General features: G+C 33.2%; 57 protein-coding genes and 1 tRNA gene (1 of these 58 running past the window's edge). 31 read left to right on the forward strand and 27 right to left on the reverse strand.

The annotated features are described in order from the left end of the window. The 3 genes from CIT01_06845 to CIT01_06855 form a co-directional block, all read left to right on the forward strand. Window positions 1–84 carry the 3' end of a UbiC family transcriptional regulator gene (locus tag CIT01_06845; GenBank protein AXV37935.1) on the forward strand. The gene continues 447 nt to the left of window position 1, outside the view, so 84 of the gene's 531 nt are visible here — the last part of the coding sequence; the start codon falls outside the window, past its left edge; its stop codon occupies window positions 82–84. 85 nt (window positions 85–169) lie between these two features. After that, a complete protein-coding gene (gene fen / locus CIT01_06850; protein ID AXV37936.1) occupies window positions 170–1,156 on the forward strand; it encodes a flap endonuclease-1 in 987 nt (328 codons plus the stop codon). A 180-nt stretch (window positions 1,157–1,336) separates the two neighbouring features. Continuing rightward, the gene (locus CIT01_06855) at window positions 1,337–2,515 is read left to right on the forward strand and encodes a hypothetical protein (GenBank protein AXV38751.1); all 1,179 of its coding nucleotides are present in this window, start codon (window positions 1,337–1,339) and stop codon (window positions 2,513–2,515) included. 24 nt (window positions 2,516–2,539) lie between these two features. Here CIT01_06855 and CIT01_06860 read toward each other — a convergent pair whose 3' ends face one another. From CIT01_06860 to CIT01_06880, 5 genes are all read right to left on the reverse strand, one after another. Continuing rightward, window positions 2,540–3,148, reverse strand: coding sequence for a hypothetical protein (locus CIT01_06860; protein ID AXV37937.1), 609 nt, complete (start codon window positions 3,146–3,148; stop codon window positions 2,540–2,542). A 43-nt stretch (window positions 3,149–3,191) separates the two neighbouring features. Further along, window positions 3,192–4,445 carry an adenosylhomocysteinase gene (locus CIT01_06865; protein AXV37938.1) on the reverse strand — a complete coding sequence of 418 codons (1,254 nt, stop codon included), beginning with the start codon at window positions 4,443–4,445 and terminating at the stop codon, window positions 3,192–3,194. A 422-nt stretch (window positions 4,446–4,867) separates the two neighbouring features. Then, entirely contained in the window at window positions 4,868–7,057 is a 2,190-nt protein-coding gene (locus CIT01_06870; protein ID AXV37939.1) for an ATPase, read from the reverse strand. 230 nt (window positions 7,058–7,287) lie between these two features. Beyond that, a complete protein-coding gene (locus CIT01_06875; protein ID AXV37940.1) occupies window positions 7,288–8,592 on the reverse strand; it encodes a prephenate dehydrogenase in 1,305 nt (434 codons plus the stop codon). A gap of 185 nt (window positions 8,593–8,777) precedes the next feature. After that, on the reverse strand, window positions 8,778–9,125 hold the full coding sequence (locus CIT01_06880; protein AXV37941.1) for a hypothetical protein: 348 nt from the start codon (window positions 9,123–9,125) through the stop codon (window positions 8,778–8,780). Between the two features lie 236 nt (window positions 9,126–9,361). On the opposite strand from CIT01_06880, the gene CIT01_06885 reads away from it, so the two are divergent. The 3 genes from CIT01_06885 (at window position 9,362) to CIT01_06895 (ending at window position 12,600) form a co-directional block, all read left to right on the forward strand. Further along, a complete protein-coding gene (locus CIT01_06885) occupies window positions 9,362–10,423 on the forward strand; it encodes an mRNA surveillance protein pelota (protein AXV37942.1) in 1,062 nt (353 codons plus the stop codon). A gap of 96 nt (window positions 10,424–10,519) precedes the next feature. Beyond that, complete coding sequence (locus CIT01_06890; protein AXV37943.1) at window positions 10,520–11,398, forward strand: cell wall biosynthesis protein; 879 nt, start codon at window positions 10,520–10,522, stop codon at window positions 11,396–11,398. Window positions 11,399–11,553: 155 nt separating this feature from the next. Beyond that, window positions 11,554–12,600: a MurG-like protein gene (locus CIT01_06895; GenBank protein ID AXV37944.1), complete on the forward strand. Its 1,047-nt coding sequence runs from the start codon at window positions 11,554–11,556 to the stop codon at window positions 12,598–12,600. Between the two features lie 57 nt (window positions 12,601–12,657). On the opposite strand, the gene CIT01_06900 is transcribed toward CIT01_06895, so the two are convergent. The 3 genes from CIT01_06900 to CIT01_06910 form a co-directional block, all read right to left on the reverse strand. After that, window positions 12,658–13,269, reverse strand: coding sequence for a hypothetical protein (locus CIT01_06900; protein ID AXV37945.1), 612 nt, complete (start codon window positions 13,267–13,269; stop codon window positions 12,658–12,660). A gap of 22 nt (window positions 13,270–13,291) precedes the next feature. After that, window positions 13,292–13,900 (reverse strand): formylmethanofuran dehydrogenase, encoded by a 609-nt coding sequence (locus CIT01_06905; GenBank protein AXV37946.1) that lies wholly within the window; start codon window positions 13,898–13,900, stop codon window positions 13,292–13,294. A 98-nt stretch (window positions 13,901–13,998) separates the two neighbouring features. Continuing rightward, window positions 13,999–15,303, reverse strand: a complete 1,305-nt coding sequence (locus CIT01_06910) for a dihydrolipoamide dehydrogenase (protein ID AXV37947.1) — start codon at window positions 15,301–15,303, stop codon at window positions 13,999–14,001. A 235-nt stretch (window positions 15,304–15,538) separates the two neighbouring features. On the opposite strand from CIT01_06910, the gene CIT01_06915 reads away from it, so the two are divergent. Beyond that, window positions 15,539–15,769, forward strand: coding sequence for a hydrogenase (locus CIT01_06915; GenBank protein ID AXV37948.1), 231 nt, complete (start codon window positions 15,539–15,541; stop codon window positions 15,767–15,769). A gap of 371 nt (window positions 15,770–16,140) precedes the next feature. Here CIT01_06915 and CIT01_06920 read toward each other — a convergent pair whose 3' ends face one another. Further along, window positions 16,141–16,644 (reverse strand): amino acid-binding protein, encoded by a 504-nt coding sequence (locus CIT01_06920; GenBank protein AXV37949.1) that lies wholly within the window; start codon window positions 16,642–16,644, stop codon window positions 16,141–16,143. Between the two features lie 666 nt (window positions 16,645–17,310). On the opposite strand from CIT01_06920, the gene CIT01_06925 reads away from it, so the two are divergent. From CIT01_06925 to trpD, 9 genes are all read left to right on the forward strand, one after another. Further along, window positions 17,311–20,544 (forward strand): hypothetical protein, encoded by a 3,234-nt coding sequence (locus CIT01_06925; GenBank protein AXV37950.1) that lies wholly within the window; start codon window positions 17,311–17,313, stop codon window positions 20,542–20,544. Window positions 20,545–20,620: 76 nt separating this feature from the next. Further along, the gene (locus tag CIT01_06930) at window positions 20,621–21,454 is read left to right on the forward strand and encodes a hypothetical protein (GenBank protein ID AXV37951.1); all 834 of its coding nucleotides are present in this window, start codon (window positions 20,621–20,623) and stop codon (window positions 21,452–21,454) included. Window positions 21,455–21,850: 396 nt separating this feature from the next. Next, window positions 21,851–23,230: an anthranilate synthase component I gene (gene trpE / locus CIT01_06935; GenBank protein AXV37952.1), complete on the forward strand. Its 1,380-nt coding sequence runs from the start codon at window positions 21,851–21,853 to the stop codon at window positions 23,228–23,230. After that, window positions 23,211–23,786, forward strand: coding sequence for an aminodeoxychorismate/anthranilate synthase component II (locus CIT01_06940; GenBank protein AXV37953.1), 576 nt, complete (start codon window positions 23,211–23,213; stop codon window positions 23,784–23,786). Before trpE ends, CIT01_06940 begins: the two co-directional genes overlap by 20 nt. Beyond that, the gene (locus CIT01_06945) at window positions 23,783–24,577 is read left to right on the forward strand and encodes an indole-3-glycerol phosphate synthase (GenBank protein AXV37954.1); all 795 of its coding nucleotides are present in this window, start codon (window positions 23,783–23,785) and stop codon (window positions 24,575–24,577) included. The genes CIT01_06940 and CIT01_06945 overlap by 4 nt, the downstream gene beginning before the upstream one ends. Before the next feature lie 5 nt (window positions 24,578–24,582). Beyond that, a complete protein-coding gene (locus CIT01_06950) occupies window positions 24,583–25,257 on the forward strand; it encodes a hypothetical protein (protein AXV37955.1) in 675 nt (224 codons plus the stop codon). A 9-nt stretch (window positions 25,258–25,266) separates the two neighbouring features. Beyond that, a complete protein-coding gene (gene trpB / locus CIT01_06955) occupies window positions 25,267–26,451 on the forward strand; it encodes a tryptophan synthase subunit beta (protein AXV37956.1) in 1,185 nt (394 codons plus the stop codon). A 42-nt stretch (window positions 26,452–26,493) separates the two neighbouring features. Beyond that, window positions 26,494–27,303: a tryptophan synthase subunit alpha gene (gene trpA / locus CIT01_06960; GenBank protein AXV37957.1), complete on the forward strand. Its 810-nt coding sequence runs from the start codon at window positions 26,494–26,496 to the stop codon at window positions 27,301–27,303. Window positions 27,304–27,330: 27 nt separating this feature from the next. Then, a complete protein-coding gene (gene trpD / locus CIT01_06965; GenBank protein ID AXV37958.1) occupies window positions 27,331–28,374 on the forward strand; it encodes an anthranilate phosphoribosyltransferase in 1,044 nt (347 codons plus the stop codon). Between the two features lie 387 nt (window positions 28,375–28,761). Here trpD and CIT01_06970 read toward each other — a convergent pair. The 8 genes from CIT01_06970 to CIT01_07005 form a co-directional block, all read right to left on the reverse strand. Then, window positions 28,762–28,834, reverse strand: a tRNA-Ile gene (locus tag CIT01_06970). A 150-nt stretch (window positions 28,835–28,984) separates the two neighbouring features. After that, a complete protein-coding gene (locus tag CIT01_06975; GenBank protein ID AXV37959.1) occupies window positions 28,985–29,548 on the reverse strand; it encodes an adenylate kinase in 564 nt (187 codons plus the stop codon). Then, window positions 29,549–29,842 (reverse strand): hypothetical protein, encoded by a 294-nt coding sequence (locus CIT01_06980; GenBank protein ID AXV37960.1) that lies wholly within the window; start codon window positions 29,840–29,842, stop codon window positions 29,549–29,551. It abuts the gene before it with no gap. Window positions 29,843–29,941: 99 nt separating this feature from the next. Beyond that, on the reverse strand, window positions 29,942–30,853 hold the full coding sequence (locus CIT01_06985) for a pseudouridine synthase (protein AXV37961.1): 912 nt from the start codon (window positions 30,851–30,853) through the stop codon (window positions 29,942–29,944). 140 nt (window positions 30,854–30,993) lie between these two features. Next, window positions 30,994–31,470: a peptide-methionine (R)-S-oxide reductase gene (gene msrB, locus CIT01_06990; protein ID AXV37962.1), complete on the reverse strand. Its 477-nt coding sequence runs from the start codon at window positions 31,468–31,470 to the stop codon at window positions 30,994–30,996. A 108-nt stretch (window positions 31,471–31,578) separates the two neighbouring features. After that, entirely contained in the window at window positions 31,579–33,060 is a 1,482-nt protein-coding gene (locus CIT01_06995) for an FMN-binding glutamate synthase family protein (protein AXV37963.1), read from the reverse strand. A 142-nt stretch (window positions 33,061–33,202) separates the two neighbouring features. Next, window positions 33,203–34,957, reverse strand: coding sequence for a pyruvate dehydrogenase (locus CIT01_07000; GenBank protein ID AXV37964.1), 1,755 nt, complete (start codon window positions 34,955–34,957; stop codon window positions 33,203–33,205). Between the two features lie 83 nt (window positions 34,958–35,040). Beyond that, window positions 35,041–35,355: a DUF2769 domain-containing protein gene (locus tag CIT01_07005; protein AXV37965.1), complete on the reverse strand. Its 315-nt coding sequence runs from the start codon at window positions 35,353–35,355 to the stop codon at window positions 35,041–35,043. Window positions 35,356–35,805: 450 nt separating this feature from the next. Between CIT01_07005 and CIT01_07010 the strand changes: the two genes are divergently transcribed. Next, window positions 35,806–36,027, forward strand: a complete 222-nt coding sequence (locus tag CIT01_07010; GenBank protein ID AXV37966.1) for a TIGR04165 family Cys-rich peptide — start codon at window positions 35,806–35,808, stop codon at window positions 36,025–36,027. A gap of 34 nt (window positions 36,028–36,061) precedes the next feature. Here the strand turns inward: CIT01_07010 and CIT01_07015 are convergent, their stop codons facing one another. From CIT01_07015 to comA, 7 genes are all read right to left on the reverse strand, one after another. Beyond that, window positions 36,062–36,556: a TIGR00295 family protein gene (locus CIT01_07015; GenBank protein ID AXV37967.1), complete on the reverse strand. Its 495-nt coding sequence runs from the start codon at window positions 36,554–36,556 to the stop codon at window positions 36,062–36,064. 86 nt (window positions 36,557–36,642) lie between these two features. Next, window positions 36,643–37,182 (reverse strand): transcription factor E, encoded by a 540-nt coding sequence (gene tfe / locus CIT01_07020; protein ID AXV37968.1) that lies wholly within the window; start codon window positions 37,180–37,182, stop codon window positions 36,643–36,645. A 316-nt stretch (window positions 37,183–37,498) separates the two neighbouring features. Next, entirely contained in the window at window positions 37,499–38,353 is an 855-nt protein-coding gene (locus CIT01_07025) for a gamma-glutamyl ligase (protein ID AXV37969.1), read from the reverse strand. A 62-nt stretch (window positions 38,354–38,415) separates the two neighbouring features. Beyond that, window positions 38,416–39,099 carry a hypothetical protein gene (locus CIT01_07030; protein AXV37970.1) on the reverse strand — a complete coding sequence of 228 codons (684 nt, stop codon included), beginning with the start codon at window positions 39,097–39,099 and terminating at the stop codon, window positions 38,416–38,418. A 13-nt stretch (window positions 39,100–39,112) separates the two neighbouring features. Then, window positions 39,113–39,814 (reverse strand): hypothetical protein, encoded by a 702-nt coding sequence (locus CIT01_07035; GenBank protein AXV37971.1) that lies wholly within the window; start codon window positions 39,812–39,814, stop codon window positions 39,113–39,115. Between the two features lie 153 nt (window positions 39,815–39,967). Then, window positions 39,968–40,741, reverse strand: a complete 774-nt coding sequence (locus CIT01_07040) for an ABC transporter ATP-binding protein (protein ID AXV37972.1) — start codon at window positions 40,739–40,741, stop codon at window positions 39,968–39,970. Then, window positions 40,741–41,517 carry a phosphosulfolactate synthase gene (gene comA / locus CIT01_07045; GenBank protein ID AXV37973.1) on the reverse strand — a complete coding sequence of 259 codons (777 nt, stop codon included), beginning with the start codon at window positions 41,515–41,517 and terminating at the stop codon, window positions 40,741–40,743. The genes CIT01_07040 and comA overlap by 1 nt, the downstream gene beginning before the upstream one ends. 421 nt (window positions 41,518–41,938) lie before the next feature. Between comA and CIT01_07050 the strand changes: the two genes are divergently transcribed. The 12 genes from CIT01_07050 (at window position 41,939) to CIT01_07105 (ending at window position 54,421) form a co-directional block, all read left to right on the forward strand. Then, a complete protein-coding gene (locus CIT01_07050) occupies window positions 41,939–42,502 on the forward strand; it encodes a hypothetical protein (protein ID AXV37974.1) in 564 nt (187 codons plus the stop codon). A 203-nt stretch (window positions 42,503–42,705) separates the two neighbouring features. Further along, window positions 42,706–43,842 carry a cell division protein FtsZ gene (gene ftsZ / locus CIT01_07055; GenBank protein AXV37975.1) on the forward strand — a complete coding sequence of 379 codons (1,137 nt, stop codon included), beginning with the start codon at window positions 42,706–42,708 and terminating at the stop codon, window positions 43,840–43,842. 238 nt (window positions 43,843–44,080) lie between these two features. Continuing rightward, window positions 44,081–44,269: a protein translocase SEC61 complex subunit gamma gene (locus CIT01_07060; protein ID AXV37976.1), complete on the forward strand. Its 189-nt coding sequence runs from the start codon at window positions 44,081–44,083 to the stop codon at window positions 44,267–44,269. A 195-nt stretch (window positions 44,270–44,464) separates the two neighbouring features. Then, window positions 44,465–44,926, forward strand: coding sequence for a transcription elongation factor Spt5 (locus tag CIT01_07065; GenBank protein ID AXV37977.1), 462 nt, complete (start codon window positions 44,465–44,467; stop codon window positions 44,924–44,926). Then, window positions 44,926–45,408, forward strand: a complete 483-nt coding sequence (locus CIT01_07070; protein AXV37978.1) for a 50S ribosomal protein L11 — start codon at window positions 44,926–44,928, stop codon at window positions 45,406–45,408. The genes CIT01_07065 and CIT01_07070 overlap by 1 nt, the downstream gene beginning before the upstream one ends. A gap of 75 nt (window positions 45,409–45,483) precedes the next feature. After that, window positions 45,484–46,122 (forward strand): 50S ribosomal protein L1, encoded by a 639-nt coding sequence (locus tag CIT01_07075; protein ID AXV37979.1) that lies wholly within the window; start codon window positions 45,484–45,486, stop codon window positions 46,120–46,122. After that, on the forward strand, window positions 46,122–47,135 hold the full coding sequence (locus CIT01_07080; GenBank protein ID AXV37980.1) for a 50S ribosomal protein L10: 1,014 nt from the start codon (window positions 46,122–46,124) through the stop codon (window positions 47,133–47,135). Before CIT01_07075 ends, CIT01_07080 begins: the two co-directional genes overlap by 1 nt. 102 nt (window positions 47,136–47,237) lie before the next feature. Next, window positions 47,238–47,546, forward strand: coding sequence for a 50S ribosomal protein P1 (rpl12p, locus tag CIT01_07085; protein AXV37981.1), 309 nt, complete (start codon window positions 47,238–47,240; stop codon window positions 47,544–47,546). A 163-nt stretch (window positions 47,547–47,709) separates the two neighbouring features. Beyond that, entirely contained in the window at window positions 47,710–50,412 is a 2,703-nt protein-coding gene (gene alaS / locus CIT01_07090) for an alanine--tRNA ligase (GenBank protein ID AXV37982.1), read from the forward strand. A gap of 190 nt (window positions 50,413–50,602) precedes the next feature. Beyond that, complete coding sequence (locus CIT01_07095) at window positions 50,603–51,859, forward strand: methanogenesis marker 16 metalloprotein (GenBank protein ID AXV37983.1); 1,257 nt, start codon at window positions 50,603–50,605, stop codon at window positions 51,857–51,859. 15 nt (window positions 51,860–51,874) lie between these two features. Next, window positions 51,875–53,029 (forward strand): tRNA 4-thiouridine(8) synthase ThiI, encoded by a 1,155-nt coding sequence (gene thiI, locus CIT01_07100; GenBank protein AXV38752.1) that lies wholly within the window; start codon window positions 51,875–51,877, stop codon window positions 53,027–53,029. 294 nt (window positions 53,030–53,323) lie between these two features. Next, the gene (locus tag CIT01_07105; protein ID AXV37984.1) at window positions 53,324–54,421 is read left to right on the forward strand and encodes a fructose 1,6-bisphosphatase; all 1,098 of its coding nucleotides are present in this window, start codon (window positions 53,324–53,326) and stop codon (window positions 54,419–54,421) included. A 48-nt stretch (window positions 54,422–54,469) separates the two neighbouring features. Here CIT01_07105 and CIT01_07110 read toward each other — a convergent pair whose 3' ends face one another. The 3 genes from CIT01_07110 to CIT01_07120 are packed head-to-tail and all read right to left on the reverse strand — an operon-like array spanning window position 54,470 to window position 56,058. Continuing rightward, window positions 54,470–55,168, reverse strand: coding sequence for a hypothetical protein (locus CIT01_07110; protein ID AXV37985.1), 699 nt, complete (start codon window positions 55,166–55,168; stop codon window positions 54,470–54,472). Between the two features lie 18 nt (window positions 55,169–55,186). Next, window positions 55,187–55,420, reverse strand: coding sequence for a hypothetical protein (locus CIT01_07115; protein AXV37986.1), 234 nt, complete (start codon window positions 55,418–55,420; stop codon window positions 55,187–55,189). Between the two features lie 59 nt (window positions 55,421–55,479). Continuing rightward, window positions 55,480–56,058, reverse strand: coding sequence for a phosphatidylglycerophosphate synthase (locus tag CIT01_07120; GenBank protein ID AXV38753.1), 579 nt, complete (start codon window positions 56,056–56,058; stop codon window positions 55,480–55,482). Window positions 56,059–56,143: 85 nt separating this feature from the next. Between CIT01_07120 and CIT01_07125 the strand changes: the two genes are divergently transcribed. Both CIT01_07125 and CIT01_07130 read left to right on the forward strand, forming a co-directional pair. Beyond that, window positions 56,144–56,752, forward strand: coding sequence for a threonylcarbamoyl-AMP synthase (locus tag CIT01_07125; protein ID AXV38754.1), 609 nt, complete (start codon window positions 56,144–56,146; stop codon window positions 56,750–56,752). Window positions 56,753–56,951: 199 nt separating this feature from the next. After that, the gene (locus tag CIT01_07130) at window positions 56,952–57,647 is read left to right on the forward strand and encodes a DNA repair and recombination protein RadB (GenBank protein AXV38755.1); all 696 of its coding nucleotides are present in this window, start codon (window positions 56,952–56,954) and stop codon (window positions 57,645–57,647) included. Window positions 57,648–57,671: the final 24 nt, after the last annotated feature.

Below are 57,671 nucleotides of genomic sequence, written 5' to 3' on the forward strand. Positions count from 1 at the left end.
ATGTTAACCAGGACTTATAATATTATCCATAAAGACATGGTTCTTATAAGAATCAAGGAAACATTTCCCTATTCTTTATTTTAAAAATTGAATATATGATAACTATTTCAAATTTTATAAATATAATAATGTTTTAAACATTTTACCAGCAGTTGATGAATGTGATTGTATGGGCGTGAAACTTAAAGATATTGTGAAACCAGAAGAGATAAAATTTGAAGATTTGAAGGGTAAAATAGTAGCTATTGATGCGGCTAATGCTCTTTATCAGTTTTTATCAAGCATACGCCAGCAGGATGGCACACCACTAAAGGATCACCAGGGTAGAGTAACATCTCATTTAAGTGGACTTTTATACAGAACCTCGGCACTGGTAGATAAAGGAATAAAACCGGTTTATGTATTCGATGGAAAGTCACATTCTTTAAAAGGAGATACTCAAACTAAAAGAAGCGAGATTAGGATTGAATCTGAGAAAAAATGGAAAAAGGCCCTTGAAAAGGGGGAAATAGAGGAAGCTCGTAAATATGCTGTTAGATCTTCAAGAATGTCAGCAGAAATTATTGAAAGTTCAAAAAAACTTTTAGATCTCATGGGAATACCATTTATCCAAGCTGTGGGGGAAGGAGAAGCTCAAGCCACATACATGGTTCAAAATGGCGATGCATGGTGTGTTGCATCTCAAGATTATGACTGTATTTTATTTGGCGCACCCCTCATGGTAAGGAATTTAGCTATCTCCTCTACAAGAGCTAATTTAGAAATGTTTGAATTAAATAAAGTTTTAAATAATTTGGACATAACTCGAGAACAACTGGTAGATGTAGCAATACTGGTTGGAACTGATTTCAATCAGGGAATAAAAGGTGTAGGTGCAAAAACTGGCTTAAAACTCTTAAAGGAACATAAAGATATTTACAGTGTTATAAAACATTTAGATGTTGAAATGGAAGTTGATCCTGCTGTCCTTCGAGATATATTTCTAAAACCTGATGTTGCAGTTGATTATGAGATAAAATGGAAAAAACCAGATAAAGATGAGCTAATCGATTTTTTAAGTGGAGAACACAGTTTTTCACAGGATCGAGTTCTAAATGCAGTAGAAAAGATAAAAGGATTGAATATTACTCAAAAAAGTTTGGAAGATTGGTTTTAACCATATAAATAGGTTTCAGCCGGATTAAATTTCTACAATTATGGCCATAAGATTTTTTTAAATAATAACAATAAAAATTAGGATTAGAACTAATTGAAAAGATTTATAATACAGTAACAGAGATTATTAGAAATTAGAAATATTTCATATTTGAAAATTCATTATAAGGGGATATATAATATGAAATGCCCGAAATGTGGTAAAGAAAATTCGGATGGCTCTAAATTTTGTGCAAATTGTGGTTACGATTTAAAAAGTATTCCCATACAAAATATAAATCCTAAATCTGAACAAGATAATAGTAAAACATCAAAACAATCTTCAAAAGATATTAAAACTTCCGAAAAACCAGTTAAAAACAAAACTAATACTAAATTAATTTTAATTGTAGGTGCACTTATTGTGCTGGTGGCCATAGTAGGGGTCTTTGCAATATCTTCAACTTTTTCTTCACCAAAACCCCAAAATTCTGCAGTATTCATTGTTTCAGCTGTTTCAGGAACTTCTATTGTCACTGATCCTACAAATAACAAGAATTATACAGTTAATGTTGAATATTATGGAATCAGTAGTGGATCTGGATTTATTATAACTGGTGACGGTTATATTGCAACTGCTGCTCATGTTGTGGCTGATCCATGGGACATAAGTAAGAAAGGCGTTATTCGAAAAATGAATGATGATGATATAAAATATTATGTAGATAAAGCAGCCATGTATATATTTTTACAGAAATATTATCCTGAAGTTTTGAAAAATATGACTGAAAGTGACTTAGATGATTTAACTTCAACATTTATGGAAGCAGGAGCAGTCAAAGCTACTAAATATCAGCATGATATTTATATTAGGGGACCTGCATTTCCAGATAGTCCCAACAATCCTCCTGTAGCTAAATTAGTGGATATGGGAAATTCTGAAAATGAAATAGATGTTGCGCTGTTAAAGGTAGATAATGTTTATAATCTACCTGCACTTTCTGTTAGTTCTGAAAAAATCGAAGTAGGTGATGATGTACGTATATACGGATACCCTATGGAACAGTTTGCCTTTTATAAAGATGTATCTACAACAGAGGCCAGTGATGAACTATGGAATAGTATTTACACTGCAACTTTAACTCAAGGAATAGTTAGTGGAGAAAGACCATCACCGTCAGGAATAAAATACTATCAAACTGATGCTGCGGTAGATAGTGGGAGTAGTGGAGGCCCGGTATGCGATAAAAATGGTAAAGCCATTGGTATTTTAGTCCAGGGATTTGAAAAACAAGGATTTAACTTTTTCCTCCCTACAGAATATTTAATCCAGATGTGCAATGAGAATGGTATTTCTCTTAATAGAGGGTTATTCTGGTGATTGAATTCAGTTAAAACAAGTTAATTAGAACGGAGGATAATCTCCAAAAAATTCAATAGCATACTTACGTGCTGTTTTTATTTGGGAAGGAAATTCTCCCTTTAATTTGTCCTCTATTTCTTTTCTATTTTTTGAACCTGCAACAATTTTAAGAACCTGCGTATACAAATTCAGCGCTTTTGGTGATGGTTTGCATGGTACTTCAAGTGTAATACACACATCTTCTCTTTTGAAGCAGTTCAACCTAACAAATGGAGATACTGAACCAATTAGAACCCCCCACTTGAGTTCTATAAGTGGAGGAACTCCAACTTTTTCTTTCCTATTTTTATCAGTTAATTTCTCATAATTAGAAGATTTATAACAGTGTGGTTCAACATAAATCTTGGGTTTGTAGGTTTTTATCAGGGACAAAATCTCTTTGCCTATCTTTGAATCGTAATAACCTTCATCTAAAGTACTGATATAAGGACTTTCATCACAATTGTATATAAGAAGCTTTCCATCATTAACATCATGACTATTAATTTGATTTAAGGCTTCAATGGTTGTTGAGCCCTCTTTACCATGCACTCCCCCAATAAATAAACGGACAGGTTCACTACTTTTATCAATAATTTTAAAAAAACTCATGTAACTCATTTATCATTTTCGAACTGGAAAGAAATAAGAAGGTTTAGGTTCCCTCTTCCCAATTTTCAAGATATTTTATCTGTTCAGGACTCAACTCATCAATTTCTATGTTCATAGCCTTTAATTTCAGTCTAGCAATGTAATTGTCTATATCATCAGGTGATTTATAAACCTCATTTCCTAAATCTGCATTCAATAAATATTTGGCGGATAAGGCTTGCATGGAAAAGCTCATGTCCATTATTTCTGCGGGGTGTCCTTGGCCTCGTTCTGATGCTAAATTAACAAGTCTGCCGTCTGCCAGAAGATATAAAGTTCTTCCATCATTCATTACAAATTCTTCAATATCTGCCTTGATTTTACTGTTTTTAACAGACATCTTTTCAAGGTCATTTCTATTGATTTCAACATTGAAGTGACCAGAATTGGCCATTATACATCCGTCTTTCATTGATTCAAAATCTTTCCCAGCAACAACGTCAATGTCTCCAGTGGCAGTTATAAGCAGGTCCGCATGTTTAACAGCTTCCGATATTTTCATTACTCTAAAACCATCCATTCTAGCTTCTAAAGCTCTTATAGGATCAATTTCAGTAACAATAACATTTGCACCCAGTCCATCAGCCCTCATAGCAATTCCACGACCACACCATCCATATCCACATACGACCACGGTTTTTCCTGCGATCAATACATTGGTGGCACCCATAATTGAATCGAAGGTGGATTGGCCGGTTCCGTAACGGTTGTCGAATAAATATTTAGTGTAAGCATCGTTTACCGCCATCACTGGGAATTTCAAAGCTTTGTCTTCAGCCATAGCCTTTAGTCTATGTATTCCGGTGGTGGTTTCTTCGCACGCACCTAAAATATTTTCTATTAGCTCTGGTCTTTGCTTGTGTATGAGAAATATCATGTCGGCACCATCATCAATTATGATGTCTGGCTGGTGATCAAGCACCTGATGAATGTTTGCATAGTATTCTTCATTGTTCTCACCCCTCCAACCGTACATGTTAAGTCCCAGAGCAGCCCCGGCTGCGGTAGCATCATCCTGGGTAGAAAGAGGGTTACATCCGGTCATGGCAACTTCTGCGCCTCCTGCCTGGAAAGTTAAACCTAAATTAATAGTTTTTGGTTCAAGATGTAAGCATGATCCAATTGTTATTCCTTCAAAGGGTTTTTCCTTTTGAAATGCTTTTTTTATGGTTTCTAATACAGGCATATGCCGTTGAACCCATTCAATTTTCTTTTTACCTTGTGGTGCCAGTGATATGTCTTTAACTTTGTAACTCATTTTTTCACCTGAACATTGTAATTAAGAATTGCCACGAATTATTAACCTTTTTATTCATTTTTTTAGAATTTATTTTTACTAAATATAAAATTGATTTTTGTAATAAATGGTTTTCTTCTAATTAAATTTAATAATTTATTTAGTTTTTAATTAATTATAACTTCTTTAATTAATTATAAATTCAAATCAACTATACTTACTAAAACAATTTAATGGAATTTGAAGAAAAATTGCGTATAATCATTTTATTCCATCTATTTTTTAAATGAATAAATTTTTTGATATACTGGTAAAAAATAAGTTTTTAAAATAAATTAACCTAATAAACATTCATTTATTAATCACAGGCAGAATTAGACAAATATTATTTATAAAAAAAGAACTGAGAAGTTTTAATTTAATTACTTCTCATGTTGAAGTTTTTAATGGTATTGGACCATTTCAACTTCACTTTTTGGTTTAACCTTTTTCATTGCTTCTTTGAAGGATTTCATTGAAACATTTTCAGCATTTAGATTTTCTCTAAGGGTTAACATCACTGCTTCACGGCATATTGCTTCTATGTCCGCACCAACATAACCTGCACTCATTTTAGCAAGTCTTTCAATGTCCACATCTTCTGCCAGTGGCATGTCTTTGGTGTGAACTTTGTATATTGCAATTCTTGCTGCTTCATCTGGTTCATCTACCTTAATGTGTCGGTCAAATCGGCCAGGTCTTACCAGGGCAGGATCTATAATATCAACCCGGTTAGTCGCAGCAATTACTGAAACGTCTTGTAACTCTTCCATTCCATCAATTTCCGTTAATAATTGGTTTACTACTCTTTTTGTAACTCCAGAATCAGAGTCTGCTCCGCTTCGGGTGGAGGCAATTGAGTCTATTTCATCAAAGAATATCACTGTTGGTGCAGTTTGTCTTGCTTTTCGGAAAACTTCTCTTACTCCTTTTTCAGATTCTCCTACCCATTTAGATAGTAATTCTGGGCCTTTAATGGCTATAAAGTTAGCATCACTTTCATTGGCTACAGCTTTAGCTAGCAGAGTTTTACCGGTTCCTGGTGGTCCGTATATTAGCACGCCTTTGGGTGGTCTTACCCCAAATTTTTCGAAATTTTCTGGATATTTTAAGGGCCATTCTACAGCTTCTTGCAGTTCTTGTTTAGTATTTTCTAATCCACCGATGTCTTCCCAGGTTACATTAGGTACCTGTACTAAAACTTCTCTCAGTGCAGATGGTTGAATTTCTTTTAGAGCTTCTTTAAAGTCTGATTTTTTCACGATCATTTTTTGAAGAGTTTCTTTAGGTATTTCCTCTTCAGCTTTTATGTCAGGAAGTATTCTTCTTAGAACTCTCATTGCTGCTTCTTTACATAAGGATTCCAGGTCTGCACCTACAAATCCGTGGGTAACATCTGCAATTTCATCCAGATCAACTTTTTCATCCAGGGGCATTCCCCGGGTGTGAATTTGTAGAACTTCATTTCTACCGTCTTTATCTGGTACACCTATTTCTATTTCCCTATCAAATCTACCAGGTCGTCTGATTGCAGGATCAAGTGCGTCTACTCTGTTAGTAGCTCCAATTACCACTACTTGTCCTCTGGTTTTTAGACCGTCCATTAAAGTTAAGAGTTGAGCAACGGTTCTTCTTTCAACTTCTCCACTCACTTCTTCTCTTTTTGGAGATATTGCATCTATTTCATCTATGAATATTATGGAAGGTGCATTTTCTTCTGCTTCTTCAAATAATTCTCTTAGTCGTTCTTCAGAACCACCCACATATTTGCTCATGATCTCTGGACCATTTATAGCAATGAAATGCGCATCGCTTTCATTGGCCACAGCCTTAGCCAGCAAAGTTTTACCAGTTCCTGGAGGACCGTGCATTAATACTCCTTTTGGTGGGCTTATCCCCAATCTTTCAAAGAGTTCTGGTCGTTTGAGTGGAATTTCAATCATTTCACGGACTTTTTTAACTTCTTCTTTAAGTCCACCTATATCTTCATAGGTAACATCTACGAAAGTTTTCACACCTTCCAATTTTGAAACATCCACTGGTTGTTGTTGGACTTCCACATCAGTCATGGGACCTACTTTTACTATTCCGACTGGTTTGGTTGAGACTACAGCTAGTTTTATTTCTCCAAGTGGTGAAACCTCTGGCATTTCTCTGAAGAATTCATCAAATAATCCACCTCTCATGGTCTGTTGTTGTCTTACTCCAGAAACTATTATATCTCCTTTGGATAGTACTCTACCAGCAAAAGCTTGTGTTACATCTCCCCTGATTAGTATTTGTTGTTCTACAGGTGCTAAGACTACTTTTTGTGCTTCTTTAACTTCTGCTCGTCTTACGGTTACTTCTTCTCCAATGGAAGTTCCAGCGTTTTTTCTCATGTAGCCGTCAATTCTTACAATTCCAAGGCCTATGTCTGATTGAGATGATGCTACTAATGCAGCTGTTAATTTTTTTCCTTCAATTTCAATAATATCCCCATCAAGCAAATCTAATTTTTGCATGCATGCTGGATCAATTCTGGCTACTGATCTACCAACATCTGATTGGGAAAATGCTTCTGCAACTTTTAATTGCATTTCTTTTTTTTCCATAAAACACCCCACTATTGATTATTAATTATATTATATTTATTAAATTACTTAAAAATAAATTTTAGTATAAAAAATGTTTTAGTTAATTATTGTTACTATAACATTCGTTGATCATAGTATATAAATGTTTTGGTTAAAAGTATTAAATAAAATTTACAAAATTAAGTAAATAAACCTAAAAAAATAAAATTAGAATACGTTAAAAATATAAAATAATTTAAGCAATTTTTTTACCGAATAATGCCTCCAAAACCCTTTAAAAACTTTTCAACACTTTTTCGAGCATTTTTGTCAATTACTTTATATCTGAAGGTAATACTTATCATGTCTGAAGTGACCTGTTTTCCTTCATAAACATCAATTACCTGAGCATCAACAACATCCTTAATATTTTTAATGGAACTGGCGATAAATTCAGGATTACAATTTTTTGGAAAAACAGCAGAAACATCAAAGTATTTTTTAGGATAAGTCTGAATTTTCCAATTTAATAGTTCATCCTCATTTAAAATTTCAACATTAGATAATTTTAAGGTTGTAATACTGCTATTTTTTATCAGCGTTACTTCATCAGGGGATATTTCTTTTAATATTCCACAATGAACAGTACCCGAATAAATGTGTCTTAAACCTACTTCTCGGCCCAAAGATTTTTTTAAAATTCTTATTTCTTCTGTTAAAGCAGCTATGGCTTTATCTGATCTTCCAAGAGCAGCTTCAAGATCGTCAAGATGTTTGGCAGCGGCACTCATAGTTTTTACGAATTTTTCCTGATCTTCTTCATCGATAATCTTTTTTAGTTCCTTAGAATTAGCCAAAAACGCAGCATGAGTCTCTTTATTGTAACGATTTTCAGTCTGGATAGAATATGCCAGATAAGGATTTTGAGCAACGATTCTTGCTATCATATCAACCATAAGACTATATATGGGACTTGCAAACTTTCTAGACTCTTTTAAATCAATTTGAAGGTTTTCAATGGTGCTTGCTATATTAATGTAGGCAAAATGAGTTAGTCCCTGAACAATGCTCATCATTTTGTCATGAATCTCAGGAGTGGTGATTAAAACCCTTGAATTATCATTTTCAAGAAAATTTATGACTTTATCATACCATTCGCCCCTAGTGATAGGGGTTAAAACAACAACCTGTCCATCTAATGATCTGATTCGAGGTCCAAACATAGGGTGGGTAGGTAAAAATTCAACACCTTCCGGAACAAAAGTTTGCATGGCTTTTGCTGGTTTTTCTTTAACTGAAGTTACATCCATCAGAAGAGATCCAGGTTTCATGACCGGTGCAACTTCCTCTATAACTGAAGCAGTAACGTTAATAGGAACAGAAATAATAACTACATCTGATTGGGATGCTGTTTTTGCATTGTCTTGTGAATATTCAACTTCTAACTTTTTTGAAACCTTCTCACCAGTAATTCTGTCTCGACCAGTTATACAAACATCAAAATTTCTATTTTTCAAAAATTCCGCAATCCATTTACCCAGTCCTCTGGTTCCACCAATCACTGAAATTTTCATTTTAACCTCAGTTTTGCACGGATTCTACATTTTTTTATAATTTCAGATATATTATTAATATTTCATGTGTTTAAGTTATAATTTAGCCTTAAAATTTGAATCAAATATTTCATTATTGTTAATCATATCTTGCTAAGATTATATTAATAATTTTAATTTAATAATTTTAATCAAATACTTTTTCTTTAACCAAATACTTTTTCAGCCAAATATCCGCCCACAGCACCCATACCTATACATATTAATCCAAAGATTATGAATCCGGATATAAAGGTGGATATGTCTGGAATAAGGCTTACAGATAATTCATTCGGTAATTGGGGCACATAAAAAAATCCGTAGATGAAGATGAGGAGGCCCATCACACAAGAGGCAAATATTCCCACTTTAATATTCCTTTTTTCTGGTATGGTTAGATAGGTGGCTACAAATCCAATTATGATTAAAGCCAGTAATCCGTCAAAAAGAATTAAAAAGATTACTCCCAACAATATACTAATAATTATAGCGCTTCCGACTTCGTATTTTCCCATAAAACATTCTCCTAATATTACGCACAATGATTTGAATTGTGAAAAATTATCTACTTAAATCAAACTTTAAATTTTTATTATTTCAAATATGATAAAATTATTCCATGAAAAAGGGCTAATTATAATTACCACAACAAACATTGATTTTTATAAACTAATTATTTTTCTATTATGATAATAAAGTTATAGTATATATCTTATAGGGTTTTTAAAAAAAATAATTTAAAGGTTTTAAAATGCAAATTGTCTATGAAGATCTCAATAAGGGAATTATAGAGCTTATACCAGAAATATTAGATGATTTATGGCATTTATCACATATAATTGAGAAAGGCGACTTGTTATCTTCAAAAACAACCCGCAGAATTCAGGATACGACCGGTGAGAGAATAAGAAGTGATAGGGGAATAAAAAAAACCTTTTTTTTGGGGATACGAGTTGAAGATGTAAATTTCCACAAATACACTGGTAAATTACGGGCTACGGGAGTCATAGAAAAAGGGCCCGAGGATCTGGTGCCTTTAGGTTCGCATCACACTATAGATTTAAAATTGAAAAATTCAATTAAAATTAAAAAGGAAAAATGGTCCCGATGGACCTTAAAACGACTTAAAGAAGCTATTAAATCATCAAAAAAACCTTCAGCAGTAATAATATCAATCGAAGACGATGTCGCTGATTTGGGAATTGTAAAACAGTATGGTATTGATTATTATGGTCCTATAATAGGAAATATATCTGGAAAAAGAATAATACAGAAAGATAGGCAAAAATCTATAATCGAATTTTATAATGAAGTTGTTAATGCCCTATTAAACTTTAAAGAGATTAGTACCATTATCATCGCGGGGCCAGGCTTTACCAAGGGAGATTTTTTCAAATTTTTACAGGAAAAATTTCCGGATTTAGCTAAAATATGCATCATAGAAAGTACAGGTTCTGGTGGCCGTACAGGAATCAACGAAGTACTTAAAAAAGGCACTATAGATCAACTGGCTGCTGAAAATAGAATTGGACAGGAAATCAGTTGGGTAAACAAGATCTTAGAAGAGGTAGGTAAATCCTCTAAACTGGCCAGTTATGGTAAAAGACATGTTAAAGAGGCAGCTAATTCTGGTGCAGTTGAACAATTATTAATAATTGACGAAATGGTTCGCCAGAAAGATGTTGAGGATTTGATGGATCTGGTAGAAACTATGGGTGGTAAAGTTATGATTGTAAGCAGCGAGCACGAAGGAGGAAAACAGTTAATGGCGCTGGGTGGTATTGCTGCAATTTTAAGGTATAGTTTGGGTTAGAATCAGATTTAATGATATTTTCTGGGTTAAAATGATAGTGAAAATGATGTAATTTGATATTTTCAAAAGATTAAATTTGTGTTATAGGATGGTAATATGGACCTTAAACTTTCATTGTTGGCAGTTTTTATTGTTTCTGCATTTTTGACAGTTTTACTTAAAGTAATATTTGAAAAAGTGGGAGGCAATTTATATACCTCAGTAAGGGGTGGAACTCCTCGTGCTGTTGGTTTAGCACCTTTCATTGCCATGATATTATTTTTACCATCACCTTATCGTGACTTAATTTTAATAATAGGCGTATTCGCATTTTTAGATGATATTATTGGTCGAAAAAAAATTAAAAATTTACCTGTAGAAATTGGACAGCTTTTACGGGGATTAGGAATGTTAATGGTGGCATACGTTGGTTACTTCTATTTTGGACCAGCTTCAATCCTTATAGCTTTAATGGTCCAGCCCTTAAATATTGCGGATATGCAGCCAGGATCGGCTTGTTCTACAGTAATCATAATGAGTGCTATAATTCTGCTTAGCATGTTCTATTTTGGCATACTTGGATTGTACGTACCTTTGGTGGTGTTGATAGCCTGTTTAGGATACGCTATTTTAGATTTCCAGGGCAAAATTATGATGGGCGAGATTGGGAATCATTCATTTGCAGTGGCCTTGGGAATGAGCTATGCAGTATTAGGCGGGTTTTGGGGGACGTTGCTACTTTTTATCTTAACCGTAATTGTAATTGCATTAATTAGACGAAATAATCTAACAAAATTTATGCAGAATAACCTTAAAATTATGGATCCTTCATTCGGAGATTTTTTCATGGATGTTCTAACCGGCGGAGGATTAGGAGATATTTTACGCAGAATTTTACTTGGAAAACGAAGGATAATCATTAATAACAAATTATTAAAATTTTTAGGATTTCGAAGATTGTTTTACAACCCATTTGCACCCCATAGCGTGTTATAGGGTAATCATGTATTTAAATCAACAAAAATTTATAAATTCTTAAAATTAAATGCATTACTGATTAAATGATTCACATTACTGCAAAATTTAGATATAGTATGAATAAAATACTTTCTTGATTAATAAATTTTTATTAACTTATTAAAGGTGATTTAATGAAAGCACTATTTTTAGTTACAGGAAGAGGTGAAGGGGGCGACGCTGTAACTGCACTCAATATTTCAAAGGTTCTAACTCATCATGGTTTTGAAAGTGATTTTGCACTTGATCCAAGAGCAACTGGAGTTCTTTTTGAAAAAAATAATATAAAGTGGCATGAAACATCTATACCTCAAGCCGGTGGACATGCAGCCACCAAACTTTCCCTAGTTAAAGGAGGATTTAAAACACTTAAAGCAGTGTTTAGCACAGTTAAACTAATCAGAAAAATCCGTCCTGATGTGGTTATAGGGGTTATCGGTGGAGGGGCAGTTATTGCCTGCATATCATCCAAATTTGCTGGTGTTCCAGGGGTGGGAATTTCCAATACACCAACGGATGCTAAAGTTTGCAGTAATTTAACTGCAACTATTGCGCTTCCTGAATCCAGCTTATTTACGTTAAATTCAGTAAACGAGAGGGTATATAAGACGTATTATCCTGTTGAACATAAAATCACACAGGGTAATCAAGAAAAAGCCGTTAAAATGATGCCGGCTAATTATAGGGAAGATGTTCCCACAATTTTATTATCTTCAGGATCTTTATTATTTGAAAAAATGGCCTTGGCTGCTTCAAAACTTGGTAAAAGTGATATTAATGTCAATATTGTGGTGGTTGGAAATATACGCAACGAAAAATGCACAAAACTACTTAAATCAGAGAATGTAATTTATTTAGGTTATGTGGATTGGATGCAGGATCTATTACAGCTAACAGATGTTGCAGTTCTATCAGACGATGGAATGATGATTAACGAGGCTTTAGCATGTAAATTACCCATAGTATCTTTGGTTAGAGTAAAATATGGGCGTTATCATAATATAGCATCTTTATTTGACGGTGCGGTTGTTGAATCTGATTTAGAAGATATAAATGAAGTATTAATGGATGTTCTAAATAATTTAAATGAATTCAAAACTACTGCAGCTAAATATGGGGAAGAAATACTAAAATCTTCAGAAAAAATAGCCCAGATAATAGTAGATCAAGTTAAAAAATAATAATTAAATATGAAATTTCCCCATTTCTGTTAATTGAGGAAATTCTTGGATTTAGAATTATATCAAATAGAATATGGTTACAGATTCTACCACTGCTGCTATAAAAAGCACAATCAGGATTAAAACATAACTTTTCAAGTTATATATCCAAGCTTTTTTAAAGGCAGCTAATCTTTTGGTCTCTCCTAAAGCACTGGGTTTTATAATGGAGAGTATAAAATCAGTACTTGCAGCAAAAGCCATGACATATGCCAGACCTTCCAGTATTAAAGTAGGTATAACATATATGAGCAAGATAGTTGCCTGTGGATTTATAGGGGCATAAATGAAACCCCATAGAAACGGCCTATAGAGAAATACCAGTGTCCCAATACCAATCACATTAAGAACCGTTATAAAAAGGAAGCTACCCAGAGAAGCGTTGAAGCCGAAAATGGTTAAAATTACCGAAATTAAATCACCAGCACTAATTGCCTGGACTAAAGTGGGAAGTGTGGAATTTAAACTAGTGGTCACGGTTTGAACAGTGCCCTCTCTTGAAGCTGAAAAAAATAAACCTGCAACTCCTCCAAAAATCACAAGTAGATAATAAATTAAGAAAGAATATAGAAATCGCTTTTTGTAACGTTCAACATAAAAATGGTAAATATTTTTCACAAATTTTATCATAAAATAACCTCATTCCTTTAAATTAATGCTTTGAACAGGGAATACAGACATAATCATCATCTTCTTTAATAATCCTATGTGTTGATACCATTTCTTCACATTTTGAACATTTTATACTTTCAAATATGGTGGCTTTATCTGGTATTTCCACTTCAACATACTCTGCTTTGAATATTTTCTCTGGAAGCATTTTAATAATTTCATTGGTAACATTTAGCACGGCATTTTTTAATTTTGCTAGATCTTCCTGGCTGGCTGTTTTTGATTTCACTTTCTGGCGAATTTCACTTATGGAAGGCTCAATTTCGTCCATATTGAATGATTCTAGAATGGATACTCTAACTGCTTTTCCAGTTACTCTATTAATGAAAGTATAAACTTGTTTTCCATAGTCATTGAATATCAAATTTCCTTTACCAAAGGTACAACCAGTTAATACTTGTATAGCATCCACAGCACAGGTATCATTTTCCACAATAGCAACTAATTCCTCGTCTGGAGATTTGGTTGTAGATAATTTTTTTAAGGCAAGTTCTGCAGCTTTATAACCCAGTGCAGATCCAGGACAGACATGACCATGGAATTCAATTACATCTGAGAAAGGTTTTATATCATTTGATGTTTCCTTCATTTTTTCAGCTCATTTTGGTTTTGATCACTCATTACTTTTTAGATTTTGGATTTATCCTATTCTTAATTATTTTAAATTTAAGTATGTTATTGTTGATTTTAGCTGAATTTAGCAAAAAACCTCATTAATTTGTATATGGCATCGGTTGAGGGGTGTGTCTCAATAAAATCATCAAAGTCATAGGTTTTATAACCATCCCTTAACATCTTGGACATATATGCTATACTGTTACGGGAAGATGGGGATATTGAGAATATTTTTTTAACATCTCCTGTTTTCGGCTGGATAACTATCTTTGTAAATCCTGTTTTACCTTCGAAAACTTTCCAAAATGCTCCAGGACCTGCAGATCCAGGTAAACCTCCTGTAATCCATTCTTCCTTATTTTCAGATGAATTATCAGAGGTTAAAAAAGCAACATCTTCTTGAAGAGAGATTGCAGAGGGTATAAATCGGTAATCTGCCTCAGTTATAATTCCTGACATGTTCCGGGCAGCCACAATTCCCTCCATACGGGCCACAGGAGTATTGGCAATTCCACCAGTTACATCTCCTGCTGCATAAATATTTTTATCACTGGTTTCCATTCTTTTATTTACTAATATGTTACCTCGAGAATCAGTATCCACTAAATCATTAACAATTTCAGAGTTAGGTACCATTCCAGTGGTTAAGAGCGTATGGCCTTCTAATTTTCCTTTATTACTCTCTACCCAGTTACTGCTTATTTCACTGACCTGGACATTTTTTATTATTTTAACATCCTCTAGAAGTTTATCTGTCACATATTTTTTTATATCGGGATCAAGCATTTTTAAGAAATCTTTTCTGCATAATATTTTGACCTGAGAACCCATAGTGGAGAATATGTTGGCAAATTCAGCGGCCATAACCCCGCTGCCAATTATATTAAGTTTTTCAGGAATTTCAGGAATTTCCAACACATCTTTGTATGTCATGGCATGTTCTGAACCTTTAATTGGGGGTATGAATGGTCTGGCTCCAGTGGCTATTAATAATTTATCATAGTCCTGTTTCTTGCCTTCAACTAAAACTGCTCCTTTCTGTACTTCAGCATTTCCAGAGACTATTTCTACGCCAGTGTCTTTTGTTTCATATTCTAAAATTTTCCTGATTTTACTCAAAGTTTTTTTAATACCTGCAGCAGTATTTTTAAATGAAATAGTAATATCACTAATATTTACTCCAAAATCAGATGAAGTATGGGCAGTGTTTATGAATTTAGCAACGTCGTTTAATCCACAAATTACCATACATCCCTCATTAAGACAGGTACCTCCAATTCCACTTTTTTCAATCAATGTTACATCATTTTCCAATCCTGCAGCTTCCATTGCAGCAGTTCTTCCTGCAGGTCCTCCACCTATTATTACTACTTTCATATGAATGCTTTCCCCCTGTTTAGAACAATTTTTTGTTGGTTATTACTTTTCCGGGTTTCTTAATGTCTTAAAAACATAATTTTCCATTTTTTTATCTTGTAATGATTTTTCTTAGATATCTTTATATTGTAATATGTGATAAGATAATCTAGTTATAATTTTGAATTTAGTTAAAGAAATTATATATAATTTATAAAAATTTTGTAATACTTAAAAAGCTAAAAGAGGAGATTATATGTGCATTGCCGCACCAGCTCAAATTATAGAAATTAACAATAATGTAGCAACTGTTGACTTTGGAGGCGTAAGGCAACAGGCTAAATTAGATCTTGTAGAAGATGTAACTATCGGTAAATATGTACTGGTACATTCAGGATATGCTATTGAGGTTTTAACTGATCAAGCAGCTAAAGAATCTCTGGAAGCATGGGATGAACTTCTGAAAGTACTGGATGAAGAAGAATAAATTTAAGAAGAATAAATTTATTTTTAAATATTTTTTTTATTTTAAAATTGAGTTAGATCCTAATTTTTGCATATTTAGCTTTAAATTTCATTAAAATTAATTTTAAATAAAATATGCTGTTTAATAAAAAAATAAGATAATATTTAAAATTTAAAATTAATAGGAAGGATCTTTTCTATTAACAAACTGTGTTAATAAACTTACAAGTATAAATCCGCCGATTATTATTCCTAAGATTAAAAATGTAGTATCCATTCTTTCACCAACTTAATCCTATTATTTTATTAAAGTACATTTATCTCTTATAAATTCTTTTATTTATTTCTTTTAAGCATATTATCTGGAATTAGTTCAGAGCACTACAACACTTTTTAATAAATCGAAACTCTTTTTATACCAGTTATATCTAGAAATTGATTGTATAAATGTCCAGGGATTGGTTTTTCGGTGATTATGGTTAAAAGAGGATTTTCTTCAAGTTCAGGATCCCCTGCATGGGCTTGTCGGATGCTTATTCCTTCTCTGGTTATAAGTTCTGTTGCAGTGGCTATTATGCCGGGATTTTCAGCATTTGCTTCTATTTCCACGACTCCAAATCCCAGAGTTTTGGCAACATTTTTAAGCAGAGTACCGGCAGGCAGTATATTCTGGAATATGTTGGCCAATTGTTTATCTGATAGTATTACATCTACCGTGGCTTTTATTGTTCTTCTGTCTACCCCGGAAGCTCTTGCCAGGGCCATATCACTTATTTCTACATTACCACAGAATATTTTACCATTTTCTTCAACATGAAGGCCCAGTTCCACTATCTTCCGGGCAACATCCATACGTGCTGGGTATTTTTCAAATTTGTGTTTGATCTTGTCCCACATAGAAATCAGTTAGGCTTTATTTTATCTATTTTTCATTGAAAACTTTATTTGGATATATCTTTCAGCCATAAAATCGGATAACATATCTCTTTTGTTTAGTACATTTTTGTATAAAATCAATCATTAGTGTATAGAATCAATCATATAAATTTTTCCGACTTTTATACAAATATTTTTCAAAGGATTTAACTCAAAACCCACAAAATATAAGCATTTATACTACCTAAATATGTACTTATTTAACTAATTTTACTGTTATCTGGATTAACTAAATTATTTATGCTACTAAAAGGAAATAATAGCAGATTTCAGATATAATAATGAAAAAATGCTATCTTAATTACATAATTTTAACTTATGTAATCTATGATGGATATGGAGATTATTTTTAATAATGCAACAAAATTGGGAGATAAATTTCAATTAAAAGATGGAAAAATGGATATATTCAATTTTAATCCAACTAAAAGACTTAATTTTTATTAAATTGCATAATTTATAATGTTAAGCTTTTAAAGATTAATATTAACGATAGTTATTTAATATAATTTATGCAATTTTGTAATATAGAATAAAATGAGACATAAAATGTTATAGATACCTCTTCTAATACATGCATCATAATTACTGTATTCTTGACACTATCAACTATTTAATGTGATATAAATGATAAATTCTGAAATTCCATCAGGAATAGAAGGAAAACTAGAAAAACATCAAATAAAACTATATAGGGGCCTTAGAAAACTTGGGGAAGATATATCAGATCTATATTTAGATGGAATAAATCTATTAAAAAGAAATGAATTTCGTGCTAAATCTAATTATCTTGCTCATACTGCAAGAGAAATAGATGGTGGGATAAGAGATGTATTATCTCGTGAAAAAGATAAGAAAATAATTCAAAAAAGGCTTAATAAGGGTGAATTTGGTAATATAAGCAAATATAAAGAAGATATGGGGCACGTGGCATCAATTCTTACAGCCTTGAATTGTGATCTAGAATCTGAAATTGCTAAAGAATGGATTGATGTAGCTACAAAATTTGCCAGATTGGCCCATAGAGATAGTAAGAACAGGAGATTAAGAGATCCTTCAGAAACTGAAGATTTATGGAAAAGATATGAAAAAGTTTTATTATGGCTTGTGGGGGAGCATTATAATTATTTAGAACGCATAGATAGAATTTTAAGTTATAAAGAACCATCTGAAGAACAATTAAATGCTTTAAATCAGTTAATAGGTAATGAAGCAGTGTATACTTACTTTTTTGCAAATCTAGAATTTATAAAATGGCTAAAACCTCTTAAAGAAAGAGGATACTTTGATTTAGATAATATTCCTAAAAGATATGAACTTCCTGATCGTCCTGGAACCATTTCACGTCCTCCATTTATGCCTCTATTTTATTTAAAAAAGCTTGTAGAAAAAAATCAGGAAAATCCTAATCAAGATGTTGTAGATATTTCCATTGAAATTATAAATTCAATTATTGACAATTATGGTAGTGTAAACAATGGATGGATTGACTATATTATTTTAGATATGATAAGTATTTTACCCGCAAGTAAAATCGAAAATAAACACATAGAATTCATAAGAACAATCTTAAAATCATCGAAGTGGGATAAGTCTTTTACTTCTGCAGATATAAAAGAAATACTTTCTGCTTTAATTAAAGGTAAAAGAAAAGATTTAATTTTGCATTTAATTGATATAATGTTTGATTTTACAGTTGAAAGAAATCAACCTATACCCATAATGGATCCGTTTTGGTTAAATGAATCTTTGAAAGAGTATAAAGGTAGTATATATGGATTATGTGGTATTGAAGCTGCTAATGTCGCTTTAGGAAAAATTAAAGAAATAACTGATTTTAATCCTCAATTTGAAGTTTCCGCGATTGACGATCATCCTCAAAATATGTTTCCTGATGATTATAATTGCCAGTTAGTTCATTTTGTGAGAGATATTTATGATTCTTTAAATCCACAAGATATTAATGATTTATTAAAAAATTTAATCAACGAAAAAGCTCTAATTTTCAAGAAATTAGCCATTCATACCATAAACCATCATTATACTGAATTAAAAGATCTATTTTGGGATTGGAATGGTAACCCCTTGAATAGTGAGATTAGACATGAAGTATATATGTTATTAAAAGTTCATTTTTCATCTTTTGATGATAGTGAAATTAGAAAGCTAATTGCTTGGATAAAAGATGTAAAATATTATATTCCTGATGAATACAAGGATAATCAAAAAGAAAAGGATAAAAGAGAGGCTATTGCAAAGTTAAAATGGTTAAATTCTATAAAAGAATCTAAAAATGAAAAAATTCAAGAAATTTATAAAAGGTATAAAAAAATATATCCCAAAGAAATAAAACACCCTGATTTTGATGTATGGCATGGAGAAACTATAGTACTTATACCAAAAAAACCTAAAAAACTATGCGAAAAGCCCAATAAAGAAATTGCAGAATATTTAAATGCATCTCAACAAGAAAATGAAATATTACCCATTTTTACAGAAGAAGGTTCTTATGAATCATTTACTGAATGTGCATCAAGTAACCCGAATAAATTTTCAAAGGATTTAGAGCCCCTTTTAAATATTCCACGAAAGAATCAACATGAATTATTTGATGGATTATTAAATGCTTTGCGCAATGGGAAACATTTTGAATGGGAAGAAATTTTAGACTTTATAGAAAAAATTATAGATTCTGAAACATTTTGGAAAGAAAAATACTCTAATTTTAATTATAGAGATTGGATAATTTCTACAATTGCTGACATTATTAATGAAAAAACTAAAAATGATAATTATCCCTTTAAAAAAGAATTACTACCAAAAATAAGCGATATTTTAATTAAATTAGCAGATAAAACTGATTCAGAATTATATTTAGTGGATGATATTGTTACAAGTGTTTTAAATTCTCCTAGAGGTAAAATTTACTATGCAATGGTTAATTTTTCACTTAGCTATGCTAGATTATATAAAGAAGATTATATAGAAAAATGGTGTGATTCAATCAAACAATATATTGAAAAAAATCTAAATAATCCGCCTATAGAACTTTCAGTAGTTTTAAGTGAATATCTACCATTTATTTTTTATCTTGATAAGAACTGGGCTATACAAAATATTGATAGAATCTTTTGTTATAAAAATTGGGAAGATGCGTTTAGTGGATATATTTACCATTCAAATCCAATATATGAGGAAATTTACGAAATACTTAAAGAAAAAGGGTATTACGAAAAAGCAATAAATACTAATTTTAAAGATAAAATAACAAGTGAAAATCTTGTTTATCAACTTTGTTCTGCATATTTATTTGATTGCGAAAATTTGGATGGTGAAAATAGTCTAATTCATAAATTAATTCAAAAAAAAGATCCTGCTTTGTTATCTGAAATTGTAAGTTTCTTTTTATTGCAGAAGAATGAAAATTATGAAATAGCTAAATTAAAAATTAAGCCTACTTGGAAAGTTTTATTTGATTTAGTATCTCAAAATCCAGATAATTTTAAAGGATTTATCGCGGATGTCTCGAGATGGCTCGTATTTTTCGATGAAATTGATGATGAGCTTTTTGAATGGCTTATGTTGTCAGCTAAATATTTGAAAAGGGGTTCAAATCATAGACTCATTGTAGAAAATTTATTAAACTGTGTGGAAAAATCTCCTAAGAAAGTCGCTGAAATCTTTATTGAAATGCTTAATAATGGAGCATATCCTGATTACAAGCAAGAAAATATAGTGAAGATTGTTGAAATATTATATGAAAAAGGAGAAAAGGAATCTGCTGATAAAATATGTAATTTATATGGTGAAAGGAATGTGCACTTTTTGAGAGAGATATACAAAAAATATAATGAATTTTAATGAAATTGATTTCAGATAAGTTAAACATATATTTGGAACGGAGATATAAACTAAAAGTACCAATTCTGGTTTTAAAATGACAGACGAAATAAAAAAACATGAAGAAATTCTAGTATTAAAATGTTTAGTACGCAGTAGTTTCAGGAAAAAAATTAGACGTTCTTTATTGGATAAAAATATTATAATAAGCATAATAGTCATCATGCTATTTACTGCACTAATAATTTATTATTACAATTACTTGATCCCAATTAGTTCTTTAATAATAATTCCCCTATTTACACTGCTTTTATTGGTTATATGGGATATTATAAAAGAAAGTTATAAATCGAAAAATAACCTAGAAGAAATATTATTTGCATTTAATAGTGAATTAGTTCGAAATTTTGAAAATTTGCTTAAAAATAGGTCTCAACTCAATCGCTCACTATTATACCTTAAAAAAGAAAAAAAAATGAATGCTGCACCATTGTACAAAATACAATTAGATATATATGATACATTAAGACAAGTATTTCCTGAACAATTAATATATATGGGTTATTTTGAAATTGAAGAGTATGTTGGACTTTCTAACGAAATTAACGAGTTTAAGAGAACCAGAGAATTATCTGGAATACATAGACATGTGGAATTTAAAAATTACATCTCTGCAATCGAAAATATTGATAATCAGATTATAGGGAGTATTGATGAACTATTAAAAATTATACATTCTATCCTCCTCAAATCAAGTGTTAAATTATTAGAATTAAATATTAATGACATAAAAGAGTTAACAGAAGAAAAAAATTACTCTAAATTCTTAAAATTGCATGGATTAAGGAAAAGCAATATACCAATGGAAGCATTTGAGCATTTACACAAAAGAAAACCATTTAAACTGTTCATAGCAATTTTCTATGGATAGAAGTAGTTAAAAATTCTAATACTTTTATATTATCCAGTTTATTAAATTAAAGCGATATTATGTATTATAACTATGAATATAATGGATACAAAGCTTATATTCATTTTGAAAGATAAAAAAGGTTTATATCTATTAAAAAGTAATTTAACATTTAACTTCCCTTATGGATGATATTTTCTGATAATAAATGCAACTAAAAATTATTTTTACACATTTTCATCAGAAATTCACTAAATTAAAAACACAACCAATTTTCCCCCATAACATCACTACTCTTACTATCATCAGTACTGCAATATATAACTTAATGTATATTTTTGTACAACAAAGCTTTAAATAGTACTATGTAGTAATGCTTGTTTAAGTGATATTTACAGGTGAAAACAATGCAAAGATGTGAATGTTTTTGGCACCCTCAAAATTAATGAACCAACAACAACTGATTTAAACTTCAAAAATCCTTTTGAACTATTTAAAAAGATTTATTACAACTACTCAAATGTATTCCTCTTAGAATCAATGGAAAGCGACAGTGGACTCTCTAGATATTCTTTTTTAGGTTTTGACCCTGTTGCCACTATAAAAGCTCATGGAAATGTAATAGAAGTTGAAAAAGATGGTGTTAAAGAAGAATTTGACACTTCAAACCCGTTTAATGAAATAAAAAACTTAACAAAAATAGAAAATGGAAGAAAAGGGTTCAGCGGAGGTCTGGTTGGTTACATATCATATGAATCAGTCCGTTTCCTTGAAGCTATTCAACTTGAAAGTGGTACAAGTCCTGATTTTGAATTTGGATTATTTTTAGATGGCATAATTTTTGATCGCAAACGTAACAAATGTGAATACGTTACATTAGGTGAAAACAGAATTGACGCCATAAAAGATATAGAAAAAGATGACCATCACACTGAAAATCTTAAATATAAACCAAAGGGCCAGTATTTTACCAAAGAAGAATTTGAAGATAAAGTAGTTCAAGTCAAAGAAAAAATAACTGCTGGAGAAGTATTCCAAACAGTAATTTCCAATGCTTTTGAATACAAAATAAATGGTGATAAACTCTCATTTTATGAAAAATTACGCAATATGAATCCATCACCATACATGTACCATTTGAAACTACCAAACCATGAAATAATTGGTTCAAGCCCGGAAATGCTAGTAAAAGTAGAAAATCGGAATTTAGAAACTTATCCCATTGCAGGAACTCGTAAAAGAGGACTTACTCCTGAAATGGATAAACAACTTGAAAATGACTTGTTAAATGATTTAAAAGAAAGGGCAGAACATTTAATGCTGGTAGATCTGGCCAGAAATGATATTGGTAAAGTAAGTGAATTTTCTACAGTCAAAATTCCAGAATTCATGACTGTTAAGAAATTTTCTCATGTGCAACACATAGTTTCAAAGGTCACTGGAAAATTACAAAAAGACAGGACTTCAATAGATGCCCTAGGAGCTATTTTCCCAGCAGGCACAGTAAGCGGTGCCCCGAAGATAAGATCAATGGAGATAATAGATGAACTGGAACAAAAGCCTCGTGGGCCTTATGCTGGGGCAGTGGGATACTTTTCACTTAATGGAAATGCTGATTTTGCAATAACAATACGAACACTGGTTTGTGATGGTAAAAATGCTAAAATACAGGCTGGTGCCGGCATAGTACATGATTCAGTGCCTGAGAATGAATATTTTGAATGTGAAAATAAAGCGTTAGCTCTATTTAAAGCAATGGAAATGGCAGGTGAAGCAGATGATTCTGATAATAGATAATTATGATTCATTTACATACAATCTCTACCAACTATTAGGGGAATTTGAAGAGGACATAATAGTTAAAAGGAATGACGAGTTGGATATTGAAGATATAAAAGAGATTAATCCTGAAAAAATAATAATTTCACCAGGACCAGGTAATCCAACTAATGAAAGAGATTTTGGAGTTTGTATGCAAGTCATCCGGGAGTTAGGAACTCAAATACCCATATTTGGTGTGTGTTTAGGTCATCAAGGAATATTCGCAGCATTCGGTGGTCAGATCATCCGTTCAAATCCAGTGCATGGAAAACAAAGTCTGGTCTTTCACCAGTCCACAGAACTTTTTAAAGATATTGGAACTCCTCTCCAGGCAACAAGGTATCATTCTTTGATTTGTGATGAAAAAACAATCCCTGATTGTTTAGAGATAACTGCCAAAACCAATGAGGGTATGATAATGGCCATAAAACATAAAAAATACCCAATATATGGTCTTCAATTTCATCCAGAATCAGTGGGAACTGATGAAGGTAAGAGAATCATGAAAAATTTCTTGGAGATGGAAACATGATAAAAATTTCAGAAATTATCCATTACAAGAAAGAATCTCTAAATAGAACTCAAAGATATAAACCATTATCTGAGCTTAAAAAGGATATCAAAAGGGTTAAAATACGAAACAATTTTAGAAAAGCCTTATCCGATCCAAAAGATGTTAAGATAATCTGTGAATACAAGCCTGCATCTCCCTCTGCTGGAGAAATATCCAATATGCTTGTGGAAGATGCAGTTAATATATTTGAAAGTGGATGCACTAGTGCTATATCCATATTAACTGAAGAAAACTTTTTTAAAAGTTCTATAGATAATTTAAAAGTCGCATCAAAAATTTCTAGACTTCCATTACTGCGAAAAGACTTCATATTAAGTGAATATCAAATTTATGAGTCTAGAGCAGCAGGGGCAAGTGCAGTTCTTCTTATAGCAGATACCTATCCTGATCTAAGAGGGGGAATTGCATTATGCGAATATCTGGGAATGGATGCACTGGTGGAATGTAAAAATGAAAATGAAATTAATATGGCGCTTGAGGCCAATGCCAAAATTATTGGAATAAATAACCGAAACTTCCAGGACTTCAGTATTAATTTTAATAGAACCAAAGAACTTTCAAAGATGATACCATCTGACGTTTTATTGGTTTCAGAAAGCGGTGTAAAAACCATTGATGATGTAAAACTGTTAAGTCAGTATGGAGCTGATGCTCTGCTGGTTGGAACCACTATAATGGCTTCATCTTCAATACCAAAAAAGGTATCTGAGTTAGTAAACGCGGCCCAAAACTCAAAGATGAAAAGGTAAGTTAGATGAAAGTCAAAATTTGCGGTTTAACCCGGATTGAAGATGTCAAAGCATGTGAAACTGCAGGATCCAACTTAATAGGTTTTATTAATATAAAAAGATCCAAAAGATATCTAAAAATTGACCAGATCAATAAATTGATAGATTCAACCTATTTAACTTCTGATATTGAACCAGTAGTTGTACTTGAACCTGAAAACAGTCAGGTATTAGAAGAAAAGGCTGAAAGATTGAATATAAATAATATTCAACTCCATTCCTTATCTTCTGATGAGATAAAAAAATTCAAAGAAAATCATAAAAATTATAAGATTATCCGGGCTGTAGGCCTGTCCAATGAAATAGATGACTCTAAAGAAAAAGAAATTAAAGAATTTGCAGAGATTTGTGATGGCATACTGCTGGACTATGAAATATCTGGCAGAACCGGAGGGACTGGAATGCAAATCCCTCTTAAAGTGGCCATCGATGCTTCAAAAATTGCCCGACAATCTAATAAAGATATTAAATTGTTCCTGGCTGGTGGAATAGATGCAAATCGCATAAAAAATGATTTTGGTATTATTAATAAACATTTCGATTATTTAGATGTAAATTCTGGGGTGGAAGATAAACCTGGAATAAAAAATCATGATAAAATAAATGAAATTTTAGCATTTGATATTTTTAATGAATTTTAAGGTGATATGATGATTACTAATGGAAAATTTGGTAAATACGGGGGAATATTTGTCCCTGAACTTTTAATTCCCGCATTAGAAGAGCTTGAAAAAGCTTTTCTAAAATATAAAGATGATAAAAAGTTTAACAAAGAATTAGATTATTTATTAAATGAATTTGCCGGTCGGCCCACTGCACTTTATTATGCAAAAAATCTCTCAGAAAAACTGGGATGCAAAATTTATCTAAAAAGAGAAGACATGCTGCATACGGGAGCCCATAAAATCAATAACACATTAGGGCAAGGTCTTTTAGCAAAATATATGGGTAAAACTAGAATAATTGCCGAGACTGGTGCAGGGCAGCACGGAATCGCCACAGCCGTGGTGGGATCATTATTAGGTATCCCTGTTGAAGTGTATATGGGTAGTGAAGATGTTGAAAGACAGTCATTAAATGTTTTCAGGATGGAATTATCTGGAGCTAACGTTATTAGTGTTGAAACAGGTTCCAAGACCCTAAAAGATGCCATAAATGATGCTTTTAGAGATTGGATCACCAATGTGGAGAACACCTATTATCTTATCGGTTCTACCATGGGACCCCACCCCTACCCTACAATGGTAAAACATTTTCAAACAGTTATTGGAAAGGAAAGTAAAAAACAAATATTGGATAAAGAGGGTAAACTTCCAGATACTGTCATTGCCTGTGTAGGTGGAGGAAGTAATTCAATAGGTATATTTTCTCAATTTATAGAACACGAAGAAGTAGATTTAATTGGTGTTGAAGGTGGTGGAGAAGGCCTCAACAGTGGAAAACATGGAGCTACATTGTGCGCTGGAACTGAAGGTGTTTTACATGGATCATTTTCTCATGTCCTACAGGATGATTTTGGCCAAATTAGTGAAGCCCATTCTGTTTCAGCAGGTCTTGACTATCCAGGAGTGGGGCCAGAACACTCTTATTTACATGTTACTGGCCGAGCAAACTACGATGCCGTAACCAACAAGGAAGCTCTTAGAGGTTTTGAACTCCTATCCAAATATGAAGGAATAATCCCTGCTCTGGAAAGTTCCCATGCCATAGCCTACATAGAAAAATATGCCAAGATGAAAGAAAATAAAGGCAAAACAATCGTTGTCAATCTCTCAGGAAGGGGCGACAAAGACATGTTTATCGTTGCAAAAGAGCGAGGAATTAAATTTGATTAAATATACTCTTAGAATTTTATATAACTGTTATGGGGTAACAAAATGAACTTTGAAACTTATACTGACATGTTTAAAAGGGTAAATAACAATGACGAAGGGGCATTCATTCCTTTTGTTGTTGCAGGAGATCCTGATTTTGAAACATCATTAAAAATAGTGGAAAAATTTGTAGAAGAGGGAGCTGATGCATTGGAAATTGGTTTCCCATTTAGTGATCCAGTTGCTGATGGTCCCACTGTACAATCAGCAGATTTAAGGGCACTTGAAACTGGTATGAACACTGATAAATGTTTTGAATTTATTAAAAAGATTCGTGAATTTACAACAATCCCTATTGGAATTTTAGTTTATTATAATCTAATTTATAAGATGGGAATAGACGAATTTTATCAAAAAGCAAAAATTTGTGGAGTAAATGGTATCTTAGCGGCTGATTTACCTCCTGAAGAAGCTAAAGATGCACTTATTGCTGCTAAAAAATATGGTATTAATCAAATTTTTATGGTTGCCCAAACAACCAGCAATGAAAGGTTACAAACCATATCCCGGATGTGTTCAGGTTTTCTTTATGTGGTGGCAGTTATGGGAGTAACTGGTGCTCGATCTAATTTAAAACACTCCACAGTTGAACTAATTGAACGAGTTAAAGAACACAGTGACCTTCCTGTAGCGGTCGGCTTTGGAATATCCAAACCAGAACATGTTAAAGAAGTATTAAATTCTGGTTCCAATGGAGCAATTGTTGCAAGCGCCATACTCAATATAATTACTGAAAATCTTCAGGATAAAGAGGCAATGTTGCAAAAAATTGGGATATTCTGCCGCCAGCTTAAAGAAGCGACTAAAAATTAATTGACTTATTATGGTGGCAGTGATTTTATGATAGCCGAATCTTTGAAAAAAGTTGTATCCAGAGAAAATATCAGTGAAAAAGAAGCTTACACTTGTATGGAGGAGATGATCAGTGGAAAGGCTGCTGATATACATATGGCTGCATTATTAACTGCATTGCATATGAAAGGCGAGTCTGTTGACGAAATCACAGGATTTTCCAGGGCTATGAGAGATTTTTCAATTAAGGTTACACCAGATCTGGATACTCCTATGGTTGATACCTGTGGTACTGGAGGTGACAGGTTTAAAACATTTAACGTAAGCACAATATCCGGTATAATTGCGGCATCAGCAGATATTGCTATTGCTAAACATGGGAACCGTAATATTACCAGTAAATGTGGCGGGGCAGACCTCTTAGAATCACTGGGTGTAAATATAAACAGTGATGCCCGGAAAGTTGAAAAGTGTCTTGAGGAAACAGGTATAGGATTTATGTTTGCTCCTAATTTTCATCCGGCCATGAAAAATGTCATGCCTGTTAGAAAAAAATTAGGCATAAGAACAGTTTTTAATATTATAGGGCCATTATCGTCACCAGCAAATGCTGATATTCAATTGATGGGAGTATTTGATCCAGATTATGTGGAAATAATAGCCCAAGTACTTAAAAATTTAGGTGTTGAAAAGGCCATGGTGGTCCATGGTTACGATGCCCAGGATAGGCCAGCTATGGATGAAATTTCCACTATAGGTAAAACCAAAGCAGCCATATTAGACAACAAAAAGGTGATTATAAAAGAACTTTACCCAGAAGACTTTGGAATAAAAAGAGCTTCACCCCACCTTATTGAAGCGCCTGAAGATATCAAAGGAAATGTACAAGTTGCACTAGATGTTCTTCAGGGAAAGGTGGATGATGATATTGATCAGGCCAGACTAGATCTATGTTTGGTAAATGTGTCGGCCATCCTTTTTTTAGCAGGAAAAGTTGATGATTTTAAAAAAGGAACTGAAATGGCATATGAACTGGTTGAATCGGGAGTTGCCTTTAAAAAATTGCAAGAATTTATTAAGGTAAGCCAATAACCTTCTTTTTCTAAAATTGAATGATATTTTAGGAGATAAAATTGTATTACCAAATAAGTAATGGATATTATAACAACTTTTATAACCTTTGTTGAACATATCTTGAAAAGGAGCTTGGTAATTCAGTTATAAATTACCTTCTTTTTTACTTATTTTTTTTCAAAAATTAATCATTTTTAATTAAATAGTTATATACAAATTTTAATAATTTAATTTTATGGTATTATCCACTAAATTTGTTGATTTTAACATATTTAAACAATTATTGATATTTTTAAGAATTGAGATGTTGTTGATATAAAAATTTTAGAAATACATCATTTAAATTTCAATTTTTTATTAAAACGATGGATATGTTTTAAAAAATAGTCGTTAAAAAAAATTTAATGGGCCCGCTGGGATTCGAACCCAGGACCTCACGGTTATCAGCCGTGCGCTCTACCGCCTGAGCCACGGGCCCCTTTACTTAGATAAATGGAAATATTTTTATTTGTATCCTGAAACTATCACAAAATAGTATTTTTATTAGATAATATTAATTTTCCAACAAAACTCTAAAGGGTAGATGCAAGGTTTAATCTTCATCATATATATTCTTTACGATGGCAATTTATTGGTGGACGTTTCCTGAAGTTAAAACATCAATCATTTTTTCTTGACATTCCCTGAAATCATCATTTTCAATTATTGAAAAGGTACAGCCACATATAACTGAACACACACTCATTGAAATCTTAAGAATGTTTTTATGTTCTTTAAATACTTTAAAACTTTCCATTATCCTTTTTTTAGATTTATCCCCAATTCTTCTGGTTAAAACATCTTCATATGGGGCCTGTATTATGATAATTAAATCGGGAGTTAGGATTTCAATGGGCAGGGAAAGGATGTAACCAATATCAGACTGGTCCACGCCGTGCAGATCTACTAAAACATTCTCAAGTTCTTTAATTTGCAGTGCAGCGGTTTTCCAGATTTTTTCCTGAATATTAATATCCAGGGAAAACATCTCATCATCGGTTGATGCAAGGTTATTTTTTTGGGCTATTTCAAGCATTAAGTCTCCATAATTGACGTAATGACATCCAATAGCCCTGGAAACACTCTTGCAAATAGTAGTTTTTCCCACACCTGGAACACCCACCACAGCGGCAATGTTCCACGAAAAATCCATTTATTTGTTCACCATTTCATTTATGGCTTCTGCCATCATATGACCTTCAACAGTTACTTCTGCTCTGTCTATTTCATCTAATTTTTCAGCAGCAACTCTTGCATTCATAGCCATACCTGCAGCACTCATACAACCTGGATTGGTTGGTTTAATAACAATTTTAGCAACAGTTTCATTGTTTTTTTCAATTTCAACGCGCTCTATGAGTCCCATTTCCATGATGCTTATACCCATATGTGGATCTGGAACACTGGAAAGGGCACCTTTAACTTTTTCTACTAGTTCTTCTGTCATGTTATACCTCGAAAAATAAATTAATATTTAAGTAAATGTATTTTGGAATATCATTTCATTGTTTGTATTTATATATTTATAGTTTGTGGAAAAATTTTTTTACTTTACTCTATGCCTTATTCTGACTGCAACACCCTTGACAGCTTTTTTCATTTCATCACCATTTAAAACAGCCTTTCCAACAGCTACAACCTCCCCATTTTTAACTATTACTACTTCATCCTGAGGAATTATATCTGGATCTGCATCAACCACGCCCGGCGCAAAAAGAGTGTTGGTTTTAAGTTCAAAATCGATTTCAACCCAGTTAAAACCTATTTCATTAAGGAGTTTTCCACCCTGAATATTAAATGAATATAAACCTTTTTCATAAAGCAAGGTAGCAATGGTATTTCCTTCGTGAACAATTCTTTGATTAAATCTACCTCTGCTTTCGGATTTATCTGGAATTAGCAGATCTGCTTTTTTGGTATTAAACTGGTATCGGGCAATGGATCTTAGCCGATGCAGGTTTTTATTTTTATTCCTGATTTTCGGTTGTTTTCTAAGTTCCTTGGCCAGGTGGTATATAGATTCTTTTGAGCTTACTTTGTCGTCAACTGGTGTGTAAATACAATCATCAATGAATTTTTCACATACCTGCCTGTAACCACCAGTAACATGGGCAATAACAGTTTTATCTTTAACATATTCCCTTAATACTTCACCCACAACATCTATCTCTTCATGAGACCATTCTCCTGTGGTTGAAACATCGTATGATTGTATTGGATAAGTTTTTTCCATCTCACGGGGACATACCCCAAAAGGAGATGTTAAAATCAATTCCTGGAATTTTTTAGTGTATTTCATAAAAGACCGGTGTGACGGTGAAGAGGAATAGGGCTTGCGCATGCTGCAGGGTAAAACTACTATCACCTCTCCCAGAGGTTCTAAAAGTTTCATTCTATTTCGCCATCTAACTGCTTCTGGTCGAAATAAGGATTCTTCTGTAATTCCTAAAACTTTCATTATTTTCTCCTCAATAAATTATTATAATTGAATATTTTTTTATAATTATAGTTAATATAACCGAATTTTTTTATAATTTTAGTTAAAATTAATACAATATTTCCCATTATAAAGGGTTTTTATTAAAATTAGAGTTTAAACTATTCTTTAATAAATTTTAATGAAGCCGAATTCATACAGTACCGCTTATTGGTAGGCGGCGGACCGTCATCAAATACATGGCCCAAGTGGGCATCACATCTACTACACAGTACTTCGGTACGTATCATAAAATGGCTGGTATCCCTTTTTAATGTAACATTTTCTTCAGCTACAGGTGCCCAGAAACTAGGCCAACCAGTTCCAGAATCAAATTTGGTCTCTGAACTGAATAGATCAGTACTGCAGCACACACATTGATATAGGCCCTTTTCATGGCAGTCGTGATATTTGCCAGTAAAGGCCAGTTCAGTTCCTTTTTTACGGGCAACATCGAACTGTTCTGGGGTAAGCAATTTTTCCCATTCCTCATCAGATTTTATTACCTTTTCAACCAGTTCAATTTTTCCTGTTTCCTGAAAGTAAATAGGAACTTTGGGAACAGTTTTAGGCTCTTTTTGGGAATTATTTAATTTCATAATGACTCTTTATAATCTATAAACAGAATTATATATAAAATTACTTGCAGCTAAATTTTAATAATAGTTAAATAGTAATTATTTCTCAAAATACTATATTTTAGTACATTATTGTCCATCTAACCATTTAACCCCAGTAAGAGTGGCTAAATCTTTGTTTAAGGATACAAGATCGTCCTGGTTAAGTTCACTTATGTCATTCTTTCCAACAATACGGGTAAAACTCGCTAATTCTTCATTTGAGACTCTAATAAAATTAGATAGTTTTTTAATTCCTTCTTCAATATTTAATTGATTGAGTAGGGAAGGACTTTGAGTAGTTATTCCAGTGGGACATTTTCCAGTATAACAAATTCTAAACTGCTCACAGTTTATGGCAATTAATGCTGAAGTTCCGATATAGACAGCATCAGCACCCATAGCCAGACATTTAGCAAAATCAGCAGAGTTTCTAAGGCCCCCACCAGCTATAAGAGAGATATCATCCTTAACATCCATTTCATTTAAGGTATTATATGCTCTAGGAAGCGCAGCAATAAGTGGAATTCCAACATTTTCTCTTACAAAAAGATTGGTTGCACCGGTTCCTCCACCAAACCCATCAATAGCAATAAAATCAACTTCCGAATCTACGAGAACTTCAACATCTTTTTCTATATTTCCACAGCCTATCTTTGCGCCAATTGGTACATTGGAAGAAATTCTGCGCAGTTCAGTAACTTTCTTTTTAATATCCTCTGAATTTAATATATCTGGATGGCAGGCCGGGGAATAAGCAGCTTCAGCAGGTTGCAGACCTCTGATCTTAGCAATTTCCGGGGTAATTTTACTGGCCGGCAAATAACTACCTTTGCCTGGATAAGCACCTTGTCCAAACCTTAATTCAATTGCAGCCGCCTTTTTAAGTTTTTCATCATCTATTCCAAATCTTCCAGTTGAATACTGCACTATAATATGTTCAGAGGATGTTTTAAGTTCTTCTTCTAGTACTCCTCCCTCTCCAGAATTGAAACCAATTCCTAGATCTGCTGCAGTATGGGCAATAATCATTCTAACTTTTCTGGAAACAGCACCAAAACTTAGACCAGATATTAATATGGGTGATGATACTTTAAGAGGATTTTCAGCTTTCGGTCCAATAATAATTTCTGTTTTAACATTCTCATCACGATTTAAAGGGATTTTAAAAACCTGCGCCGGTATTAAATGAAGATCATCCCAGTTGAAAGGCATTTTCTTTGTTGACCCCATGGATCTAACAACACTTTCTCCAGCATTACTCATATCTTTAATATCCATCATTGATTGGTAGAAGGATTTGCTTTCATCTGACTTTTTTTTACGCATTAATGTCTTGCTTTCTCCTACCACTTCTTTATCACAATAATAGAGTCCATCTAATTTGTTTTCAAAGTATACGGGGCACATGTAACATATGCATCCATTCTCGTGAACATCAACACAGCTTTTACCAAGAGAACAATATAGAATTTCTCCGTCACAGTTACGGGGATAGCTGGGACAGCTATTACATAAACATTTTTCCCGATTTTCTTTTGTATCATCAACTTTAACCATATTTTGTACCATCCCTATTTTTACATGGATTATGCAAACTGAATAGCTTATATAAAGTTAATTTTTTGGAAATTATATCTTTGCTGTTATTTTAAAATAATATGTAGTTTTACTGGGAAATTTTAGTTAGTATAATTCCCATTATTTTTGAATGTTATAAAAAACGCTTAGGATCTGTATCAATATCTACAATGACTGGATCAGATGATGAAAGTGCTTTTTCAACAGCTTCAGGCAATTTATCAGGTTCTGTAACTTTAATTCCAATGCCTCCACAGTTTTTGGCGTAATCAGCGAAGTTACAATTGTAAAGTTTGGTCTGGTAGTTGGGATAATTTTCCACCATCTGTTCCTGCATTATCATGGCCAGTTGTTTGTTATTGAATAAAAATACCTTGACTGGTAGTTCATATTTAACTGCAGTCATGAAATCTCCCATAACCATGGAAAATCCCCCGTCACCAGTAATACATATAACTTGTCTATCAGGATATGTTATTTGTGCAGCAAGAGCAGCAGGCAGTCCAAAACCCATTGAGGCTAAATAACCAGACATAACCATTTTCTGGGTGGATTTCATCCAGAAATTACGGCCAAACCACCAGGAATTCTCCCCTACATCCAGGGTTATAATTGCATCAGGGTCAATTTTTTCGTTTAAAACGTTTATTATATACTGAGGGCGTATGGGTTTTTTTGTTTCATCGATTTCTTCATCTAAAAGATCAAACCATTCCTTTTTAAGTCTTTTTATTTCGTTTAGATATTCTGCATTGTTTTTTTCATCAACCAATGATAATAATTCGGGTATTAACTGGGAACTGTTACCTAAAAGACCTATTTCAACTGGATACTTACGGGCGATCATATTTGGATCTATATCTATCTGAATAGTTCTTTTTTCAGGTATCTGGGTCATTTCAGAGAAGGAAGATCCAATTACAATTAATAAGTCGGAGTCTCTAACCAGTTGGGTAGCAGCAGTAGAGCCAATGGTTCCATGACTTCCCACATAAAGATCATCATATTCGTTTACAACACCTTTTCCTCTAAAGGTAGTTACAATAGGTGAATCAATCTTTTGAGCCAATTTAAGCAGTTTTTCGCCTTGGTTCATGGCTCCAAAACCAGCAATTATAACCGGTCTTTTTGAATCATCAACGATTCTAGCTGCCTTTATCAAAAGAGATTTGGATATTGAAACGGCCATATTGGGCATGTTACCTTCGAAAGGAATTAAATCAGTATTATATGGTAGTTTTTGGACGTCATTAGGGATACCTATGTGTGACACTCCTTTTTTTAAAATGGCATGCTTGATAGCCAGGCTGGTGAGGGTGGTGGTTTGATCTTCTGACATTAAAGTTTTATTAAATACTGATATTGGTTCAAAAAAGGAGTGCTGGTCAATTTCTTGGAAGGATCCCGGACCAATTAACTGCCTTTTCACCTGACCGGTAAGGGCCAATAGTGGTGAATGATCCAGTTTTGCATCATAAAGTCCAGTTGCAAGATTAGTTGCACCAGGACCTGCCACCGTTAAACATGCAGCAATGTTTCCAGTGAGTTTTCCATAAGCAGATGCCATGAAAGCGGCAGTTTGTTCATGCCTTACTTGGATGTATTTTATAGAATCATTTTTACGGATTGCATCACTTACTCCCAGAGAAGATGTTCCAGGAATACCAAAAATGTACTTGACTCCCCACTCTGCCATTTGTTGGACCATAACATCAGAAACAGTTGAACCTTCGATTTTTACTTTTTCTCCTTCATCCATTAAAACAAACACACTTTTTGGAGAATTGCAAACGGGACATCTCCAGTCCGCTGGTAAATTGGAAAAATCAAATCCTTCTAATTCTTCGTTAAACACGTAATTACAGACAGTGCACCTATATTTTGCCATGAAAAGACCACCAATATATTTAATATTCTATAATCTAACAGATTTTTTAAAAATAAATTGGTTTTAATGGTCCAGTGGACTTTTTATTGGGCTGGTCCATCTCTACAATAGTATCCCATGGGCATACCATCAGCAAGATCTTGTTCTTGCCATACTGGACAAGTTGCACACATACACATCTTTTCAAAGTTCAAATCGCTGCATATGGCGGGTCCGGCAGCGCAGTAAACTCCAGGAACAGCTTCTGGATCAGGCATCATTCCCTTTTCCATCATTTCTTCCATTTTTTCCTGTAGCATCTTCTTTTTGGCACCGGCACATGCGCTGTTTTCTTGAACTGGACAGTCGCGGCAGACACATTTTTTAAGATTTTCCATATTAAATTCTACTTTTGTCATTTTTAACCCCATATTAATATTGGTTAAAATGTAATATCAAATTTTTGAATTTCCTTAGGAAATTAATTTTGAAATAAAGAAAGAAAATTTGAAATGTATTCATATTTGTAATAGGGTGAGCAGTGCTTTTTTTAGCTGGATATGATTGTTGTAATTGAATTGGAGGAATCTGATCTGTTTATTTGGGTTTTTCTTTGAAATACATTTGAAACCATTTTAAAAATGGACTGAATGTCTATTTTTGTGTTTTTTAACTTGGCGGTGGCTTTTTAACTCTGAATAAATTGTATAGTTGTCTGTGAATATTTTGTCCATTTAACAAAATGTAGATCTAACATTTTTAGTAAAATTTTGTGATCAATATGAGAAACATTTAAATATTGTAATGCACATAATTATATTCGTAGTTATACGAATAATTATTATAAATTAAAAACCATGGGGGATTTAATGAAGGCTGAATATCTAAACCAAAATTGTCCGGAATGCGGATGTAAAGATAAAAAAATATCCCGAAGAAGAAATTCTAGATCAAATGCAGATGCCTTTTACATTCAACATATACCACAAGGAGATATGGGCATAATCAAATGTGATAATTGTGGACATGTATTTGAATATTGTAAAGATAGTAAATTACCAGTAAAAGTAAAAAAGATTTGTATAATTTAATTTTTTTATTAATTATATAAAACGAAGTTAATAGTTATTGAACTTGATAATTCTTATCAATTATTGCTCGGTGCAAATCAATCAATCTTCCAATAGAGGGATGACTATTTCCCATGTTGGTTCTCCATTTATCAATTACAAAATCGATATGAACCTCATCTACACCATTTATAAGGTTGTCTGCATGGGCCACAATTTTTTCTTCCAGTGTTTCAGGTAGATAATCTTTTGGGGGTAAACCCAGACTTTCAGCTTCTTTCAAAGGTATGCCTGCCCCTATATGTCTTTCCACAATATTTACTATTTCTGTGGAAAATCCCAAATCTTTCAAAATTTCAGCACCCATTATAGCATGTTCAATGCCATGAGTTTTTCCACGACCTATATCATGTAGAAGCGCACCATTTTTCACTAAAACAGTATCAACCGGAAATTTTTTCGAAATTTCCAAGGCTTTCCAAGCCACGGCTTTGCTATGTTCAATAACTGGTAGAGAACAATTAAACTGTCTTAAAAGTTCCAGACTCAAACAATTTCTCCTAAAAAAAGTTATTTTCAAAAATTAGTAGTTTAATATGGGATTTAAATAAATTTGGAGTCTTAAACTCTTAAAATTTATTTAGAATTTTGACTTGAACCTTCAAAGCTAATTGAAAGGTTATCACTTTCATAAAAATTAATCTCTTCTTTTAATTTATTAATGAATACAGAATTGTCTTTATATTCCAGTTCGTTTCCGCATTCGGGGCATACGAAATTATTTTCTGAAGCTTCTTCAAAGCTGCACCGACAGTTATTAGTTTTACATTCAAAGAATATGTTGTTTTCTTCGTATTTTAAACATTCTCTAAGTTCTTTGAGAACTTCTTCATGTTTACTTTTGATCATGTCAATGATTTTGTCCTGTTCGAATTTCCAGCTATAAGTATACCACTGTGTTTCTGGATCTTTACTTCGTTTATAACTGGCAATTCCAGCATCATATAATTTGTATAAAATTCTTCTAACAATATTTAATCTTAATTCAGTTTCTTCGGCTATTTCTTCGTCGGTAACCTTACCATCTACCAAGCACTCCACAACAGAGATACTGCCTTCATCTTCTTCCTGAATGATTTCATTGAGCAGTTCGAGAACTAAAGGATCTTTAAGCATGTCACTTCCTCCTTTTGATAACATTGTAACACTATTAGCAATAAAATTGTAATAAAGAGATATAACAATGTTATTTGAATTTATCTGATGGATATTATCTCAGGATTTAATGACTATAACTGAATAGTTTTTTGCAATAGTCGTATCTATTTCAGTCTTTTTTTGATTATAACCCTATTTTATCCACAAAAAATATCAAATTTAATATGTATGGGAAAACTTTCACTATATTTATGTAATCTTTGTTATTAACTTTATGTTATTTATATTTTTTTAAAAGTAATATTAATAAAATGAAAACATCTTAGACGGGTTTTTAAAGCTTCCTAACAATGACTGCAGGCGTATGTTGAATTGAATCCAACATTTCAATGGTTATTTCATCAACATCTTTCTTAAAAGTATCTTTCATATCGTATACAGTTTCCATACTATTTTTGTTTTCTTTTTGATAATCTTCAACAATTTTTCCAATTTCTAAAGCTGCATCTGTTTTTATTGTTGTTGAAACTGCTAAAACTGTAGGGCCTACTATTTTTCCAATTCTTCCCAGCAAATATCCGTACACGCCCATGTCACATTTAATGCCGGGGACAGCTAAGGGCAGTGATGTGAATTTCATCCCTTTTAATTCATAAGTGGCGTCAGTGTCAATTATCATGGAAATAACTTTTTTGCTGGTCCTATTTTCAATTGTTCTGGCTATTTTTTCTACAACACCTTGAGGATCACAGGGTAAAAGTGAAACGTAACTTCCAGGGGCATTGCTAAGATCGATACCTGCTTCTGAAGCAGGTTTAAGAGCATGTTTTAATCCATAATACTCAAGAACAACTTGTTTATGATATCGTGCTGCTTTGGGTAATTTTCTTAAATTATTAATGGTTCTCTTTTTAATTCCAAGTAATGGTCCTAAAAAGTAGCCCCACACATATTTTGACCATAGATCTGCCAATAGATAAGCTTTAAAAGATGGTTCAAATTTTGATTCGTCTACTATTCTGCCTTGGGAGATGGCAATGGGAGTCTCAGATATTACCAGAAAATCTCCTTCTTCAACTAAATTTAGGCATTTCTCAATAATCACGTCAAAAGGTTCATTTGGTTTTATGTAACCTGTTTTAACAGGAATTATTGTATATTGAGAATTATCCATTTTTTCAATTGGCATAATCTTTAGAAAAAATTTTAAATATAAAAATTTTAATCAGGGTCTATATGCAGAAGAGTACTTCATCCTTTAATTGGGGGTGCCCATACCTTTAGGTCTATTCCCTCGATAATAATCTTTTTTCCTTCAATTTGTACTACTACTCCAGAATGAACCTTTTGCATCATACAGTGTTTAGGAAGGAATCGGACAGTTTCTCCCACTGCTGGGACTTTTCCTTCTATAATCCCTTCAAATCCTCCCACCATACACACCCCTACGTCTTGAAATTCAAAATTTTCATTATCTAAACGGTGACAAGGTCCTACAATATGTACAGTGATTAATCCGTGATTTTCATCAAGTATCTCTGCAAAATGTGTGATTGGGCATCCTAAAGGTCGATATCGTATTATATCTCCTTTTTTTAACTCTTCCCTGGTAAAGGGGTATAAAATTTCCCTACAGGAATGTTCTTCAGGAAGGGGTTCTAAGATGAAATCGGCTTCATAGCCATCTAAAACTCCCACAATCTTTTCATCTTCTGGAATGATGTTTTCTTTTTTTAATAATTTTTCTAATTGTTTCAGATTATCATTAAATATTTCCTGAAACATGAAGTGGCATGATTCAACTGATGTACGTTTCTTTAAAAGTGCACTGGCAAATTCGTCACAACGTGCATAACCGCATATTCCACAGTTGTAGCCAGGTAGTAATTTTATGATGGTTTCTTTATGATCAACATTTTTGGATTTATCTTTCATCAGTTATTACCTCTTATTCGCCTTCATAGCCCTGAAAACCATCTATTCTTCTTAATATTCCTCGGTGATATTTTTTGTTCACTTTGGTTTCGCCGACACAGAGTGTACAAACAGCAAGAGGGGCAGAATGCCTTAATTCTTCATCATCAAGGGATACTTCTTTTGACTTAGTCATTTCTTCAGCCAGTTCCATACATCCCTGACCACTTAAACCATTAGCTTCAATGATTTTACAATTAGGATTTACTTCGTAGACTCTTTCTCGGAAGATTTCCCTTTCTGCTTGAGATATCATGTCTCCTTTGGTGATAACCGCTATATCGGCTGTACTAAGGAATGGCCCTACTTTAAGGGGGGTGTTAGGGCCGCTTGTTGCATCTATTACACATACACCTAAACAGTTCATGGTGTAGGGTGCGCAACGATGACATAGTCCTGCTGTTTCAACTACTAAAAAATCAGATTTATTTTCCTCAGCCCAACTAATCATGTCCTCTATATTATATATGGCATAGTGATCAGGACACATATCCATGGAAAGACCTATTTTAGTGGGAACACCTATTTTAGCAAATTTTTGATCATCATCAGTATATAAACAGTCAATCTTAACCACTGATGATTTCAAATCCATAACTTTAAGGCTTTTTAAAGCGTGTATTAAAACCGCTGTTTTACCAGAACCGGGAGTTCCAGCAACAATTACCATTCTCATGATTCCACTTGTTCCAATATTTTTCTTATTATTTTCTTATTATGTTTCTAAAAAGTTTAGATATTTTGTTACTACTTTGAATAATTAGAATTAGTAAAATAAATTATTTAAATTTATTAATTGTATACGTAAATTAAAAGAGGATGGTGAAAATTAACATTCTAGATTTAACTTTATATCCTCCACTAATTCCCCATTTCTTACCTTTTCTCTTAAACTCAACATTAACTCGTCTATCTTGTTAAGTTGTTTGGATATTTTCTTTTCATGGGGTGTGGTGCTTACCACCTTCTGCATACCTCCACTTTTCATGACTATTCTTTTATCTGTCATGAGTGCAAGGACAGGGTCGTGGGTTACCACCATAACTATTTTTCCATGTCCTGAGAGAACTTTTAATGCGTCGTGTTTCCTTATTCCAGCATTTTCAATTTCGTCAATAAGTACAATGGGCGAATCACTGATAATGGCAACATCTGCCACCATTAAAGCTCTGGATTGTCCCCCACTTAAAATTGTAAGTTCGTGTTCTTTTTTTATTGGTTCACCAGTCAGTGTATTGGCCAGATTGATAACTGAGTTAACACACTTGTCACTGGCTCCTCTACACTTAGCATGGAGGTTTAAAAAGTCCCCTACTGACATATCTGCTAAAAAATTCATGTTCTGTGATAGTTGGGCAACCATCTTCTTTCGGGGATTAGTTCTATCTTCGTAGCTGGGTTCTTCATCATTTACTAAGATTTTTCTTTTAGAGAATGTATCGCACTGTGCTAACTGTTCAATATCTCCGATCAAAGAACTTTTACCACTGCCGGTAGGACCTACAACTCCGAAAATTTCTCCTCTACGGATTGTGATATCATCTACAGGCTCTTTGTTGCCTTGCTTATCATAGCCACCGATAATAGTTATTTTATTTATCATTAAAGATCCACCTTTCCTAAAGTATCCCCTCTTAAACCACGGCGCATGGTTTCAAGGGCAGTAATTTCTTCTGGGGGAATGTTACCAAGATTCACATTCCCTCCAAATTTCAAGATGAAATATACTTGTTGATTTTTTTGGGGAGCTTCCCATATAATATTCTTAACATCTAAATTTTTAATTAATAAATCCACTTCATCCTCTTTAACATTTCCATCATCATCGAATATTCCGATACCTTTACCACTTTCACGGGCTTCAATTAATACTTTATCTGCACCGGATTCCAGATCAAAATTTATCAGCCGGGTTCTCTCAAGGGTGTCTATTTTGTGATCTTCTTCAGGATTCTTTTTACCAACTTCACTTATAACGAAAAAGCCTTGTTCTTTTATATTGCTAATAATATTTCTCCTTTCATCTAGTGGTATTTCTGTAGAACCATCTGATATTTCTAAAGTATCAAATCCAAGTTTGTCAGCTTCTTGTAAATATTCTTCAACTTTATTGTTAATATAAGCCAGTTCAAATAAAGTTCCACCAGGGTATGGTTTAATATCATGGCCAAGGTACATTTCAACTTTATTTTTAATAATTTCTCTGTCGTGGATGGTTATAGTTCCCCATCCAAATTTTGCAAAGTCAACGTATTCACCAGAAATCTCCATAAGATCTTCTGCTGTATTCAACCCCATACCCTTATCTAACATCATTGTAGTTCCATTTGTGCGGGGTTTTTTCACACGTTCTGGTGTAAGAAAATTAAAAGCTTTCATTTCATCACCTATGTGATCATTATTTCCTTTTATATTTTTGTCATTTATTATAATATTAATAGTATAGAAAAATATGGAATAATATTATTTACTTTAATACAATATTTACTTACCGGAATTTTTTTGCAGTTGAAGCATTTAAAAGTATTATCAGCACTATTTTGAATTTTGGATTTAATTTTTTAACAGAATCAGTTAAGAATATATCGTTGTTATGATATCCATTTAAATTATTTCTAAAGTTTTTCTCATGCTTTTTAATCTTATATTCAAAACTTTTTAAAAGTGAATTAATATTGTTAATAATACACATCTTAATTAGATAAATGTTACTATAAATAATAGCTAAACATAACTTATTGGAAAATTTATCCTTCCAATAGTCCTCTTAAAATTGATATAAAGCGGGCAGGTGTTTTGAATGAAAAAATCCATTTATTATTTTGAAAATCCCGGTAAAGAAAATACAGATAAATTGTTAGATTTAGTTAAAATTCGAAAAGAAGAGTTAGGAATAGATAAGATAGTTGTTGCTTCCGTTTCTGGGGAAACTGCTATGAAACTGGCTGAAAAAATTGATGATGTAGATATAGTGAGCATTACTCATCATGCCGGATTCAAAAAGAAAGGTGAACTGGAATTAGACTCAGAAGTTGAAAAAAAACTTAAAGAAAAAGGAATAATAAGTTACACTGGGTCTCATGCTTTGAGTGGTGTTGGTAGAGGAATATCAAACAAGTTTGGGGGCATAACGCCCGTAGAAATAATAGCCGCAACCCTTAGAATGTTTTCTCAAGGAGTCAAGGTTGGTGTAGAGATTAGTATTATGGCAGCAGACGCAGGATTAATTCCAATGGATTCTGAGATTATTGCAATTGGTGGAACTGGTAAAGGGGCCGATGCAGCCATAATTTTGACACCAGCTCACATGACTAACGTTTTTGATATAAGGATTCATGAAATAATTGCAATGCCCAGACCTTAGACCATTTACAAAACTTTTGTGAGATATTTTTTTCAACTGAAGGTGATCATATTTCAACTTCCAATGGTTAACAAAAATCACAATTTTATATGCATAAGGATAAAAATTTGTGGCAATGATAAAGAATTGTCATATAACAACCGTTGCTTTTAAATATAAGTTAGTACAATAACACATTCCATAGATTGATGTGGGGGTAGTAATTGAAATTCATAAACGATGCCATAAAAGAATCTGAAAACAGAACGGATAGATCACATCCCAAACATAATGACACGGAAATCGACGAAGACCTTAGAGAGATCATAGATAGAAGTAGAGCAAAGATATTTGTAGTAGGTGCCGGAGGAGCTGGAAACAACACTGTTTCGAGGCTTACCGACATTGGAATAGAAGGAGCAAACACAGTAGCCATAAACACTGATGCACAAGATCTCTTTTATTCAAATTCGAACGGGAAGTTATTGATCGGTAAAAAAACATGCGGCGGCCTCGGTGCTGGAGGCGTGCCGGAAGTAGGCGAAGAAAGTGCAGAAGAAAGTGAAGATGAAATAAGATCTAAATTAGATGGGGCTGACATGGTTTTTGTCACCTGTGGATTAGGTGGTGGAACTGGAACAGGTTCTGCTCCAGTTATTTCAAAACTGGCTAAAAAAGCAGGTGCATTGACTATAGCGGTTGCAACTATGCCTTTCAGTGCAGAAGGACTTAAAAGAAGAGAAAATGCCGAAAGAGGTCTTGAAAAACTTCAAAGTGCAGCGGACACAGTAATAGTTATACCTAACGACAAGTTACTTGAAGTTGCTCCAAATCTGCCATTAAACAAAGCCTTCATGGTAGCAGACGAACTTCTGGGAAGAGCGGTTAAGGGAATAACTGAGCTTATAACTAAACCCGGTCTTGTCAGTTTGGACTTTGCGGACATAAGAAGTATTATGAAAGGCTCTGGGATGGCAATGATTGGAATGGGCGAATCCGAATCCGGAGATCGCGCAATAGAATCTGTGCACGAAGCTTTAAACAGTCCATTACTAGATCTGGATATTTCCAATGCTAAAGGTGCATTGATAAATATATCTGGAAGTTCTGACCTGACACTGCATGAAGCTGAAAAGATTGTTCAAATAGTAGCCGATGAACTTGATCCTGACTCCAATATAATTTGGGGAGCTCAAATACAAGAAGATCTTCAGAATGTTATCAGAACCACCATTGTCGTTGCAGGAGTTAGATCTCCGCATATATTCGGTACACCTGCTGAACGCGAATATATAGCTGAAAGAGAAAAAGAATCCGCAGACGAATCTTCATTAGAAGAATTTATAGATGGTGTTTTTTAATCAAAAATCTTTAAATTTTTGTTTAAAAAGTAAATATTCTGAACAATCATTCTTTTGTCGATTAAGATACTTTGGTTAATAAGTAGTGCCACAAATGGTACTTTTTTTAAGCTTAGTTATCACTATCTATGTTGCCAAATGAAAAGGTTTATAAATCCCTAGTGATAACAAACTAATACAATCTAAAAAGTAGATTTTTTTATTCCTTATTTTTACTATTATCAAAGTAGGGATTTTCATGAATTTAGGCAATTTAAAAGCATCTATTATCAATTTTATTAAAGAATGTAGAAGAGTTCTACATGTATCTAAGAAACCAGATAGAGAAGAATTTATTAATGTAGCCAAAGTTACTGGCATTGGAATAATTATTATAGGTGTTATAGGTTTTATAATAAATTTAGGTGCCCAATTATTAGGGGCGTAATAACAATGAACTTCAAATATATGTGAAAATTTATTTAATGATTTTAATTAGCTTAATTTCACAAAATAAACGTTTTTAATTGAAATTTATACTTAATTAAAGTTTTATTGTAATTTAATAATATGACTTAAATTGTTAGTAATTTTTTCAAGTAAAACCCAAAAACCTATGAAATTTTATAAGGTCGTGTGGTTAATGGAAGATAGTGATAACTTAATATATGCAATAAGAACTCTTGTAGGGCAAGAGAAAAATGTTGCAAGAATGGTTGCAAGAAATGTTAAAAACAGTGGAATTGAAGTAAATTCTATTTTAGTTCCAGAAACCCTCAGAGGATACATTTTAGTTGAATCTTCCTCAAAATTAGACATGCAAAACCCTGCCTTAAAGGTCCCGAATATTAGGGGGGCTGTTGAGGGCATGATAACCTTTGAGGAAATAAAAACCTTTTTGAAACCAGAACCTATACTTGCTTCTATACAAAAAGGAAGTATTGTAGAACTTATTTCTGGTCCATTTAAAGGAGAAAAAGCAAAAGTAGTAAGAATTGATGAATCCCGTGAGGAAGTAGTTTTAGAACTAATTGAAGCTGCTGTTCCAATTCCTGTTACCGTTAAAGGTGATCAAATTAGAATAATACAAAAGGAGGCTGACTAATGGCTAAAGAGACAGTAGAGATTCTAGTAGAAGGTGGAAAAGCCACACCAGGTCCACCATTAGGTCCTGCAATTGGTCCGTTAGGAATCAATATGATGCAAGTCGTTGAAGCTATAAACACAAAAACTGGGGATTTTGGAGGAATGAAAGTTCCAGTTAAAATTATAGTTGACACTGGTACCAAAGAATTTGAAGTAGAAGTAGGTACCCCACCAACCACTGCACTTATAATGGATGAGCTAAAAATCGAAAAAGGTTCACAAGATCCTGGACTAGATAAAGTAGCTGATCTTTCCGTTGAACAAGCACTCAAAATTTCTAGAATGAAATTTGACTCGTTACTGGCAAATGATTATAAACATGCTGCCAAGGAAATAATAGGTACCTGTGTAAGCATGGGCATAACTGTTAATGGAAAGGATCCAAGAGAAGTGCAAACTGAAATTGATGAAGGCGTATACGACGATATATTACAAGGCTAAACGCCTTTATAACCTTTAAATTCTTTATCAAATTTATGATGAACTTTTTATTTAAAAGTTCATGGAGGAATTTTAATGAAACAAGAGATAATGGAAGCGGTGAAGAAGGCCAAGGAACAAGCCAAGCCGAGAAACTTCACACAGTCTGTAGATGTGGTAATAAACATCAAGGACTTAGACGTCAAAAAACCAGAAAATCGTATTGACGAAGAAGTTTCTCTACCAAATGGACGTGGAAAAGACGTCAAAATTGCTTTTATAGCAGATGGGGACTTGGCTGTCCAGGCTGAAAGTGCCGGCGCAGATCTTATAATAAGTAAAGCAGAATTAGAAGATCTGGGAAAAAATAGAAAAGAAGCAAAGAAGATGGCTAATAGTTACAACTTTTTTGTTGCCCAAGCCGATATGATGCCGCTGGTAGGTAGATTTTTAGGACCGGTTCTAGGACCTAGAAAGAAAATGCCAAAACCAGTACCGGCCACCATAAAACCAGATCCAATAATTGGAAGACTTAAAAACACTATTAAAGTGAGAATAAAAGATCAACCTCTTATTCAAGCAATTGTTGGTACTCAAGATATGGACGATGAGATGATTGCCGAGAATGTAGAAGCTGTGCTTGGTATATTAGACCAGAAACTGGAGAAAGGAAGAAATCAAATAAAATCCATGTATGTAAAAACAACCATGGGTCCAGTAGTGAAGGTGATCTAATGCCTCATGTAGCTAGTTGGAAGAAAGAAGAAGTCAAAAACCTTAAAGAGTTAATAAATAATTACGAAGTTATAGGTATGGCTAATTTAGCAGATATTCCTGCTCCCCAACTTCAAAAAATGCGACAAAACTTAAAAGGTAATGCAACCATCAAAATGTCCCGTAAGACATTAATGAGCTTGGCTTTAGAGGAATCTGATAAAGATAAGTCCAATATTAATGACCTAAAGGATCACATGGAAGGACAACCAGCAATGGTATTTACTAGCATGAATCCTTTCAAACTCTACAAAATTTTAGAGGCTAGTAAAACTCCAGCACCTGCCAGAGCAGGAAGCATAGCTCCATCTGATATTGTAGTGCCTAAGGGTGATACTGCATTTAAACCAGGACCTATACTTGGTGAACTTCAACAAATAGGCATCCCTGCCAAAATTGATAAGGGTAAAATTGTTATAACTAAAGATAAAACTATTGTTGAAGAGGGAGAACAAATTCCAGCAAAAGTAGCGAGTATTCTTGCAAGACTTGAAATTTTCCCTATGGAAGTTGGAATTGACTTAGTAGCTGCTTATGAAAATCAAACAGTATATACTTCAGATTTGTTAACCATTGACGAAGAAAAAACTCTTTCCGATATTCAAACAGCCTTCTCTCAAGCATTAAATCTATCAGTAAATGCATTAATTTACACCAAAGAATCCATGCCAATTATTATACAAAATGCAGCTGCCAAATCTATGAATCTGGCAATAAATGCATCAATATTAACATCCAAAACTTCGGATACTTTGCTGTCCAAGGCTTATTCACAGATGTTAGCATTGGCATCAGAAATTTCAGGTGTAGATGAATCTGCAGTTGATGATGAACTTTTACAAAAATTAAAATCAAGTGCTAAGAAGGTTGAAGTTGTAGAAGAAAAAGAAGAAGAAAAACCTGAAGACGAAGAAGACGAAGAAGAAGATAAAGAAGAAGATGCAGCAGCAGGGCTTGGAGCTCTGTTTGGATAATATTAATAATTAAATTAGATAATTAAATCGTAAAATTGGCATAATTGTCAATAAATTGTATATAAAAGCATTTAAATTGATGAAGAAATTTGAGGTGATCATATGGAATATATATACACAGCAATGTTATTGCACACAACCGGTCAAGAAATAAATGAAGAAAACGTTAAAAAGGTCCTTGAAGCAGCAGGTTCTGAAGCTGATGACGCAAGAATAAAAGCACTAATTGCAGCACTAGAAGAAGTGGATATAGAAGAAGCTATGGAAAAAACAGCTGTAGCAGCAGCTGCACCTGCAGCAGCAGCCGCAGCTCCAGCAGCTGAAGAAAAACCTGAAGAAGAGGAAGAAGAAGAATCTGAAGAAGAAAAAGAAGAAGAAGCTGCAGCAGGGCTTGGAGCTCTATTCGGTTAAATTCTTCACTTATAAGTCGTATTATGCTAATATTCGGCATATATGACTTTTATTAATTTTTTATTTATTTTTTTATATATTTCAACAATTTATATTAATTATAAGCAAATTATAATTACTAAATTGCAAACTAATATTAATAACAAATATTTTAATGATTAACATGTCTCACCAACTTGAAGAATTAGGATTTAAAAAAAAAACTTGTGTAACATGTGGAAACGAATTTTGGTCTATTGAAGATAGAAATACATGTGGAGACGCTCCCTGTGATAAGTATGAATTCATAGGAAATCCTGCAACCCAGAATAAATACGATCTCACACGTATTCAGAAAACTTTTATTGATTTTTTCAAAAAAAATTCCCACACACCCATAGAAAGATATCCAGTTCTTGCAAAAAGGTGGAGAGACGACGTCTTTTTAGTAGGGGCATCAATATATAACTTTCAACCATGGGTAACATCAGGCATGGTAGAACCTCCTGCAAACCCCTTAGTAGTAGCACAACCTTCCATAAGACTCAATGATGTTGATAATGTGGGTCGAACCGGTAGACACATGACATGTTTTACCATGGGGGGACATCACGCATTTAATTCTAAAGATAACAATATTTACTGGGAAGACGAAACTATAAAATATTGCCACGACTTTATAAAACATGTGGGAATAGATCCGTCTGAGATAACCTTTATAGAGTCATGGTGGGAAGGTGGAGGAAATGCCGGGCCCTGTTATGAAGTATGTGTAAGAGGAGTTGAACTGGCCACACTAGTTTTCATTAAATACAAAACACTTCCCAACAACGAATATAAAGAAATCCCACTTAAAATTGTTGATACAGGTTACGGTTTAGAGAGATTCGCCTGGATCTCCCAGGGAACACCAACTGCTTATGATGCATCATTTGGACCAGTTATAGATCAGCTAAAGGATTTAGCTAATGTTGAAGTTGATGAACACATATTAGCTGAAAATGCTCGTGTAGCAGGAATGATGGATATAGAAACTTTTGCTGACCTTAGAACCCTTCGGATGAGGGTAGCAGAAAGACTGGGATTATCATTAAGTGATCTTGAAAAATCCACTAAACCAATGGAAGCAATTTACGTAATTGCTGATCATACCCGATGTTTAGCGTTCATGCTGGCAGATGGAGTCATACCTTCCAATGTTAAAGAGGGGTATCTAGCAAGACTGGTTCTTAGACGTTCCATCCGTTTTATAAAAGATTTGAATCTTTCAAGATCTCTGTCAGATATAATGAAGATTCAACTTGATTTTCTATCTCAAACTTATCCAGCAATCAAACATCATCAGGATCACATACACAATATCATCGAATTAGAGGATAAAAGATATCTAAAAACCATATCTAAAGGCAAACGTATGGTTAAAAAGTCCATAAACTATCTTAAAAAAGATAATATGGATGAAATGCCTCTGGAGATGTTAATAAAACTTTATGATTCCCATGGAATCCCTCCAGAAACTGCCTTAGAAATTTCACAGGAAGAAAAATTCCAGCTTAATGTTCCAGATAATTTTTACACACTAGTTGCCAACCAGCATTCTGAAGAACAGGAAGAAGTTAAAGAAGATATAGAACTGGATTTCCCTGAAACCAATCTCTTATTTTACAGCACACCCCATGAAACAGAATTCACTGCAGAGTTAATAGGATTTTATGAGAACAATGTAATATTAGATAGAACTCTATTTTATCCAGAGGGTGGAGGACAACCATCAGATATTGGATTTTTAAAGTTTAATAATGAAAAAATACTGGTATTACACGCTGAAAAAAAGGATAAAATTGTTTTACACCGAGTTGATGAATCAGATATCTCTAAATTGAAATCTTTTATGGGTGATTCAGTAAAAGGTTCTATTAATTGGGAAAGACGCATATCACTGGCCAGAAATCACACAGCCACGCACCTAATCGTTGCCGCTGCTAGAAAAGTACTGGGCGATCATATATGGCAGGCAGGAGCACAAAAAGGTGTTAAAAGATCAAGAATTGACCTTTCCCATTATAAAAGGATAAAAAACCATGAAATACAGGAGATTGAACTTTTAGCCAATAAATATGTAATGGCTAATAACTATGTATCTGCCACATGGATGGATAGGACAGAAGCAGAGAAAAATTACGGTTTTATTCTTTATCAGGGAGGAGTAGTCCCAGGTTCTGATATCAGGGTGGTAGAAATTGAGGGTGTGGATGTACAGGCATGTGCCGGTACACACGTTTCAGAAACTGGTGATATAGGTTTAATTAAAATAAATCGAACTGAAAGAATACAAGATGGTGTAGAACGGATTGATTTTTCTGCAGGAGAAGCAGCAGTTGAATCCATGCAAAAAAATGAGGACATCCTAAGAGAAAGTTCTGCTATTTTCAAGGTTGAACCAACACAACTTCCAAAAACATGTGATCGATTCTTTACTGAATGGAAATCATTTAAAAATGAGATAAAAAAATTAAAAGATGAAATAGCACACCTCAAAATAGAAGGACTTGGAGACAAATCAGTTAAAATCAGGGATTTAAATGTTTTAACTGAAATAATTGATGCAGATATGGGAGAACTGCAGAGAATAGCCATTGATCTAACAGAAAAAACACAGAAAATTGATGTGGTGGTTCTGGGAAATCTCGAAGGTAAAATTGTAGGGGCCTCATCTAAAAAAGCTATTGATGAAGAAATTAAAATAAATGATATTATCAAGGATTCAGCCAAGATACTTGGCGGAGGTGGGGGAGGAAGACCAACACTTGCCCAGGGAGCAGGTCCTAAAACTGAAAAAATGCAAAAAGCTCTTGAAAAGGCTATTGAATTTTTAAAGAGTTATTAAAAGCCATTATTCTTTCATCAGGACTAATCAGGATAATTTAACAAATAAATGATACTGAAATTATCCTCTTTTTTTAGAAATTATCTAATTTTTTCAACCACTTTTTATAGAAGTATTTTTATTAATCTTAAACCATATTTATATAAAAATAAGTTTATAAATTAAAAAAATAATGTTTTGGAGGCATATTTTGAATATTCGAAGCATTGAAGAGATTAACCACAAGATATCCGCTGGAGATGCCACAGTAATAACTGCAGAGGAAGTAAGTCAGCTGGTGCGTGATGGAGAAAACCCCAAAGCCGAAGACGTAGATGTGGTAACAACTGGAACTTGTGGTATAATGTCTGGAACAGCTGCCATATTCCACGTGAAAGTATCTGAACCAGGGGAATTCAAAAAAGCAAATAAAATATTATTAAACGGTGTACCGGGATATCCAGGACCTTGTCCAAACGAACTCTTAGGAACAGTCGATTTGATGGTCTATGGGACAGCCCACAGTATTTATGACTCTGAATATGGGGGAGGATTCCTTTTTAAAGATATAATTTCTGGAAAAGATATACATGTAGAAGTTGAATCTATTGAAGGTAAATCATTTGAAACAACTACTAATATATCCAAGCTAAGTACTGCAAAAATTATTGGGACAAGAATGGCTTTCAAAAATTATACAGCATTTGTCAATCCAGACAGTAAACCTGTTTCGTCAATTTTCAATGCCATTGAAATGGAAGGTCCATTTAAGGGCATTTCTTTTTCTGGATGCGGAGAGTTAAATCCAATCCAAAACGATCCAGGCATGGAAACTTTATGCATGGGAACTAACATTCTCTTAAACGGTTCCAGAGGGATAATGATCGGTGAGGGAACCCGAAGTACACCAGAAAAACCGAACATGATGGTGGCAGCAGATATGCATGAAATGGATCCCCATTTTATCGGAGGATTCAAAACTGCAGCGGGCCCAGAGATTTTTAACAGTTTAGGGGTAGCCATCCCTATTTTAAACCAAAAAATCATGGAAAACACTTACATATTAAATGAGGATATAAAGTTACCTATAGCTGATATTAAGGGCAGACATAATGTTTTAGTGGAAACGAATTATGGGGCTATGTGGAATAACGTTGATGAGAGGCCCTCATACCATTCAAAAACATGTCAAGACTGTGATGTTTGTTTGGTTAAAGAAAGGTGCCCTACCATGGCTTATAAAGATTATCTTAACAAGAAAAGATGCTTTGGCTGTGGCATGTGTGCCTATTCATGTCCGCACGGTGCCTTTACCATGAATACTGGTAGTGTTAAATTCCAGATTGATGCTGAGATAATTGAAACCCAGATAACGTGTCGCCAATCTGATATTAAAAGAGCTCGAGAAATCACATTAAAACTTAAAAAAATCATTGAAAATGGAAATTTTTCGATACAAAAATGTTAATGAGGATAATTAATGCTGGAACATGAATTAATAATTGTAAGGTACGGAGAACTTGGGATTAAAAGTCCACGTGTTAGAAGAAGATTTGAGAAAAAGCTTATTTCAAATATTAAAGCCTCATTGGATTGTGAAGTGGAAATTCATCAGGGAAGAATATTTTTATACGATACAAATCTGGAACTGGCTATAGAAAACTTGAAAAAAATACCTGGAATAGTATCTTTCAGCCCGGCTATTACCTCCAGAACTGATTTTAATTCTATAAATGAAGTACTTACAGTTTATACGAAAAAACTGGTTTTAGAAGGTTTATTTTCAAGTGAGATGTCATTTGCTGTTCGAGGCAAAAGAGTAGGTGTTCATGATTTTACCAGCCAGGAAATGGCTGCTTTTGCAGGTTCAGTAGTTATTGCTGAAACAAATGCACCGGTTGATCTAAGTGAACCTGATTTTGAATTTTTTGTGGAGGTAAGAGAAGATAAAACCTACATCTATCATGAAAAAATTCGAGGATTAGGTGGAATGCCAGTTGGAACTCAGGGAAAAGTTGTTTCATTGCTTTCAAGTGGAATTGACTCTCCAGCCGCCACATTTTTGATGATGAAAAGAGGTTGTGAAGTAATAGCTCTTCATTTTAGCAATGAACCTTATACATCTGTTGAATCAACTGAAAAAGTTAAAAAAATTGCTGAAAAATTAAGGAGTTATTCTTCTGGAGTTAAATTTAAGTTGTATATAGTGAAATATGGTGATTTTCTCAAAAATTGTGTTGATAACGGCCCAGAAAGAATGATTTGTGTTTTATGCAAAAATGGGATGTACAAAATTGCTGAAATGGTTGCTCATGAAGAAAATGCTATGGCAATAGTTGATGGTAGTAGTTTAGGCCAAGTTGCTTCACAAACCCTTCCCAATTTAGTTGTAACTCGAAATTCAGTCAAAGTTCCCATATTAAGTCCATTGATTGGTTTTGATAAGGTGGAAATTGAAAGAATAGCTAAAGATATTGGAACCTATGAGATTTCAATAAAACCAGATGGGGGTTGTTCTGCCGTTCCCCGCTATCCAGAAACAAATTCAACCATTGAAAAATTATTAAAGGCAGAAGAAGACGTAGAAATGAGTGATGAATTAAAAAAGATATATTATTCAAAGGAAACAATATTTTAAAAGAAATACTTGATTATAACCTTTTTTAATCTATATAATTCATTTAAATATAAGTGGAAGAGATTTTAGCATTTAATATTCTAAAATTTAACCACAAAATACGTGGGTAACATCATATAGTAACTTATATATGCTGATAACCGCATATTTTTTACATGGTTAAAGTTTAAATAGACAACTTAAATGGTTTTTGTTCGTTTTTCAACTTAAATATAGAATGAACCATAATATTGCATATTAAGTTGTTTGTAAATACTTTGAAATTTTTTGCAATTTTATTGGAGGTGTTTTTATATGAAAACAACAGTTAGTGTAATTAAAGCAGATGTTGGAAGCGTAGCCGGACATGTAGTGGCTCATGAAGCCTTACTTAAAAAATGTGATGAACTGCTTAATAATGCTCTGCAGGAAGGACTTCTGGAAGACTATCATGTGACCAACTGTGGGGATGATATAGATCTCATCATGACTCATAGAAATGGTGAAGAAAACGAAGAAGTTCATCAGTTGGCTTGGAATGCATTCCAGGAAGCAACCAAAGTTGCAAGAGGATTGAAACTTTACGGCGCAGGTCAAGATCTGTTATCAGATACCTTTTCAGGTAACATAAAAGGTATGGGCCCTGGAGTGGCTGAAATGGAATTCAAAGAAAGGCCCAGCGATCCTGTAATCATCTTCTGCTGTGACAAAACTGAACCTGGAGCATTTAATCTGCCTTTGTTTAGAATGTTTGCAGATCCCTTCAACACTGCAGGTTTAGTAATAGACCCTTCATTACATAATGGGTATGAATTTGAGGTATTCGATGTAATGGAACATAAAAAGGTTAAATTATCATGTCCTGGCGAAATGTATGATTTATTAGCTCTTCTAGGTACTATAAGCCGATATGTAATTAAACATATTTACAGAAAGGATGATAATGAAATTGCTGCTTCTGTAAGTACTGAACGTTTAAATTTAATGGCTGGAAGATATGTTGGAAAAGACGACCCTGTTGCAATTGTAAGAGCCCAATCCGGATTCCCGGCAGCAGGAGAAGTAGTTGAACCATTTTCATTCCCGCATTTAGTCGGCGGATGGATGAGAGGCTCTCATAATGGTCCATTAATGCCTGTTTCTCAAAAAAATGCTCATCCTATTAGATTTGACGGCCCGCCTCGGGTAATTTCTTTGGGATTCCAAATTGCTGATTCAAAACTAGTTGGACCAATGGATCTATTTGATGATCCTGCATTTGACCGTTCCAGAGATCAAGCATCAGAAGTAGCTGAATACATGAGAAGGCACGGTCCATTTGAACCACACAGATTACCAGCAGATGAAATGGAATACACAACCTTGCCTGGCGTATTAGAAAAATTAGAAGATAGATTTGAAGATATTGACTGATTTGCAGTTAATCTTCTTTTTTTATTTATTTCTAATTGAAAATATTGATTAATTATCTTCTTTTTTATTATTTTTTTTAAGTTCTTTTTTCATTAAATAATAAGGTAAATCAATCACTTTATCTGCCTTATCAATTATAACCCCATCACCAGTGGCAACAATACCATTAACTGATTTTAATGATTTTTTTATTTCAAAATCCACTTTTTTTGAAAGAATAGCTTCCCCTTTTAAGTTATTTGAGTTTAATAGTTCCTTGGTAAGAGCTGCTAGCTTTCCACTGAAACTGACCTGTTTATCAAAGAGGAAATATACATATCCCGTTTTATACGTTGATAAAATATCCACAATCTTTTTCAAAGCTTTTTCAGTAGTTGGATCGTATTTATATTTTCCAAATACTGCATTTAAATCTCTCAGGAAATCATCATCACCTACAACAAGGTCTTCATATTTTCTTTTACAGATAGTTTCAATGGTTATTAGAACGTTATAACCATCAATTAATACGGTTTGGTCTCTTAGTTGTTCTAGATCTACCTTCTTTTTCTTTCTGGATTCTGAAACTTCAAGGGAAAAAACAGATCTTGCCAGCAAATTTCTCTGACTTTTATTTAGTAAGTATCGATTAGCAACAAAAGTAATTGCACTCTTTTTTTTATAACCCTGATTTAGAAGAAATCTCAGATCAAATTTGGCAGATTCAATTTTTTCAGATTTATTTTTTCTAAGGGATATTTCTCTCATAATAATTTTTAGAATGAATTATATTAAATCATGCATAATCCTTATTGCATCCAGTAAGCCATGAGAATAGGTAATACATCCGAAAGAGGTTAAATAATCTTTTTTTTCAAGATAATATTTGGTGTCTGTGTTATAATTTATTGCTCTTTCAATAATCTCTTTTTCTTTAGTATTGAATTGCATATCTTCAATTTCATTTAAATTTTTTGCAAATAATTCAATATCCTTTTTAATTCTTTCTTCATAATTCATTTTATCACATAGGTACGGACATATCGTTAATGGAAAAAGTGGTTATATTTAATTTCAATTTAAAGTCTGTTTTTTTTTAACTGTATCCAGGAATGATATACTCTCTGTAAAACTGTGAAATAGCCTAATATCATAACAATGATAACTGCAATTTCAATTATGTTTGTTTCTAAGAATAAAGTCAGAATTACACCAGCTAATATTATAAAAATTCGTTCGGCACGTTCTGCTATTCCTACATCACATGTTATTCCTTCTGCTTCCGCTCTTGCTCTAACATAACTTACGGTTAATGAGGCATGTAAAGCAAGAATACCAAAGATCCAGTTAACATAACCTCCATAGATAAGACCGATTATAATGAATGCATCAGCAAACCTATCTGCTGTAGAATCCAAAATTCCACCAAATTTGGTAGGTGAATATTTATTTCTAGCTACAGCACCATCTATTACATCCATCAATCCACTTAAAATAATTAAAAATGCTCCCCATATTAAATTTTGAGTAGCAAACATATAAGCAGCTATTAAACTAATAATTAAACCAATTATAGTAATAATATTTGGATTTAAAGGAATTTTTCGTGCAATAGGGTCAAGGTATGATCTAACATATGGTCGCAATTTGTTTAGCATAATGTAAGTTATAAGTTTCAGTGATATATATGTTGATAAAACAATGATTAAAATTCTAGAGATAATATTAATTAAAGATGATAATATGAATTTAACACGCATTAACCCTAAAAATCCGGATAAAGATAAGATAAAAAGGTTTATTGAAATATTACGGGATGGAGGAGTAATTGTATATCCTACTGACACGGTTTATGGGATAGGCGCTAATATTTTCAATGAGGATGCAGTAAGAAGGGTTTATTCAATCAAAAAGAGAGAATATGGTAAACCAATTTCAGTATGTGTTTCCAGTGTTGATGAAATTGATAAAATAGCTTTTCTGGATTTAAGTTCAAAGAGATTTATTGAAAAAATATTGCCCGGTCCATTTACCGTGATTTTAGACAGGAAAGATCACGTACCCGATATTTTAACGGCAGGCAGTAAAAAAATAGGTGTTAGGATTCCAAATAGTCCTCTGTGCATGGAATTATCAAGAGAATTTCCCATAACTACCACCAGTGCAAATTTATCTGGAGGAAAGGTATTAGAATCTGTTGATGATATTTTAAGGGAATTAGGGGAAGCAGTTGATGTGGTTATTGATGCAGGTCCGATAAGAAAAGCCCAACCTTCGACAGTGATTGATCTAACTGGTTCCAAACCAAAAATTTTGCGAAAGGGATCTGATTTACCTTTTTATATTATTTAGAGTATTTACAGTTTCATTTATTAATCATCCCACTAAATTATTATTAGAGTTAATGAGAAAAATTTTTTAGTCTAATTTCTTTTAATGTGCTAATGCCCCTAAAAGGAAATTGAAATGTAACTTTTTTTTAGTGTAAATATTATTTATTATAAAAAATCTAAAGATTAAATGAGGAATAAATTTGAATGTATTATCAAATATGAAAAAAAACGCCAAGATACCTGTAGGATGTTCAATTGATCATATTATGGGGGGTGGTGTTGAGAAAGGAACCTTAACTCAATTTTATGGCCCACCGGGGTCTGGTAAGACTAATATAACACTTAATTTAGCTGTAAAAACTGCTAAAAATGGTAAAAAAGTTATTTATATTGATACTGAGGGCGGAATATCTATTGATAGGATTAAACAGATAGCTGGAAATCATTTTGATAATTTGGCTGGTAGAATAATAGTATTTGAACCCACAACATTTAAAGAACAGAATGAAACTTTAAATAAAATAGAATACCTCATAGAATCTAAAAAAGAAGAGGTTGATGTTATTATATTGGATTCTGCAGTGGCACTATATCGTTTAAAAGAAAAAAATTCACAACAGTTTAATCGTGAGTTAGGAATGCAGATGGCACTTTTATCTAGGATAGCCCGTAAATATAATGTGGCAGTTATTATTACGAATCATATTTACTCTGTTTTTGATGACAATGGACACGGCTCAATAGAACCTGTGGGCGGAACTATATTGAAATATTGGAGTAAAACCATGGTTGAACTGGAAAAAGGGGATACTATTGGAGAGAGAATTGCTGTTTTAAAAAGACATAGAAACCGTCCAGAAGGACTAAAAGCAAGATTTATGATAGTTGATACTGGATTAAAGAATTGTGTCTAATTTTTCAATATGTTAACTGTAATG

Origin of the sequence: Methanobacterium sp. BRmetb2 (genome assembly GCA_003491285.1) — an archaeon.
GTDB lineage: Archaea > Methanobacteriota > Methanobacteria > Methanobacteriales > Methanobacteriaceae > UBA117.

Coding starts and splice junctions, on each gene's coding strand:
- fen (AXV37936.1), top strand. CDS start 170: ATGGGCGTGAAACTTAAAGATATTGTGAAACCAGAAGAGATAAAATTT.
- CIT01_06855 (AXV38751.1), top strand. CDS start 1,337: ATGAAATGCCCGAAATGTGGTAAAGAAAATTCGGATGGCTCTAAATTT.
- CIT01_06860 (AXV37937.1), bottom strand. CDS start 3,148: ATGAGTTTTTTTAAAATTATTGATAAAAGTAGTGAACCTGTCCGTTTA.
- CIT01_06865 (AXV37938.1), bottom strand. CDS start 4,445: ATGAGTTACAAAGTTAAAGACATATCACTGGCACCACAAGGTAAAAAG.
- CIT01_06870 (AXV37939.1), bottom strand. CDS start 7,057: ATGGAAAAAAAAGAAATGCAATTAAAAGTTGCAGAAGCATTTTCCCAA.
- CIT01_06875 (AXV37940.1), bottom strand. CDS start 8,592: ATGAAAATTTCAGTGATTGGTGGAACCAGAGGACTGGGTAAATGGATT.
- CIT01_06880 (AXV37941.1), bottom strand. CDS start 9,125: ATGGGAAAATACGAAGTCGGAAGCGCTATAATTATTAGTATATTGTTG.
- CIT01_06885 (AXV37942.1), top strand. CDS start 9,362: ATGCAAATTGTCTATGAAGATCTCAATAAGGGAATTATAGAGCTTATA.
- CIT01_06890 (AXV37943.1), top strand. CDS start 10,520: ATGGACCTTAAACTTTCATTGTTGGCAGTTTTTATTGTTTCTGCATTT.
- CIT01_06895 (AXV37944.1), top strand. CDS start 11,554: ATGAAAGCACTATTTTTAGTTACAGGAAGAGGTGAAGGGGGCGACGCT.
- CIT01_06900 (AXV37945.1), bottom strand. CDS start 13,269: ATGATAAAATTTGTGAAAAATATTTACCATTTTTATGTTGAACGTTAC.
- CIT01_06905 (AXV37946.1), bottom strand. CDS start 13,900: ATGAAGGAAACATCAAATGATATAAAACCTTTCTCAGATGTAATTGAA.
- CIT01_06910 (AXV37947.1), bottom strand. CDS start 15,303: ATGAAAGTAGTAATAATAGGTGGAGGACCTGCAGGAAGAACTGCTGCA.
- CIT01_06915 (AXV37948.1), top strand. CDS start 15,539: ATGTGCATTGCCGCACCAGCTCAAATTATAGAAATTAACAATAATGTA.
- CIT01_06920 (AXV37949.1), bottom strand. CDS start 16,644: ATGTGGGACAAGATCAAACACAAATTTGAAAAATACCCAGCACGTATG.
- CIT01_06925 (AXV37950.1), top strand. CDS start 17,311: ATGATAAATTCTGAAATTCCATCAGGAATAGAAGGAAAACTAGAAAAA.
- CIT01_06930 (AXV37951.1), top strand. CDS start 20,621: ATGACAGACGAAATAAAAAAACATGAAGAAATTCTAGTATTAAAATGT.
- CIT01_06940 (AXV37953.1), top strand. CDS start 23,211: ATGATTCTGATAATAGATAATTATGATTCATTTACATACAATCTCTAC.
- CIT01_06945 (AXV37954.1), top strand. CDS start 23,783: ATGATAAAAATTTCAGAAATTATCCATTACAAGAAAGAATCTCTAAAT.
- CIT01_06950 (AXV37955.1), top strand. CDS start 24,583: ATGAAAGTCAAAATTTGCGGTTTAACCCGGATTGAAGATGTCAAAGCA.
- trpB (AXV37956.1), top strand. CDS start 25,267: ATGATTACTAATGGAAAATTTGGTAAATACGGGGGAATATTTGTCCCT.
- trpA (AXV37957.1), top strand. CDS start 26,494: ATGAACTTTGAAACTTATACTGACATGTTTAAAAGGGTAAATAACAAT.
- trpD (AXV37958.1), top strand. CDS start 27,331: ATGATAGCCGAATCTTTGAAAAAAGTTGTATCCAGAGAAAATATCAGT.
- CIT01_06975 (AXV37959.1), bottom strand. CDS start 29,548: ATGGATTTTTCGTGGAACATTGCCGCTGTGGTGGGTGTTCCAGGTGTG.
- CIT01_06980 (AXV37960.1), bottom strand. CDS start 29,842: ATGACAGAAGAACTAGTAGAAAAAGTTAAAGGTGCCCTTTCCAGTGTT.
- CIT01_06985 (AXV37961.1), bottom strand. CDS start 30,853: ATGAAAGTTTTAGGAATTACAGAAGAATCCTTATTTCGACCAGAAGCA.
- msrB (AXV37962.1), bottom strand. CDS start 31,470: ATGAAATTAAATAATTCCCAAAAAGAGCCTAAAACTGTTCCCAAAGTT.
- CIT01_06995 (AXV37963.1), bottom strand. CDS start 33,060: ATGGTACAAAATATGGTTAAAGTTGATGATACAAAAGAAAATCGGGAA.
- CIT01_07000 (AXV37964.1), bottom strand. CDS start 34,957: ATGGCAAAATATAGGTGCACTGTCTGTAATTACGTGTTTAACGAAGAA.
- CIT01_07005 (AXV37965.1), bottom strand. CDS start 35,355: ATGACAAAAGTAGAATTTAATATGGAAAATCTTAAAAAATGTGTCTGC.
- CIT01_07010 (AXV37966.1), top strand. CDS start 35,806: ATGAAGGCTGAATATCTAAACCAAAATTGTCCGGAATGCGGATGTAAA.
- tfe (AXV37968.1), bottom strand. CDS start 37,182: ATGCTTAAAGATCCTTTAGTTCTCGAACTGCTCAATGAAATCATTCAG.
- CIT01_07025 (AXV37969.1), bottom strand. CDS start 38,353: ATGCCAATTGAAAAAATGGATAATTCTCAATATACAATAATTCCTGTT.
- CIT01_07030 (AXV37970.1), bottom strand. CDS start 39,099: ATGAAAGATAAATCCAAAAATGTTGATCATAAAGAAACCATCATAAAA.
- CIT01_07035 (AXV37971.1), bottom strand. CDS start 39,814: ATGAGAATGGTAATTGTTGCTGGAACTCCCGGTTCTGGTAAAACAGCG.
- CIT01_07040 (AXV37972.1), bottom strand. CDS start 40,741: ATGATAAATAAAATAACTATTATCGGTGGCTATGATAAGCAAGGCAAC.
- comA (AXV37973.1), bottom strand. CDS start 41,517: ATGAAAGCTTTTAATTTTCTTACACCAGAACGTGTGAAAAAACCCCGC.
- CIT01_07050 (AXV37974.1), top strand. CDS start 41,939: ATGAAAAAATCCATTTATTATTTTGAAAATCCCGGTAAAGAAAATACA.
- CIT01_07060 (AXV37976.1), top strand. CDS start 44,081: ATGAATTTAGGCAATTTAAAAGCATCTATTATCAATTTTATTAAAGAA.
- CIT01_07065 (AXV37977.1), top strand. CDS start 44,465: ATGGAAGATAGTGATAACTTAATATATGCAATAAGAACTCTTGTAGGG.
- CIT01_07070 (AXV37978.1), top strand. CDS start 44,926: ATGGCTAAAGAGACAGTAGAGATTCTAGTAGAAGGTGGAAAAGCCACA.
- CIT01_07075 (AXV37979.1), top strand. CDS start 45,484: ATGAAACAAGAGATAATGGAAGCGGTGAAGAAGGCCAAGGAACAAGCC.
- CIT01_07080 (AXV37980.1), top strand. CDS start 46,122: ATGCCTCATGTAGCTAGTTGGAAGAAAGAAGAAGTCAAAAACCTTAAA.
- rpl12p (AXV37981.1), top strand. CDS start 47,238: ATGGAATATATATACACAGCAATGTTATTGCACACAACCGGTCAAGAA.
- alaS (AXV37982.1), top strand. CDS start 47,710: ATGTCTCACCAACTTGAAGAATTAGGATTTAAAAAAAAAACTTGTGTA.
- CIT01_07105 (AXV37984.1), top strand. CDS start 53,324: ATGAAAACAACAGTTAGTGTAATTAAAGCAGATGTTGGAAGCGTAGCC.
- CIT01_07110 (AXV37985.1), bottom strand. CDS start 55,168: ATGAGAGAAATATCCCTTAGAAAAAATAAATCTGAAAAAATTGAATCT.
- CIT01_07115 (AXV37986.1), bottom strand. CDS start 55,420: ATGAATTATGAAGAAAGAATTAAAAAGGATATTGAATTATTTGCAAAA.
- CIT01_07120 (AXV38753.1), bottom strand. CDS start 56,058: ATGCTAAACAAATTGCGACCATATGTTAGATCATACCTTGACCCTATT.
- CIT01_07125 (AXV38754.1), top strand. CDS start 56,144: ATGAATTTAACACGCATTAACCCTAAAAATCCGGATAAAGATAAGATA.
- CIT01_07130 (AXV38755.1), top strand. CDS start 56,952: ATGAAAAAAAACGCCAAGATACCTGTAGGATGTTCAATTGATCATATT.